Raw genomic sequence first — 56762 nt, 5'->3', positions numbered from 1 at the left:
CCACGGCGCCGGCCAGATAGCCGGAATGGTAGAATATGGCATCTACGTCGCCTTGAGATGTCAGGTAGTCCTGGGCAATGTTTGCCGCGACTGTCGGCTCCCACAACTGGGCCGCTTTGCTGGTGACCTCAATGTCCGGATAGCCGGCTATCACGCTGTCGAAACCCTGCGCGAGCTGGACTGCGTAGTTGTCGCCGGGGTCACCCATGATTTGCAGGATCTTGCCGGCGTAGCTACCCTTGCGTTGCTTTATCCGCTCGGCCATGTCGCGGGCTACGGCAGCGCCGATCTCCGTGACCCCGGCAATTGACGTGAAGTCGACAGGAGTGTTCGTGATCGGCCGGTCGAACGCGATGACCTTTATCCCCGCAGCGCGTGCCTTCTCGATCCCCGGGACCAGTGCGTCAAAATCGACTGCAGCTATGATGATCGCTTTCGGAGCGAGGTTTATCACGTTGTCGATTTGATTGAGTTGCAGCTCCGCCTTGTTGCCGGCGTCGAGGACATCGAGCGTGTAGCCCAATTGCTCCAACAGCGGCTGGGATACTTTTCCGGCCTGGGTGTAGAAGAGACTTCCCGAGTCCGGAATCAAAAAATAGACCGCTCCTTTAGCCTCGGCATGAGCTCCTGTTGTGGAGTAGGCCGCGGCCGTCGCCGCAAGCAGTGCTAAGGTTTGACGTCGGTTGATATGCATGACTTTCCTCCCTGAACTCATTGTATTTGGACGGGTGGCCCGTCACCCGTGATCGCTTGCGAAACCGTCTCGTGCGTGCAGTCGCTGGTCGACTTGTCCAAGACCAGCCGGCCTTGCCGGAAGACCACGAGCCGATCCGCAATCTGGAAAGCGTGATGCAGATTGTGGGTGACGATGATTACGGCCAAGCCTTGATCCCTGACACGGCGAATGTTCTCGAGGCCACGCCTTACCTGTTCGATTCCCAGAGCCGCGAATGGCTCGTCCAGGACGACGAGTTTTCCTCCCCAATAGACGAAGCGATTGAGCTCGATTGCCTGACGCTGCCCGCCCGAAAGGTGCTCCGCGTTCTGCCGTACCGACTTCACCTTTGTGCCGCCGTCGGCCATCACCTTTTCGGTGATGCGCTGCATTTCCCTTTCCCGCAGAACCGGCACACCGAGAACGCGTTTGACCAGCTCCCGACCCATGAAGAAGTTGGCCACGACATCGACGTTCATGCAGATCGACAGATCTTGATAGACGATCTCGATTCCGAGTTCTTTCGACGCGCGCGGGGACTCGAATTCCCGTGGAATGCCTTCGAAGACCAAGCGGCCCGACGTCGGCTTTACGCTGCCTGAAATGATCTTGATGGCCGTCGATTTCCCAGCGCCGTTGTCGCCAAGGAGTGCGACGACCTCGCCAGCCGCGACGCCAAGCGAAACGTCCTGAAGCGCCGCGATGGCGCCGTAACGCATGGTGACATTTTCAAGCTGCAGAAGATCGCCGCCATGCTTCGGTTCGGTTTCTGTTGAACTCATGCGCGGCGCAACCAGTGTTCGAGTCGCTGCGTGCTTTGAGAACTCGTGAGGGCGCACGCCCGACACATTCAGTGTCTGGACAAAGACTAGGCGTGGTAGGCGGTGTCGAGATTGCAGATTGCGCAACGCAGGATGCGTTTGGCGCGAGGTCTGCTCGCGGATTTATGTGCGCGCCGTTGGCAGATACGCTTGGGAATCCGCAGCGACGTTGTCGGCGCGCTGCCATTGGGCAACCGCAACAACGCCGACTTGGTCTTGCGACTGAATGGCGATCAGGATCGCAGGTTAGGTGCTCGGATCTAGAGCCGCAAATGCGATTTCCGACGCGGCGACGGCACGGTCGATGTCCGCTTCGGTATGTGCTGCACAAAGAAACATGTTGTGCTTGGGATGGAAGTAAATCCCTTGCTCAAGCATTGCGAGACAAAATACCTCGCCTTTATGGAAGTCGGGATCATCTTCGAACATTACCAGAGGCATCTGCACCGGCCCGCTCTGGCGCAGGCGCAGGCCCGCTTTTTCGGCCTGCAAATCGAGGCCGTCACGCAATCGCGTGCCCAGCCGCTCCAGATGGGCGACCACGTCGTCGCGACGGGCGACTTTCAACGTCGCGATGCCGGCGGCCATGGCAACGGCGCCGCACCAGAAAGAACCCGTCACGAACACTTGCGCAGCGGCGCCGCGAAGCCAGTCTGCACCCGTGACCGCAGCCAGAGGATAGCCATTGGCTATCGCCTTGCTCCACCCAGAAAGATCGGGCCTCACGCCGAGGTCTTCCCAGCTTCCACCCAGGTTCAGTCTGAGGCCGGCTCTTACTTCGTCTATGACGAGGGCGGCACCTTCCCGATCGCATATCTCACGAAGCAAACGGGCGAATTCGGGGAGGGGCAGTTGCTGATCCTTGCCAAAATCGTGTTTGAAGGCTGACACCACGATGGCAGCGATGTCTCCTTTCGCGGCCTCCGCGGCCAGTCGTACACTTTCCGGATCATTGAACTCATAGGTCACAAGATTCGCGCGGTCTTCGGCCGTCACGCCAAGGACGGAGGGCGAACACCAGGGAACAGCGCCGTGATATGCGCCGCGTGCGACCAGCACTTTTTTTCGTCCGGTTGCCGCGCGTGCGATCGTAAGGCAGGTTGTCGTCGCATCCGTGCCGTTCTTCTGGAACTGTACCCAGTCCGCGGCGGGGATCATCGAGGTGAAGAGTTCCGCCAGTTCGACGAGCGCCTCACCCGGCCCGTTCAGGCAATCGCCTTCCGCGGCTTGGCTGGCGGCGGCCGCCTCGATCTCGGGGTGCCTGTAGCCGAGGTAGTTGGGGCCCCAGGCGCACATGAAGTCTATGTAGCGGCGGCCATCGACATCCCAGAGCGTCGAGCCGTCACCCCGTCTAAAGAACTGCGGATAGCCGGCAGGCAGCCGCGCGGCGTTCAGATGCCCCCACATGCCGCCCGGGATGACGCGCGCCGCGCGCTGGCGGAAAAGAGCGTCTGCAGAAGTGGTATCAGACATGGTCGACTCCCGAGATGATGTGGCTGGCGACGGCACCGGTTGCTGCAGCATGGCGATTGCGGCGCGGCAACCGGCCGGCCTCACGTTTGCGGGCGGTGTTTCGCCCAATCGGCGGGCGTGACCGCGTAATAGGCGGTGGCCGTTCCCTTGCTGCGATAGATCAACGACGTGCCCGCGGGCAGCCAGATCACGTCCCCAGGGGTCAAAGGATAGGACACGTCGTCGACCACGATCTCAAATGAGTCTTCGATGGCGTGACAGATCAGGATCTCGTCATACCACAGCGTGAAGGGTATCTCGGCGTCCTTGAAATAGACAACGCCGCTTGCAATCCTTGCTCCGGTTTCGTCACTCGTAAACTCGTTCGTGGAGGAGCCCCTTGGCGTGAACGGCTTCTTCTGGAGATCGGCCATCTTGTAAAGCGCCGGCTTTTCGGCCGTTCCATTTATCTCTTTCGACATGGTCGTCTCCTTCAAGTTAAACCGATACAAACGGGCAGCCGTTGCCCGAATGATGGGGCCGGTCTAGAAAAACGCCTGCAGTCCCGTTTGCGCACGGCCGAGGATGAGCGCGTGCACGTCGTGCGTGCCCTCGTAGGTGTTCACCGTTTCCAGGTTCTGGGCATGGCGCATCACATGGTATTCGATCTGGATGCCGTTGCCGCCGTGCATGTCGCGGGCCTGGCGGGCGATGTCGAGCGCCTTGCCGCAATTGTTGCGCTTGACGATCGAGATCATCTCGGGCGCGAACTTGCCTTCATCCATCAGCCGGCCGACGCGCAGCGAGGCCTGCAGGCCGAGCGCGATCTCGGTCTGCATGTCGGCAAGCTTCTTCTGGAAAAGCTGCGTCGCGGCGAGCGGCCTGCCGAACTGCTTGCGGTCGAGCCCGTACTGGCGCGCGCGGTGCCAGCAATCCTCCGCCGCACCCATCGCACCCCATGAGATGCCGTAACGTGCGCGGTTCAGGCAGCCGAACGGACCCTTCAGGCCCGAGACGTTCGGCAACAGAGCCTCTTCGCCGACCTCGACGCCGTCCATGACGATCTCGCCGGTGATCGAAGCGCGAAGCGAAAGCTTGCCGCCGATCTTGGGCGCAGACAGGCCCTTCATGCCTTTCTCCAGCACGAAGCCGCGAATCTGGTTTTCATGCGCAGCCGACTTGGCCCACACCACGAAGACGTCGGCGATCGGCGCGTTCGAGATCCACATCTTCGAGCCGGTCAGCCGATAGCCGTTTGCCGTCTTCTCCGCCCGCGTCTTCATGCCGCCCGGGTCTGAACCGGCATCCGGCTCGGTCAGGCCGAAGCAGCCGATCCACTCGCCGCTGGCGAGCTTCGGCAGGTATTTCTTGCGCTGCGCCTCCGAGCCATAGGCGTGGATCGGATACATCACCAGCGACGACTGCACGCTCATCATCGAGCGATAGCCCGAGTCGATGCGCTCGACTTCCCGCGCCACCAGCCCATAGGTGACGTAGTTGGCGCCGAGCCCGCCATATTCCTCGGGGATGGTGATACCGAGCAGGCCGGCATCGCCCATCTCGCGGAAGATCGCCGGGTCGGTCTTTTCCTCCAGATACGCTTCCTGCACGCGCGGCGCGAGCTTGTCGGCCGCAAAGCTCGCCGCCGCATCGCGCACCATGCGCTCGTCTTCGGCCAGTTGATCCTCAATCAGGAAAGGATCGTCCCAGACGAAACCTCGACTGTGATCCGACATCGCCATCGTACTCCAAGGCTGTGTTCCAGCGCCTTTACCAAGCCGCGTTTTCGAATTCAATCTCAGGAATTTTTTTTTCCTGTCAGAAAATATGTGCTTCCAATTCGGCTGCGGAATTCGCTAGGATCACACACGATATATCGTTGATCAAGACGTCGATATGGCAAATGTCCCACCCGGAGTTTCATCGCGAAGCTGTCAAGCGATGGTTGAGCGGTCAGGCTTGTCGGGTAACTCTACGTACGATCACGCAGCAAGATGGGCTGACATATGCATGAGATCGAGACGAGACAGGCGATCGTAGACGCGATGCAGAGGCTCGAAGCATTGGGCTTCAATCGGGGAACCGCGGGCAACGTCAGTTGTCGCATTGCCGGCGGCATGCTCGTTACCCCGACCGGCGGCAACAGCACCAATGTCGACGTCAATCAGATCGTTCATATGAGCAATGACCACCGTGTGGTCGGAAGTGGTTTTCCTTCGAGCGAATGGCATATGCATGCAGCCATTCTTGCCGCGCTCCCCTCTGTCTGCGCGGTAATCCATACCCATGCAGACGCGTGCGTCGCACTTTCCTGCCTGCGCCAGGACCTGCCTGCCTTTCACTATACGGTCGCTGCTTTCGGCGGCGACAACGTGCGGTGTTCGCGATACGCCACGTTTGGCACTATGGCTTTGGCTGCCGCGGCTGTAGAGGCGCTCGAAGGCCGCACGGCCTGCCTGCTTGCGAACCACGGCATGATTGCAGTGGGGCCGACACTCGCGGCCGCGATGAACAACACAATCCGGCTGGAGACGCTGGCGCGGCAATATCTTCTTGCCCGGCAGGCAGGGGAGCCGGCACTGTTGCCACCAGACGAAATGGCACGAATTCGCGAGCGCTATCTGACCTACGGCAAAGGTCTGCTCAAGCCTTGACCCGGGAGCCTGAGGGGCGATGTCCAGTTAATAGAGTCTGCGACCATCTGGCGTCGACGTATTCACCTGAAACGCACGTCTGTAGTGCATCGGACTTGTCTTGAAGCGGGCGCGAAACGCCCTGAAATACGTCGCGGAAGACGTGAAGCCGCTGGCGAGGCCGGTCTCGCGTATGCTCAGCGCGCTATAGATCAGCAGTTCCTTGGCGCGCTGCAGCCTGAACGTCATGTAATAGTTCTTCGGGCTGGCCTTGAGGTGCTTCCCGAAGAGGTGTTGTAGCTCCCGCTGGGAGATGCCGCATTTGTCCGCGATAGCCTGTATCGACAGGGGATCCTCGATACTCTCCTGCATCAATTTCTGTGCGCGCAGAAGAATGGGATTCGTATGCCAAGCATGCCCGTTGATGATCTGCCTCTGCAGATCCGCTTCGTTGCGAATGGCCGGGTAGACGAGATCGTTCGCGACGATGTCGCGCAGTGCTCTGCCGCAAAACCGATCCAGCATGAACAAGGCATAGTCGACCGATGCGAGTTGGCCGGCGCACGTTGACCGGTTGCGGTCGAATACGAAGAGTTGCTCGACTACCTCAGTGTCAGGGTAAAGTTCCCTGAACGAAGCCAACGTGCTCCAGTGACTGGTCGCTCTGTAGCCCTTGAGCAGCCCGGCTTCTCCGAGCAGCAGCGGGGCTGCATCCATGCCGCACAGATGGGCGCCAGCGGCGGCCTGACGCCGCAGCCAACGGAAGAGGGCGGTCTTCCCTCGATCCAGGATGCCGTATGACGAATGCAGCAGAATCAGATCGTACGTTCTGGGCATGTCCAGTGTGGCGTTGACCGGAATCATGATATCCAGATTGGTGCCGCTCGGTTGCCCGTCGATCGACACGAAATCGATGCTGAAAAGCCGCGACTTGCTCAGCCGGTTCGCCGCGCGAAATGGCTCAATCGACAGCAAGGCAGAGTGAAGCGATGCCTCAATGCACAGCACGGCAACGCTATGCTGCCCGTCAAAATCCATCAGCCTGCTTCGTTTCCGATCCATTTCGCCAATACCTGTCATCATCACCAGGCGCGCGCTAATTCTCCTTCAGGCCGTAAACACCTAAATTGCGATAAACGCAATCTCCATTGCGCAAAGCGACATATCGTCGTCGGCATTCGCTGCCACACTCGTTCGACTTGGCAGGAACAAATCTGCGCGAAGCAACTAGCGAAGCCGGGCACAAGAAATGGGAGATTTTTTCATGTTGGCTATTCGAAACGGAGATGGGTACATGGCCCGTACCCTGCGCACGCATGCACTGACACTATCCCTAGCGTGCGCGACAATGCTTGTCCCGGCCAGCTTGGTTACAGCACAGGCTCAGGACAAGCCGTTGGTCATCGCGCGCGATATGGACATAAACTCACTTGATCCGTCCCGCGGGTTTTGTGACACCTGCCAGATCGTTTTCAGTTCGACCTATGCGCGCCTCGTGAATCTCGACAAGGACAACAAGACGATTGTCCCGATGTTGGCGGAAAGTTGGGAAATCAACGCTGATCAGACCAAATTCACGTTCAAGCTTAACCCGAAGGCCAAGTTTTCTGACGGCTCTCCCGTCGAGCCGAAAGACGTGAAATGGTCGCTGGAGCGACTGAAGAACGTCAAGGGAAGCGCATCATACCTCGTGGATCCCGTCAAATCGATCGAGACGCCAGACGCGCAGACGGTGGTCATCGATCTCACCGAGTCCAATTCCGAATTCCTGAGCGTCCTGACAGCTCCATTCCTCGCCATCATCAACTCCGACGTCGTGGCAGAGAATGGCGGTGATGCCGGTACAGACGCGGCCACCAAGGACACTGCCGAACAGTGGCTGCTCGCCAATTCCGCAGGCGCCGGACCGTTCGTCCTGTCCTCCTACAGCCCGAACCAGGAAGTGCGTTTGAAGCGCAACGACAATTACTGGGGAGAAGCTCCAGCTGTGTCGGAGATCATTATGCAGCAGTCCAAAGGCGGCGTCAGCCAGCTGCAGCTCCTCGAGGGCGGGACCGCCGACATCGCGATGCAGGTCGATCCCACGACGGCCAAAAGCATCACCAATGCCGACATCGTGGTCGATACCCAGCCCTCGCTCAACATGGTCTATGTAGCACTCGCACCGGGCGCCAAAGGTCTTCCAAATCCAATGGGGAGCAAGGTTCGCGAAGCCATCGCTCATGCGATTGACTATGACGGAATCATCGACCTTACGGTTGACGGCAAGGGGCGGCGTCTAGCCACTCCCATCCCGGAAGGCTTTCCCGGCACCGGCGGCGCGGAGCCGATTAGCTACGATGTCGAGAAGGCCAAGGCGCTGATGGCCGAGGCGGGAGCCGCCGACGGCTTCACCATCGATGCGATGTATCCGAACGTCAATCAATATGGCGTCGACTACACGCTCATGATGCAGAAGATCCAGCAAGACCTCGCCGAAATCAAGATCGAGCTCAACCTTGAGCCGGTCGAATTCTCGGTATGGCGTGAGCGCGTCAATGGCGATGGAATTCCGCTTACAGCGGTCTATTTCGCGCCGGACTTTTTCGGCACATCCCAGTACATCCAGTACTTCGCCATGATGGACGGCACCGTTTGGTACAAGCGGGCCGGCGCAGCAAACGACCCTGAGCTTGCGCGGCCCGAAGTCGCCGGGCTTCTCAAGAAAGCTCTGTCGACCGGCGGCGCGGAAAGTGACGGCTACTTCCGGGAGCTGGCGAAGGGCATTGCCGAGGATCACATCATCCTGCCGATCCTCAGCCCGGACAATGTCTTCGTCTACCGGAAGGGTCTCGAGGGTCTGCGTTTCAGCGCCTGCTGCAACATGGTCTTGTCGGACATTTCCTGGAAATAGACGGACCAAACTACCGCCGACAAGCGGTTGAATGCCGGAGAGGGGCTCTCCGGCATTCCCTGAGTGCGTGCTCAAAGAGGCTCCCATCATGCATAAGAACAAAGATCGTGACGTTGTGGTTGTTGGCGCCGGGCTGTCGGGCCTCTACGCCGCCCTTCTCCTCAAGGAAGCCGGTCTGTCGGTGGCGGTCTTTGAAGCACGCAACCGCGTCGGCGGTCTCACATTTTCACCCAACAGCGCAGCTTACGGCGGTCGTGTGGATCTCGGTGGGCAATGGGTCTCCCCGAAACAAAGGCGCATCAACGCGCTGATCGATCGCTATTCGGCTCCGTTGGTTAAGCAATTCGTGACAGGTCAACGCGTCTGCCTGCACGGAAAGGATACCTTCGTCGGCGCCATGGGGACGGTACCGGGACTCAATGACGAGGAGCAGGCTGACTACAAGAACGCCTACGGTCTTCTCTATGAAGCCATGGATCGGATTGCTCCAAACCCATGGGAAAGTGACGACGCAGCGAAGCTGGATTCGATGACCTATGCGACGTGGGTCAACACCATCTGTCAGCCAGGCCGTGTCCACGGCGCCATGACACGCATCCCAGGCGCCTACTATGGGGCGCTTGCCGAGGAAATTTCGGCGCTTGAGCTTCTTCAGAAACTGAAATCCTGCGGTGGACCGGTCTTCATGTCGGACACCGATACCGGCGGGCAATCGGCTCACATGATGGGATCGCAGATCGTATCTGAGGGGATGGCGCGCGACCTCGGAGACGATATCGTTCTCTCGGCCCCGGCCAGGGCCGTCGATTGGAGCAACGGCGAAGCCACGGTATTTACGGACGCCGGTGCATGGCGTTCGCGCAATGTCGTCTTCGCCACGTCCCCAACGATGATCAGCCAGATACGCTTTACGCCTCATCTGCCTTCGAAACGCAGGCTGCTTCACCAGCGGTTCCCCAACGGGCGCAACACCAAGGCCGTCATCGTCTATGAAAGGCCGTTCTGGCGGGATCGCAACCTCAACGGCAACGTCATTGCGACCGACGGCTCGCTCACTGCAGCGTATGATCTGGGCGACGAGCAGGCGGGCAAGGGGATCCTGATTACCTTGTTCACGGGTGTTGCCGCGTATCGCGTGGACAACCTCGCTCCGGACAGGCGGAAGGCGCGCGTCCTCGAATTGTTGACGCAAGCGCTCGGCGCGGAAGCACAGAATCCGATCGAATACATGGACCAGGTCTGGGCCGATGAGGAATGGTCGGGCGGAGCGTCGAGCCCCTTCCTGGTCCCTGGCGCGCTCACCACAATAGGTGGAGAACTGCGTGAGCCGGTTGGACCGCTTCATTGGGCGGGGACGCACATGTCGCGAGAATACAGGGGCTATATGGAGGGCGCGCTTGCCGCGGGCGAGGCAGCGGCAACGAGGATCGCCGCGGGGCATTGAAGACGGCGTGACTGGACGCCACCCGCAACTAGGCAGAGACTGGAAACACACGAGGCAGTGCCATGCAGCAATGCCCTTTTCCTCGGGATTGTAGATGCTGACGTACATAATTCGCCGCCTGCTGGCGATGCCGTTTCTTCTTCTGGGGGTCGCGTCGCTCGCGTTTTGTCTTTCCCATCTAACCCAAGCTGATCCGCTTGCGGCCTTGGTCAGCGAACGGCAGATGAACAATCCGGAAGTGATTGCCGCGGCGAAGGAGCGTTGGGGTCTCGACAAGAGCCTCCCGGAGCAGTTCGTGATCTATGTGACGAACCTCGTCTCCGGCGACCTCGGGGTGTCGTTTCGGACGCGTCGGCCCGTTCTGACCGATATCTCCGAGCGGCTTCCGGCCACCCTTGAACTGGTTATTGCCGCGATGATCGTCGGTACATCGAGCGGTATCTTGCTGGGCATCGTGGCGGCCCGTTTCCGCGACAAACCCATCGACTATCTGGCGCGTTTTTTCGCGTTGTTCGGTTCTACAATTCCCGTCTTTTGGTCCGGGCTGCTTCTTTTGTACATATTGTCGGTGCAATTCTCTCTGATACCCGGCCCAGGGCGTTTCGACCCGCGGGGACAGCCGCCGCCCTTCGTCACCGGAATGTACACGGTCGATGCACTGATTGCGGGAGACTTCAGGGGGTTTCTGACCGCGCTGCACTATCTTGTGCTTCCTGCTTTCGTGCTCGGATGGTCGGTGACCGGGATCCTCGCGCGCTTGGTTCGCGCCAGCATGCTCGACGTTCTAGGGCAGGACTATATCCTGGCCGCACGCGCGAAGGGCGCGGGCGAAAGGCGAACGCTTTTCAGGCATGCGCTGCCTAACGCGATGATACCGACACTGACGATCATCGGTTACTCCTTCGCCTACCTCATCACCGGCGCAGTCCTGACCGAGTCAGTCTTCGCGTGGCCTGGTATCGGCTCTTACGCCGTCGATTCAGCGCGAACTCTCGACTACCCCGCGATCATCGGCGTTTCCCTGGTAGGGGCTAGCGCCTTCCTTCTGTCCAACTTGGTGACCGACGTGACCTATGCGTTCGCCAATCCGCGAATAAAGCTGAGTTGACGGACATGGCTTCCGCATCCGCACTCTCTGCACATGCACCCGCCCGGTCTTTCCGTCTGGCGCGGCCGGCCCTTGTTGTTGGCATAGGCATACTGATCTTCTGGGTCGTTGTGGCTTTGACCGTCGAGTTCTGGGCACCCTACGAGCCACTGAAGATAGTTAGCCGAAAGCTGCAGCCCCCGTCATTCTCGCATTGGCTTGGTACCGACGCTCTCGGCCGCGACGTACTGATCCGGACGTTTTACGGCGCGCAGTATTCGCTGACGATCGCCGTCATTGTCGTCGCCGCCTCGGTGACTATCGGTTCGGTCGTCGGAGCGCTCTCCGGCTTCTTCGGGGGATGGCCAGACTCCATTCTGATGCGACTTGTCGACATAACGCTGTCCTTTCCACCCGTCCTGCTGGCAATGTCGATTGCCGCATCACTCGGACCCGGTGTCCAGAATACGGCGATCGCGATCGTGGTGGTCTGGTGGCCTGTCTATGCTCGATTGATGCGAGGGCAGGTACTGGATGTGCTGTCGCGAGATCACATCGAGGCTGCGGTTGCGGGAGGAGCATCGCGGACCAGATTGCTGCTGAAGCACATCCTGCCGCTCTCGTGGACTCCCACGATAATAAGCGCCACGATGGACTTCGGCCAGGTGGTGCTGCTTGCAGCGTCGCTAAGCTTCATCGGCCTGGGCGCGAAGCCGCCTACTCCGGAATGGGGCTCCATGATCTCCGAGGGCGCGGCTCATTTCTATTCCTGGTGGATTGCCTTCGGTCCTGGCCTGGCAATCCTCTCCATCGGCCTGGGCTGCAACTTCATCGGCGACACCCTTCGCGACATGCTGGATCCGAAAGATGAATAGCCGTGACCTCCGATAAGCCCCTTCTCGAAGTCGTGGATCTGCGCGTTTCCCTCAATCGCGGTGTCGATGTCGTTCGAGGCGTGAGCTTCAACGTGCATGCGAAGAAGGTCGTCAGTATCGTGGGCGAATCCGGCTCGGGAAAATCGATGACAGTGCGTGCCGTCATGGGGTTGCCGCCGCCTCTGGCCTCCCTGTCGGGTTCGATCAAATTGAACGGCGAAGAACTTGTCGGCGCTTCGGAGCGTCGGCTGAGGCGATTGCGCGGTTCGAAGATCGGCATGATCTTCCAGGATCCGATGACCGCCTTGAACCCGGTCATACGGGTGGGTGATCTGATCGCCGAAGCGGTCAGGCTGCACAATCCCCGCATGTCAGCCAAGCAGGCCATGCAGCGTGCGATCGAATTGCTTGAGACAGTCGCCGTGCCACAGCCTGATGTACGCGTCCGGCAGTATTCCCACGAATTCTCTGGCGGCATGCGTCAGCGCGTCATGATTGCAATGGCGATCGCCAATAACCCGGACGTGCTCATCGCCGACGAGCCGACGACCGCTCTGGACGTCACCGTTCAGGCGCAGATCATCGAGGTTCTGAGCAACTTGCGGCAAATGTTTCCGGTCGGGCTTGTCCTGATCACTCACGACCTTGGCATCGTGGCCGGCGTGGCCGACACGGTCGTGGTCATGTACGCCGGAAAAGTCGTCGAAACGGGGCCGGTGCGCGCGATATTCCGTGGTTCGCGTCACCCGTATACACGCGGCCTGCTTTCCTGCCTGCCCAGCATCGAGCAGAAGGCTGGCAAACTGGTTCCGATCCCAGGCAATCCGCCGTCGCTATCGGCGCGACCGAGCGGTTGCCCATTCCGCCCGCGCTGCCCGATGGCGCGCGACATCTGCTCTACCGAGGAACCGGAGTTGCGGACGGTCGACGACATCGAGACGGCCTGTCACTTCGCTGAAGAATTGCGCACGTTCGACACGTCGGCTTTCCAGACGACCGCGGGGTCCGCATGACGTTCGCGACGACAGCCCCGCAGCACCAAGGCACCCCGATCCTTTCGGTCAGGGATCTCAAGAAGTCGTTCGACATCAAGGGCGGGCTTCTGGGGACGAAGACGACGGCAAGCGTTCACGCCGTTTCCGGCGTCTCGTTCGATCTTTTTCGTGGCGAGACATTCGGTCTCGTCGGTGAATCCGGTTGCGGCAAATCCACACTTGGAAGATGCATCCTGCGCCTCATCGAACCGACCTCGGGCGAAGTTCTGTTCTCCGACACGAGCATCACACAGCTCTCCTCAGCGGAGATGCGCCAGTTCCGGCGTCATCTGCAGATTGTGTTCCAGGACCCCCTGGCGTCGCTTCATCCGCGCATGACTGTGAAGGCGATCATCGCCGAACCGCTGAGGCTCGTCGGCGTCACTGGCGACCCGGCGCTGAAACGGGCGTCCGAACTGCTGGAGTTGGTGCGCCTTTCGCCCGAACATGGCGATCGCTATCCTCACGAACTGTCCGGGGGGCAGAGGCAGCGCGTTGGCATTGCGCGCGCCCTGGCGCTCGATCCAGCCGTGCTGGTGCTGGACGAACCGGTTTCCGCGCTCGACGTCTCGATCCAGGCGGGCGTTCTCAACTTGCTGGAAGAACTTCAGGAACGGCTGGGCATATCGTATGTCTTCATCGCGCATGACCTTGCCGTTGTGCGGCATGTCTCGGACCGCGTCGGGGTGATGTACCTCGGCCGGATCGTGGAAATGGGAGATGCCTCTCAGATCTACGAGCATCCCGCACACCCCTATACGAAAGCACTGCTGTCGGCGGTCCCGGTGCCGGATCCAGACAGGGAGCGCCAGCGCCAGCGCATTACGCTTACGGGCGACGTTCCGAGCCCGATGAATATGCCTTCAGGCTGTCCTTTCCGCACCCGCTGCTGGAAGGCTCAGGACATCTGCAAGGACGTCAGGCCAGAGCTGGAAGAGCGGTCGCCGGGGCATTCGGCCGCGTGCCATTTCCCCGAGGCGTGATGTCCTTGCGCGCGAATTCGGGATTGGTCCGCGGGAGGACGCATTGCCTTTGAACAAGCCGCTCGTATTTGGTGCGATCGCCGACGACCTGACCGGCGGTTCCGAGTTGGCGTCGATGCTGGTCGCCAGGGGTGTCCGCACTCGCTTCACAGTAGGACCGGCAGAGAGTTTCGCTCAGGGCTTCGATGCCCATGTCATAGCGCTGAAGACTCGTGTCATTCCCGTCGAGCAGGCAATCTCGCAAGTCTTGCGGGCCGCCGAGTCGCTGATCGCCCAAGGCGCCCGCCAGATATTCTTCAAGTATTGCGCCACATTCGATTCCACTCCGCAGGGAAATATAGGGCCATGCTCCGAAGCCCTTATGGATCGCCTGGGCGCGCGTTACGCCCTGTTCTGTCCGGCGCTGTGCGAAACGCAGAGGACGGTCTACCAGGGCCACATGTTCGGCGGCGCCCAGCTGTTGGCTGAATCGCCCAAGCGCAATGATCCGCTGACCCCCATGACGGACTCGAATCTTGTGCGCGTTTTGCAGTCCCAGGCGCGGCGCAAGGCGGGGCTGGTAAACTATCAAGTGGTAGACGCCGGGGCGCAATCAATTCGGATGGCCTGTGAGACGTTGTCAGGCGAGGGCAGGTCGCTGCTGCTAGTCGATACTCTATGGGAGCGTCATCTCGCATCGATCGCACAGGCAAGCGCCGACATGCCGCTGCTTACTGGAAACTCATCGGTGGCTGCGCATCTTCCGCCGGTTTGGCAAGAGAGAGGACTTGTTAGCCTGGAGCAATCGGCAACTCTTCCCGCGGTGGACGGCCCGGCAGCGGTGCTGGTGGGCAGCGTGGCGGAGCAGACCATGCGGCAGATCGACGAATTCTCACCCCGGCATCCGGTCCTGACCATCGATATGGATCGCGCATTTGCGGGAGATGACTTAGTGGCTGAAGCGAGGGATTTCGCGCGGACCGCGGTTGCGGCGGGAACGCCCTTCGCCATCAGCACTGCGCAAGTGCAGTCCGTGGTCGAAAAGGTCCAATCTCGCTATGGACGGGACCAGGCCGCCGCCAAAGCGGAACACCTGCTGTCCGAAATAGCCAAGTCCATCGTATTCGAACTCGGTGTAAGGCGGTTGCTAATCGCTGGCGGCGAGACGTCCGGCGCAATCATTGCGGCGCTCGGGATTTTGGAAATGACGGTTGGACCCTATCAAGGGCCTGGGATCGCACGTGCGGTCTCGTCGTCGCCGTTCCCGCTGGCGCTCATGCTCAAATCCGGCAAACTCGGCAAGCCGGATATCTTCGAGACCGTGCTCAACGACATGAGGCAGGAGCTCACTTATTCTCCGGCCACGGAATGGCCACCGCGGCGGGTGTAGAGCCGTGTACTTAAGCGCCGAGGTTTCCGCTCAGTCGAGCGCGCAGGCGCTCTACAAGCCGCGCGAGTTCGGGGCCTATCTTGTCCCGGCAGAGCGGCTTCGGAAGAATATCCACAATGCCGCCGCATGTGATGGAAACCAGAGGCGAACCGTCAGTCGGCCGGAACGCGACGCCTACCGCGTTGATGTAGCTGTACCAGGCGCCGAAAGCCGTGACGAAGCCGTCCTTTTTGTAGCCTCTGATGGCGGCAGAAATTGCGTCCTGGAGTTCCTTCTCGGAAAGCTCTTCCACCGACAGGATTTCGTCGACTGCGATTTCGCGGGATTCCGCGTCCATCTCGGCAAGATAGGCAAGTCCCATTGCCGTGCGATAAATGGGTACGCGAGAGCCGACGTTCAGTTGCAACGTGACTGGGGCCATGGACCGGCAGTTCGCGATATAGACCATCTCGTGACCGTCGCGGGTGCCGAGCGCAACCGCGGCGCCGGTCCAGTTCGCCATTTCCTGCATCAATGGACGCGCCAGATGCACGACGGGATTCGAACTGAGGGCGGAGTAACCCAGCGAGACTGTGGCAGGCCCGATGCTGTAGCGGCCGAGCAGGTCGTCGTAGTGCAGGTAGCCGAGCCCAACGAGCGTCTGGGTCAATCGCGATACCGTGGCTTTCGGCAGGCCGGTCCGCTCGATCAGGTCCTGATTGCCGAGTGTGGAGTCTTGTGCCGTGAAAGCACGCAGAATCTCAAGCCCCCGCGTCAACGACGCCGCCGGGTTACCCGTTTCAGCCGCGTCGCTGCCGTCAATTGATTTGGATCGCTTTCTCATGAGCATTCACCTGCGATTTTACTCGGGCGCTGACCGTTCATAAATGGAATATAATTTCAATTATGTTGACCGGCTGAGCGAAGTGTTGTCAATAGAGACCGGTGAGGCCCCGGCAGATAGAGCCAAGCTTGGCCGAAGGAATCAATAGATGCTTCCAAAACTACCGCTCGAGGGCATCCGCGTCCTCGATCTGTCACGCGTCCTCGCAGGGCCCTGGACGACGATGAGCCTGGCCGACCTGGGGGCGGAGGTGTGGAAGATAGAGAACATCAATGGCGGCGATGACACCAGGGCCTGGTCCGTTCCCAACTACAAGGGCATCAGCACGTATTATCTCTGTGCCAATCGCGGAAAGCAAAGCGTTGCCGTCGACCTGAAGGCCGAGGAAGGAAAACGGATCGTTTTGGATCTTGCCGCAAAGGCCGACGTCGTCGTGGAGAATTTCCGTGCGGGAACAGCGGAGCGACTCGGAGTCGGTTACGAGGACGTCCGGGCTCTCAACCCCAGGATAGTCTATTGCTCGATCTCAGGATACGGGCAGACAGGACCGGAGCGTGATCGCCCGGGCTACGACTTCGTCATGCAAGCCGAGAGCGGACTTATGTCGATCACGGGCGAGGTGGATGGACCGCCGAACCGGCTTGGCGTCGCCTTTACCGATGTTGTTGCTGGCATGGTTGCGACGCAGTCCGTCCTTGCTGCACTCTATCAGCGACGCGACACAGGTGTTGGACAACACATCGATGTGTCGCTTCTGGATTCGACGCTCAACCTGCTCATCAACGTGGGTACTGGCTATCTGAATGCCGGCGTCGAGCCGCGCCGATATGGCAATGCACATCCCACCGTCGTGCCTTATCAACTCTTTGAGGCCAGCGACGGCATCTTTGCGCTGGCTGTGGGCAACGACCGCATGTTCAAGGACTTCTGCGACAAAGTCATCGGACGCCCCGAGCTTGCGCGTGACGAACGCTTCAAGACGTCCCATCAAAGAGCGCTGTTTAGAGAACAGCTTCTACCTGCTCTTGCCGACATCTTGAGCGGACAGACGCGGGACCATTGGCTGTCGGCCTGTCACAGCGCCAGCGTGCCGGCCGGAGAGGTAAGGACGGTCTCGGAAGCGCTCGGGAGCCCAAGCGTGACCGAGCGCGGCGTGGTGCAGTACCTTGAGCATCCTGAACTCGGTACGGTCGCGCTAATCCGTCCCGCGCACGGACTGGCTGCCCAGGCCGGCCGCTCCGCAAAAGCGCCGCCGCTGCTCGGGGAAGATACCCGCGATGTCCTGCGCGACGTTCTCGGTTTCGATGCCGGTCGTATCGACTCCCTGGCGGAAGCCGGTGTCATCTCATGCCGCGATCTCGTTCGCCAGTCGGAACCGCCGCCGCTGCCTTGACGATCTGATTGAGGATCGCCGAGACACCCCATACGCCGAAAGGCGGCCAGGAGGACATGATGACCGCGTATCCCGATACACAACTCTTCATAGACGGTGCATGGCGGCCTGCTTCCACCGGAAGAGCCATAGACGTCTTCGATCCTGCGACAGGCCGTCGGATTGGAAGCGTGGCCTGGGCGGATCGCGCAGATCTCGATGAGGCGCTTTCCGCCGCCGAACGAGGCTTCAGCATATGGAGCAGGACCTCGGCCTACGATCGTGCAAAACTGATGCGGCGTGCCGCTGACATCCTGCGCGGTCGGGCTGACGAAATCGCCATCATCATGACCATGGAACAGGGCAAGCCACTCGAACAGTCTCGTCTCGAAACTCTTGCTGGAGCCGATATCATCGATTGGTTCGCCGGCGAGGCACAGCGAGCATATGGATCACGCTGAAGCGACCCGTTGGACCAGTCGCGGCTTTCACGCCTTGGAATTTTCCGATCAATCAGGTCGTTCGCAAGCTCTCGGCCGCAGTCGCCGCTGGCTGCTCGATCATCGTCAAGGCGCCGGAGTAAACCCCGGCGGCGCCAGCAGCATTGATCAAGGCCTTTGACGATGCCGGTATTCCGGCCGGCGTGGTCAATCTGATCTTCGGCGTGCCCGCCGAGATTTCCGAGTATCTCATCCCGCACCCGGTTATCCGGAAGATAACGTTCACGGGGTCGACGCCTGTTGGCAAGCGGCTGGCGGCGCTTGCCGGCGAACATATGAAGCGCGCGACGATGGAACTCGGCGGCCACGCCCCCGTGATCGTTGCCGACGATGCGGACGTGGATCTTGCTGCCAAGCTGATGGTGGCGAACAAGTTCCGAAACGCCGGACAGGTGTGCGTTTCGCCGACGCGCTTCCTGGTTCAGGAGCAGGTTGCAGAAGCTTTCTCGGAGAAGTTTACCGTGGGCGCGAAAGCCGTTCGTGTCGGCAATGGGCTTGAGCCCACCGTCGATATGGGTCCGCTTGCGAATGACAGGCGCATCCCGGCGCTTGAAGAATTGATCGCAGATGCCATTGCGCAGGGTGCGCGGCTGACGACAGGCGGGCGTCGCATCGGCAACGAAGGCTGGTTCTTCGAGCCGACCGTGCTTGCCGACGTTCCCGTCACCGCGAGGATCATGAACGAAGAGCCGTTTGGCCCCGTGGCCGTAATCAACACGTTCGCAAAGCTCGATGACGCGATCGCCGAGGCCAACCGGCTACCATACGGGCTGGCAGCCTTTGCTTTCACGCGCAGCAGCGCCAATGCGACCAGGCTCGGCAACGAGATCGAGGCAGGCATGCTGTCGATCAATCATCTGGGGCTTGCGCTGCCTGAGGTTCATTTCGGTGGGATCAAGGATTCCGGCTATGGCACTGAGGGTGGCTCGGAAGCGCTCGACGCCTATCTGCAGACGCACCTGGTGACACGAAAAGGCTAACGATTTCAAGCGCAACGCGCGCTGCCCGGCGCGGAGATGCTAAAGCCGCAGCCGCGTCTGGTCGCCGAATTTTCGGCCTTCTTCCACGGTAGCACGCTTGCCGTGGTTTGCTTTCAGTTGGGAACGATGCGTCGAAGCGCCTGGCTGACGTCAGCCTCTGTCGCGAGAGCCGCACGATTGAGAACTGCTGACACTGTTGGGGCGGCAAGTCCGCCTGACACGCGCAAAATTTCATGGTCCAGGTAGTCGAAATACCGTTCCTGGATTTCGGCAGCCCATGTCGCACCCATCGTCAGGCCACGCGCCGTCTGCTCAGCGATTATGATCCTGCCGGTTTTGTCGATGGACCTGCCGATAAGCCGCCAGTCGATTCCATGCCTGTCGATGTTCCGCAGATCGATAACCTCGGCGTCGATACCAGTTTCTTCGGCGGCCTTCACCGCTTTGTGCACCATCACCGACGTGGCCAGCACGGTGCAGGCCGAGCCCTGCCTGACGACATGGGCCTTGCCGAAGGGGATGTGAAACTCGCGATCGTCCCGGGGCACGTCAAATTCTTTCTGATACAGCTCGGTGTGCTCGAGGATCACCACAGGGTCGTTGCAGGAGAGGGCGGAGTTCATGAGACCGATGTAGTCGAAGGCCGTGGACGGGGTCACAATCCGCCAGCCCGGAAACATCGCAAACAATGCTGATGGGTCACCGGAATGCTGGGAGCCGTAGCCAGTATGAGGCGAGACGCGGACCCGCATCACGAGCGGTACCGGAAAGCCGTCTCCGAACATGTGCCTGATCTTGCCAACGCCGTTGGTAATCTGGTCGGCCGCCGAGAAGCAGAAATCTCCGAACATGATCTCGACAACCGGACGCAGGCCGTTGAGCGCCGCGCCGAGCGCGACACCGGTAAACCCGTTTTCCGCTATCGGCATCGGCAGGACGCGATCCGGCCAGCGTTCCAGGGCGCCTTTCGTGAAGCCGCTTACACCACCGCGCATTTGATGGGCATCTTCGCCAAGCACGACGATGGTCGCGTCGCGAGCCATCGCAGCGGCAAGCGTCTCCGAGGCCGCGGTAACGAATTTGACCTTTTCGACAGCATCGGCTCGCAAGTCATTATGATCGAGCATGCGTTTGCCGGAGAGCTCGGAAAGGTCGCCGAGAATGCCGTCATCGTGGCTTTCCGGGTCGGGCCACAGATGATGAGGGATGCGTAGAGCGTTGGCGCCCTGGACAGGTTCGGTCAGGCGGCCCGCAGCGTTTGCAACCCGTTCCGAAACCTTGGCATCTATCTGCGACTTCTCGTTGGCGTCCAGCAGACCGAGCGCAGCCAGACGTGCTTCGGCCAGCTTGATCGGATCCCGCTCACGCCAATACGTCTCTTCTTCCTTCGTCCGATAGCCGAAGTCACTGCCCGGCCGGCCTCCCGACTGGTGGAAATGGCGATAGCAAAGCGCCTCGACGACGACCGGCCCACCCATTTCCGCAATAATCCTCCGAGCCTCGGTCATGGCGTGATGAACCGCCACGACATCCATGCCGTCGCATTCGATCGACGCAATGCCGAGCATCGCACCGCGCGACGACTGGCGTGTCTCTCGCGTTACATCGGAAATGTGGGTGGAAACCCCGTAAAGATTGTTCTCGACGAAGAAGATGACGGGCAGGCTCTGGGCCGCGGCAATGTTCATTGCTTCGTAGGTGGCGCCGTTCTGAGCCGCGCCATCTCCGAAGAAGGTGACTGAGACCTGGTTGCGCTTCAATAGCTTGTCTGCCAGCGCATAGCCCACTGCTTGGGGCGGGTTTCCTCCGACGATCGCGGAAGTTCCGACGATGCCGGCTTCGCCATATCGCATGTGCATCGAACCCCCGCGTCCGCCGCAATAGCCTGGCGTCAGACCCATGATTTCGGCCATGAGCCGGTAGATCGCATCATCCATCCCCTCGGTGAACAAATCCGAACGGATGTCGAATCCGTCGGGCACTGAGGGGTTTATGAGTTTCAGGAGAACCTGATGATGGGCGCGATGCGTGCCGTTGATCTTGTCGCCAGTCGAAAGCATGGACATGGCGCCGACGGCGCCAGCTTCCTGACCGATACTCGCGTGGGCAGGGCCGTGTAGGAGCCCGGCTTTTTCGAGATCGAGCAACTTTTCCTCAAAGCGCCGGATCAAAAGCATCTGTCCGTACCAGTGTATCAGGTCTTTAGCAGGCTCCTCGCGCCAATCAGCTTCTGCACACTCCAGCCGGAACCACGGCGCGCTTGGGGACAAAGGTATCTTGCTTGCCATGTTTCAACCGATGAAAGCCGACGCAGGAATCTGCATTTATGGAAATAAATTCCGATTCCAAACAATCTAACCTTTGTCTGCCGTTTTGCGCAATAGCGTATGCGGCTCGGCCAATGACATTGGCACCAAGTCGGACGTCAATAACGCATTCGTCCTCTCAACTGTGATAACCATCCTCAACCTGGCTGTAGAAGATGGCTAGTTCCGTTGGCAGTCGCGACTCGTTTTGCCCGCTCGTGGGCCATTCCCCGAAGGCGAGGTTGTCCAACGATGCTAGCCGATCGAGCGAGATGCCTTCAACGAGTTCTTTCTCAGCTCGTCGGCGAGCCATCGCGCGACCGCCGAGGCCAATCTTCTCAATGGAATGTAGCGAGGGAAGGAGCGCGTTTCCGGAACTCGGCAATGACTGCTGTCGCGATCGGCAACCCGATATCGCCATTGGCCACTGCTTCGATTGCAGCAACAAGGGCGGCGCGCCGATCTTCTTGGCAAGCCACCCGCAGACCCAGATAGTTCATCGGGTGTCGACTGTGATCGAACGGGTCTGTACCCGATGTGCATAGAGGGTGTACACGCGGGCGTTGACGCCAAGTTGATCCGCAGGATAATTGACACAGCCGCGGGTGGCTGCTCGCTATCCCATAAGCCCGCCCCGTTTGTCGCATTGTGCAGAGTTGAACCGCGAAGCCCAGCTTGTTCTGCGGTCGGCGACGAAGTTCACATTCCAAGCATCTGCCGGGTCCAGCGTAAAATGACGGATCAGGCTATCCTCGTCCACCGCTATACCAAGAAGCGTCGCCGCTTCCTTTGAGCTGATAAGTCGTCTTCTCTCCATTCCGTTCCCCCTTTGGCTCACATCGACTCCAAGGGGAAATTGGTCGCCATCAGCCGAAGGCTTTCAACCGACCGGCAGCTTCGTCTACAGATCAATCATGCGCGTTCGCGCTTCGTTCTATCTTGGCGTGTCTGGCCTTTATCAACCAAAGACAGCAATCGGCTTGTGGTCATGGCCTTCCCATGCGATTCTTGGAACGTGATCTAGAGGGGACGAGAATGCCTGAAACGATGCTCGCAACGCTTTCCAACATTCGGACCGTTGAAGAAATGATCGTGGCTTTCCGGGATGAAGAGCATTGCCGGCGGCTCCTGGAAGGCATGGTGTGGCCGGACGGCAGGATCTGCGCGGCCTGTGGTTACAAACGCTCGATCGCGATAGCCGGCCGCGATACAGGCAAGCGGCGTGCGCGACCGGGTCTTTATCAATGTTCCAATGGCGATTGCCGGTTCCAGTTCACGGTGACGACCCATACCCCGCTGCACTCGACCAAGCTGCCCTTGCGTGTTTGGCTGAAAGCCATGTGGCTGATGCTCCAGTCGGACAAGGGCTTGTCCTCGGTCCGGCTCGCCGAGATCCTTGGCGTGAGCCAACCGACGGCTTGGCGCATGGGTCACGCCCTGCGGCTGATGGTGGCGCGGGAACACATGCTCGACGGCACGGTTGAGATCGACCATTTCCATCTCGGGGGAAGTCCCCGAAAGCGGCCGGATGACCCACCTCCGGGACGGGGCCGTAAAGGTCAGGCGAATACGGAGAAGGCGCCGGTCATGGCGATGGTGCAGCGGCCGACCGGCGTCACGCCCGGCGCTCCGGCCGGTGACGCACGGCCGCGGTCGTGACCGGTCTTTCATTGCGTGCTGCCGAACGTGCGATTGAAACACAGATCGAAACCCACGCGCATTTGATGAGTGATGAGGCGAAGGCATTCATGGCCATCGGCGAGAGTTTTGCCAAGCATGAGACCGTGAAGCATTCCAGCCACGAATATGTTCGCGACACGGTCCACGTCAATTCGGTGGAGGGTTTCAATTCCCGCGTCCGGCGGACGATCGCCGGCGTCTTTCACCATATCAGCCCTCAACATGCCGACCTGTATTTCCATGAAATCGGCTTCCGCTGGTCTCAGCGCGTCGTGTCTGGAAGCGCCGTTCGGAAAACTCGGCACGGCCGGGAAATCATGCGAACGCTCTGGTCGCGGGTGCCGCCGGCGCTGCAGCTGCCGACTGTCTTTCGCGCCGCAACGGGGCGTCAGATGCGCCGACGCCCCGATGGCGGCATCATCGTCAAATCAACCGTAGCTGTCTTTGGTTGATAAAGGCCGCGTGTCTGCGGGAACAGTTCTTGTTCCGACCCCAAGTAGCCGCGCATGGCGGCGCCAGCCTGTTGAAGCTGCACCGCCTCCAACGGCCTCAATCGCTTCGCAGCCGCATACCCCGACCGCTACGTCTCATTCGGCATTTCCGAACAGAACATGGTCTCGACCGCCGCAGGAATCGCAACGACCGGAGTGATTCCATTCGTGGCGACTTTCGCCTCGTTCCTCGGTCTTCTAGCCTGCGAACAGATACGCATGGACGTTGCCTACGGCGGCCAGCCGGTGCGCCTCGTGGGACATCATACCGGCATCTCGCTCGGCTTTTACGGAACCTCTCATCATGCGACGGAGGACATCGGCACAATGCGATCTATCGCTGATCTCACAATCGTGTCCCCGTCCGACGGAGCTCAGCTTCGCCTTTACGACCACGCTCAAGGATGCCGGAATCCGCATCTCCATGGACGGGCGCGGCCGCTGGATGGACAACGTCTTCATCGAGCGGCTGTGGCGCAGCCTCAAATATGAGTGCGTCTTCCTCAGCGCCTTCGAGACCGGCAGCGAAACCCGCAGCGGCATCGGTTCCTGGATCGACTACTATAACCGGCGACGCCCACACTCGACCTTCGCCGGAAGGACACCCGACGAGGTCTATGCTATCGCAGAAATGACAGAGAAATTGGCGGCCTAGAAATCAGGTTCTGTCGCAACGTTGGACTGAGGTCATGAACGTCCGCGTCGGCCTATCCGTCAGGCGGCGAGGATATCAAACTGTTCGGCGATCGACGGCCTGGGATTGTAGGCATACCTTGCCTGTCGTTTGCGCATCATGTGGATCATCTCGATGCCGGACAGGATAATGACGGCGCTCTTCGGCGACTTGAAGCCGAGCATTGATCGGATGCGGCGCCTGATGCGCCGGTGGTCCTGCTCGATCCGGTTGTTGAGGTATTGGCTCCGGCGGATGCGGATCGGTTTCTGTAGCTTGGCAGTTAATTGGGGTCTTCCTCAAATTGTGTGATGGCCCCGAAACAGAGCCCCAAAGTGGATATTCTGAGCGGTTCAGCGACCGCGCGACGCACGATGCGTGCTTCAAACGGTCCAAACGTGCGGATATGGCGGCAAGTATGAGCAGCACCACACAACTTGAGGAAGACCCAGATATAGTGCCCATCGTCATCCCGCACGGCCACCGCGTAACCTTCAGAACTGCTCAAGCGAATCATTATCGCAGGACAGTCCCGGCTACGAGGATGGGCGCGACGGAGTGGAACGTGATGACCGACTTGCGGAACCTGGTCATTGGATTCTTAGCAGCCCTTCTTTTGGTGCCGGCCGCCCGCGCCGACGACGATATCGCGCAGCAATGGAAGCGAGAGTGGCCGCGAACCGATTTCTCTCGAACGACGGTCGATCTTTCGGAAATCATCTCGGGAGGGCCGCCGAAGGACGGCATCCCGTCGATCGATGACCCGAAGTTCATCCCGGTCGCTGAGGTCGACGTTCTTGCACCCCAGGAACCCGTCCTTTCAATCGTGCTTGCCGCGGACGCGCGGGCTTATCCGCTGCGCGTGATGATGTGGCACGAGATCGTCAATGATGTGGTTGCCGGCACTCCCGTGACGGTGACCTATTGCCCGCTTTGCAACACCGGCATCGTCTTCGACCGGCGCCTGGACGGGCGGACGCTCGACTTCGGCACCACCGGCAAGCTGCGCCACTCGGATCTCGTCATGTACGACCGCCAGACCGAAACCTGGTGGCAGCAATTCGGCGGCGAAGCGATCGTCGGTGAACTGGCCGGCCGTACGCTCAGGATGCTGCCGTCGCGTCTCGAATCCTGGGAGAGCTTCCGTAAACGGGCGCCCGAGGGGCGCGTGCTGGTCCCCAACGATCCCGATTCTCGCGCCTACGGAAGCAATCCTTATGTCGGTTACGACCAGGCAGCTCGGCCGTTCCTGTTCTCCGGCGCCTTGCCGGAAAACGTCCCTGCAATGATGCGCGTGGTAGTGGTGGGCAAGGAAGCCTGGACCCTTCCCCTGGTGCGGACCAAGGGCATCATAGGGGCAGGCGACCTCAGTATCGGCTGGCGGCCGGGACAGGTTTCGGCGCTCGATACGGCAAATATCACGCGCGGCGCCGAGGTCGGAAATATCACCGTGCAGCGCAACGGTGAGGACGTCCAGCACACCGTCACCTTTGCCTTCGCATTCTTCGCCTTCGAGCCGGACGGGGTTCTCCACACGGAAGAAGGACTGGTTCGTCAATAGACTACGACCATCGGAAGCTACCCGACTGTCAGGCTGGCGCGGCGGCCGGCGGCTTCCGCGGAAACAGATCTATTCAACCTGAGGTCCCAGCGTCAGTATCTCACCATTGGCCGCTGCGGCGTCATCTGGATCATGAGTGACGAGCAGCACGGGCAGCCGATCGGCAGTCGCCCGGTCGAACACGAAGCGGCGGAAGTCGCGCCGCAGCTCCGAATCGAGCTTCGAAAAAGGTTCGTCGAGGAGCAGCGCTTTCGGCGCTGCCAGAAGCGTCCGCATCAGGGCAATGCGTGCGCGCTGACCGCCCGAGAGCGTCGCCGGATCCCTTTCCTCGAAGCCGCTCAGCTCTGCCTCCTCGAGTGCCTGCGCGACGTGCGCTCGTCTCACACGGCGGTCCTTTTTGGATGCCGGGAGGCCAAAAGCGAGATTTGCACCGACGGAAAGATGCGGAAAGAGGAGATCATCCTGGAAGAGCATGCCGATGCCGCGGCGCTCGGGAGGCAATTCCGTCACGTCGCGCTCGCCGACCAGAACTCTTCCAGTCGCGTGAAAGGGGCGATCCAGATGCCCGCCGATGAAGGCGATCAGGGTGGACTTTCCGGATCCGCTTGGCCCCATGATCGTCACCGCGGTGCCCGGTTCGACGACGAGGTTCAGGTTCGAGACAAGTATCCGGCCTCCGATCGAAATCGTTGCCGAACGAATGATCAGCGCGTTCGTCATCGCCTCGCAAGTCCTCGCCGATTGGCGAATACGATGCGCGGGATGAGCAGGGCCGCAAGGTAGACGGCCAAGGGCAGAAGGATCTGCAGGAAGGCCAGAACGCCGACGACGCGGCGATCTCCACTGCTCGCGATCGCCACGGCCTCGGTCGTGAGCGTGGCGACGCGTCCACCGCCGACGAAAAGCGTCGGCAAATATTGGGCGACGCTGACGGCGAAGCCGATTGCTGACGCGATCAGAATCGGCTTGAGCAGAATGGGTAGTTTGACCCGTATCAACGTGGCGCTCGGCGATACGCCAAGCGCCGCCGCGGACCGCCCGTAGCGGGGATCGAGGGCCTTCCAGGGATCTGCGAGCGCTAGCAGAACGTAGGGAAACACGAACAGGAGGTGCGCCCAGGCCACGGCCAGGAAAGTACCGTCGATCCGGATTTTCGCGACGAGCACCTGGGCCCCGAACATGAACGCGATCTGTGGCAGCAGCAGAGGGACGTAGACCGGATGGAACACTGCAGTCCCTCGCTTAACACCCGCACGATCTTCGGCTTCAAGCCAGACGATCGCGAGCAGAGCGGCCAGCACTGTCGTGACGGCAGCCAGCGCCACGGTGTTCCCGAACGGCCAGGCGAGGGCATGAATCTGACGGCTCCAGATGTGGAGGCTCCACGTCGACGGCAAGGCATCGGGAAACGGCCACCGCCAGGCCACGGACCAGATAGCGAGGGCGACAAGAGAACCAAACCCCAGCATGAGGACGGCCATCCCGAAAGCTGCGGCCAGCTTCAGACCCGGCTCGCCCGTTACGCCACGGCCACCCCGCGTCGTCCACCAGAGACCACCCCATCCGATGCCTCGTTCGCCGAGGCGCCAAAGCCCGACCGCAGCGACGACCATCACCAACTGAAGCGTGGCTGCGGCCGCGGCGGGCAGGAATCGCGTGACGTCGGGCGACATGAACCATCTGAAGGCGACGACTGACAGCGGCGGGGGGTTGGTCGGCGCCAGGATCAATGCCATGTCGACGACGGAGAGCGAAAAAACCAGGACGACAAAAACGGGCAGGCGTATTTGCGCGTAGACCTGCGGGGCAACGATTTTGATCCAGACGATGCCCTGTCCGTAGCCGAGCGCACGCCCCGCGCGCATCTGCTGATCCACCGGAATCTGGTTCAGGGCAGCCAGGATGACGATCAGCAGGAAAGGCAGTTCTTTGATCAGCAGTCCGATGATGAGCGCCGCTCCCCATTGATCCTGAACGGTCGCGAGATCGGGCGGCACCTCATATCCCGTCAGCCAGGGGCTCGTGATCCGAAACAGCCAGCCGCTCGGCGCCATCAGGAACGCGAGTCCGATCGCCATAGCTGCGTGGGGTGCGGCAAGCAGCGGAGCGAGCAGGCCATCAGCGCCGCGCTCGCGCATACGTCCGTGCACGACCGCACAAAAGGCGAATGACAGGACCAGGCCGAGAACGGTCGCAGCCAAGCCGGTCGAAACCGTGAGACCGAGGCTGGCGGCGAAGCCCGGCGTACCGAAAAGATCCCGCCATGGCTGCAGACTCAACCTGTCGCCGCCGATCGACGGCAGATAGCCGAACGAGGGCAGGACCGTGAAGACAAGGCCAGCCGCGATCGGAGCACCAAGCACGCCAAGAACGACGGCGCCGACCAAATGCAGCAAACGTAGCCTCGGCAAGAACGGGGCAAGGCCGCGTGGCTGAAACCCTATCCGCCGTAACGCCGCATCCATTCGTCTGTGATCCTTGTCATCCAGGACGGGTGGGGCTCGAGAAGCACCGGTCCGAGGTTCGCGTTGGTGGGGAGCGCCGGGCTTGACGGCAGTTCGGCAAAGAACCGGCGCTGATCCGCCGGCAGCTTTTCGACGGCAAGAACAGTGAAGCTGCCAAGCACGCGGATATCCTGTGCATGCGCCTGGGTTGCCGGTTCGAGCAGGAAGTCGGCCACCACCATGGCCGCCTCCCTGTGGGGCGAGTTGTAGGGGATCGCGACGAAGCTCGTATTGCCTATCGTCCCACCGGACAGGGTGTAGGTCCGTACGGTGTCGGGCAGCAGGCCCGATTCGATCGCCGCGGCCGCTTCGGCCGGGTCAAACGACATGGACAGATCAATCTCGCCGTCGTTGAGGAGCTGCCGCGCGGCCGGCCCGTTCGCTGGAAACTGCTCGCCTGCGCGCCAAAGCGCGGGCCTCAACTGATCATACCAGGACCAGAGCGGTGCCGTCTCCTCAGCGAAAACCTCGTCGTTGACGGGTTGCTGGAGCCTCTTCTGATCAGGCGCTAACTCTATGAGCGCCTGCTTGAGAAAGGTGGCTCCCATAAAATCGCGCACGTCAGGATGTGTGAAACGGCCGGGGTGTGCCTTGGCCCAGGACACAAAATCCTTGATCGTGCGTGGCACGTCTTGCACGCGGGCGGAGTTATAGTTGAACACGAATTGGGCCAGCCGCCACGGCGACTCCATCCCATCCACCGGGATCGTGAAGTCCGTGACGTTCGAAGGTTTGCCCGACACATCGACGTAACGATAGTTGGGCAGCAGCTGGGCAAACGGACCGTGGAGAAGGCCATTTTCCTTCATCGACAAGAAATTCGGCCCATTGATCCAGATGAGATCGACAGAACCGTCGTCATCGCGGCCAGCTGTCTTTTCCGCAATGACGCGCGAGACGGCTTCGGCTGTATCAGAGAGTTTTACGTGCCTGATCGTAATCCCATGTCGGGTCTGCACTTGCTGCCCGACCCAGTCGATGAAGGCATTGGTTCTTTCATCGCCGCCCCAGGCGTTCCAATACACCGTCTGGCCATGTGCCTTGGAAACGATCTCGTCCCAGGTGCTGGAGGCGTAGGCGAGGGCATGCCCGCAGACGATAGCCACTCCGGTCGCCAAAAGACCGAGAAGTGCGCTTCTTCTCTTCCATTTCATGATGTGAGCTCGACTCCCGTTGTTTTGTGCCGTCGGGTCTTTCTTGCGGCTGGCGGCTTCGGGCGATCGCTCATGGCATCGGCAGCGAAGGCTCGCCAGCCCCACCACCAGCGGATAAGCGTCGTCAGGCCGCACAGCGCGGCGAAAGCGTATGCGATGATTTCAAACGCACTCGGCCAGAGGCACATCGCCATGAAGACGGCGATCGTTTCGGCTCCCTCGGTCAGGCCACCAAGGTAGTGGATGCCCTTCCCCGGATAGGCCGCGGACGACATGCCCCGCCGTGCAGCTACCGCGGCAAAGGCGAGAAAGCTGCTGCCGGTTCCGACAAACGCGAGCAGCAGCGTCGCGGCAGGTAGAGCGTTCGCGGCCGGATCGGCAAGTGCAAAGCCGAATGGGACCAGCGCGTAGAAGACGAAATCGAGCGCGATGTCGAGGAATGCGCCACGGTCGGTGGGCTGCGTGCGTCGCGCAAGTACGCCGTCGAGGCCATCGAGCACTCGATTGGTGAGGATGACAGCCAGCGCCATCATGTACTGGTCGTACGCCAGCAATGGAACAGCCGCGAGCCCCACGACAAAACCCAGAACGGTAACCGCGTCGGCAGAGATTCCGGCTTGCGCGAGACGGGCTGCCGGCGGCTCCAGCAGGCGTTCCTGAAGGGGCTGAAAGTGACGATCGAACATTCGGGTCACCCCCTTTGCCATTGAAGGATCCGGGCCGACAGTTTGATCGCCCAGCCCGGCATATGAGACCGTCGCCATTCTCCGGCCGCGGCCTTTGCCGCCTCCGTCCAGCCGGGATAGGGGTGCACGGTCCGAAGGATCGCGTTGAGCCCGAAGCCATGCCGCATCGCCAGCGTGAATTCGCCGAGCATGTCGCCGGCGCGGGCACCGACAATCGTGACGCCGAGGATGCGGTCGCGGCCCGGAACCGTCAGTACCTTTACGAAGCCCTCATTCGCACCGTCGGCAATGGCGCGGTCGAGTTCAGCGAGCTCGTACCGGGTAACCTCATATGCGGTACTCCGCGCGCGCGCCTCATCCTCGCTCAGCCCGACGCGTGCGATCTCGGGATCGGTGTAGATCACCATCGGGAACGCCTTTGTCTGCGACTTCCAGGTTTTGATATTGCCGAAGAGGGCATTCATCGCGGCGAACCAGGCGTAGTGGCCGGCGGCATGCGTGAATTGCAGTTGGCCAATGACGTCGCCAGCGGCATAGATGGTCGGGAGCCTTGTCCGCAGACGCTGGTCGACGATCAGGCGGCCGTCATCCAGAAGACCAAGTTCCTCAATCCCAAACCCCCGTGTGCGCGGGCGACGACCGACCGCGACGAGGACACGATCGAAGGACAAACGCTGGTCGTCGGAAAGCACGGCAAATCGGGATTGGGCGCCCTGCTCGAATGAATGGACGCCTGCGCCGGTGATGACCGTCACGCCGTCGGCCTCGAGGCTGGCACGCATCGCGTCACTGACTTCCTCGTCTTCACGCGAGAGCAGCCGGGACTGGGCTTCCACAAGCGTAGTGTTGCATCCGAGGCGGGCAAAGCTTTGGGCGAGCTCGCAGCCGATCGCCCCGCCGCCCAGGACCAGTAGCCTCTCCGGCATTTCGGCCAGGCCCCAGAGCGTTTCGGAGGTCAGAGGCTCGACGTCAGCGAGTCCTGGAATCGGCGGGACAGCCGGTTCGGCGCCAGTCGCAAGCACGAGTCGGCGTGCGGTCAGACGCTTGCCGTCGACCTCGACGGTCCAGGGGTCGATGACCTTGGCCCGTCCTTTGACCACATCGACGCCGAGCCTGCTGTAGCGCTCGACCGAGTCATGCGGTGCAACGCGTGCGATCGACGCCTCGATCCGGCGCATGATCGCAGGAAAATCAGGGTCCAGCCGTCCGCTGAGTCCGAACCTCTCGGGATGATTGCCCTCTTTGGCGAGCTTCGCGGACCGGATCAGGGCCTTTGACGGGATGCAGCCGGTGTTCAGACAATCACCACCCATCTTCCCCTGTTCGATGAGCGCGACGCGAGCGCGGGCGGCTGCCGCGATATAGGCGGTCACGAGTCCGGCCGATCCCGCGCCGATCACAAGTAAGTTGTAGTCGAAGCGGCGAGGCCGTCTCCATTTTCGCAGCGCGTTTCGATTGCCCCACCAGGCACTCCCGGCCTTGGCGGCGAACGGCAGCGCAGCCAGCGCGGCGAACGCGAGAATGATGCGTGGGCTCAATATGTCGCCGGCGTTTTCGATCGAGCCGAGTTGGTTACCTGCATTCACATAGAGGATCGTCCCGGGGAGCGCGCCAAGCTGGCTGACCCAGGCGAAGGTAATGACGGGCATGCGCGTCAGGCCCATCGCCACGTTGACGAGAAAGAAAGGAAACACTGGCACGAGGCGCAACGCGAACAAATAGCGTGCGCCGTCGGATGCCACGCCGCGATCAACCTTGGCGACAGCCTCGGGGAAGCGGCGCTCGACCGAATTCCTGAGAAAGTAGCGCGCAACCACCATGGAAATTGTCGCGCCGATCGTGCTTGCAAAGGACACGAGCAGGGTTCCTACCCAGAGGCCGAAAAGGCTACCCCCGATGAGAGTAAGAGCCGTTGCGCCGGGCAGCGACAAGCCTGTCACAATCACATACGTAGTCACGAACAGAAGCCCAGCGGTACCCGGATTCCGTCCGATCCAGTCTCTTGCGGATGCAACCCTGGCCGCGACCTCGGCTGGATCGAGATGATCCCGGGCGAGCAACGCCAGGACAAGGATTGCGGCGAGAAGGAGGACAGCGCCAACGGTCTTTGTCCGGCGGCGAGCAACTCCATTTTTATGCATGATTCGAGCGGCTTCCTTTACACGGGCGCCACTCACGGCGCCGGATGTTACGTTCTTGATCTATTTCGCGGCGGCAGACTCAAAAGTTACTTCGTCGACCTCGCCGCGCGCCGGATAATTCGTCTTCAGGACGTAGTCGATCGCCCCGAGGACGTCGGAAAAATGAGGGCGCGCAAACGGCATGGTCTGGACGCTGCCAAAGAAAAGGGTGCCGTCAGGCCGCACCAGATAAAGCGCGGGTTCCGAAAACAGCTCCGGCTCCTCGATTCCAAGCGAGGTCTTTCCACGGCTGCGAGAGATGTAGAGGCCCCATTCGCGCGCTGCCGGAAGCGACAGGCCGTAACCGATGCGAAGCTGCGGCAATTGCCAATCAAGATTCGTCATGACTGCGCGCTCCTCGACGTCCGTCGAGATCGCAACGACGGACACGCCCCGGCGCTCGAACTCGCCGATCTTTGCGTCAAGGTCCTTCAGTTGGGTCTTGCAGACCGGACAATGGAGCCCGCGGTAGAAGACGACCAGCGAGAACGCCGTCGGTGTCTCTTTCCGAATGTCGTAGGTGTGTCCTCCGACAACCGGCACCCGCAGATCCGGTACGGGCTGCCGTGGAAGGAGGTGGGGAAACGAGGGGGTCATTGCAGACGTCCTTTCTTGCCTATGTCGGCAGAGGTTGCCGTTTTTGAGCGATCGATATAAAAAATGCACAGCTTGACTGTGTTGGCAAGGGGCAGTGCGACGCAGTCCGACTCAGGAGAGATCAAAATGGGGCGACCACGAGCTTTTGATCAGCCGACAGCGCTGGAGGCGGCGATGGACCAGTTCTGGCGTCGCGGATACGAGGCAACATCGGTCCGGGATCTTGCCGGTGCAATGTCGATCACCGGGGCCAGCCTCTACAATGCCTTCGGAGACAAGCGCTCCTTGTTCCGGCGATGCCTGGACGCTTACGTGGACACGTACGCGCGGAAACGCATCGCAGAACTCGACGCCAGCGATGATCCGATCAGTGGGATCCGGGCCTTCTTCGACGATCTCGTGAAGGCATCGCTGCGCGACCGTCGCGGCTGCCTTCTCATCAATTCCGCGATGGAGGTCGCACCATGGGATGCGGAGTTCGCCACGTTGATCGAAGAGGGCCTGCTGGAAATCGAGGATGGTTTCTATCGTGCGCTGAAACGGCTCTCCGTTTCAAGATCGCGACAGTCTCCGCGCAACGAACGGTCGACGGCAAGGCTGATGCTGTCCACAGTCATGGCCTTGCGTGTGCTGGCCCGCGCTGGTGGTGAGGCGGAGCGGCTGCGCAGCATCGCCAGATCTGCCGTCGCGCTAGCCGAAGGGCGTCCGCACCTGTGAACAAACGCGTCGTGCTTGTCGGGGCCGGTCATGCCCACCTTCATCTCCTGAAGAACGTCGCCTCCCTCATTCGGTTGCGGTCTGATGTCACGATCGTGGCGCCTGATGACTTCTGGTATTCGGGCATGGCGACGGCAATGCTCGCCGGCCTCGTCAGCCCAGACGAAGTTCGCGTCGAAATAGCCAGTCTCGTAGCCGGCACCGGCGCAGTGTTTTGCCGCGCCTCCATGATCGGACTTGATAAGGACGCTCGGGAAGTCGTGCTCGACAACGGGCAGCGGTTGGCCTTTGATCTCCTCTCGCTCAATCTCGGAAGTCGGCCGCCGCCGCTGCCCGCACAGGGGCAAGTCGTCTATTCGGTGAAACCGGTGCGTTCGCTTGTCGAGCTGCGGCGTCGCATCGAGCAAGCCTGGCAATCCCCGGGCAGCGATGTACTGCGCGTTGCGATCGTCGGTGGCGGCGTTACCGGTGTCGAGGTTGCCGCCAATCTTCGCGCTCTGGCTGACCTCCACCGGCAACGAATGCAAATCTCCATCTACAACCGATCCGAGCCATTGAAGCAGCTCCCACATGGTGCGGCGGCTGCGCTCCTGCGCCATGTTCGTAGATCGGGAATCGAGGTTCGCTGGCCGGTTACCGTCACAATGGCGGGCGAGGGTGGTGTCCACTTCGACGACGGAACGTCGGATGATTGCGATGTCGTCATCAGTGCAACCGGCCTGGTTCCGCCCGACCTCACACGTCGACTTGGGCTGCCGACCTCCGGCGACGGCGCGCTGGTCGTCGATGAATACCTGAGATCGGCTGGGGACGCCTTGATCTTTGCAGCCGGCGATTGCGTCGCGTTCGACGGGTTTTCCTTACCGCGCGTTGGCGTTTATGCCGTCAGGCAGGCGCCAGTCCTGCTTGCCAATCTCTGCGCAACGTTGTGCGATACACCGCTGACCGAATTCGCGCCGCAACGACGCTTCCTGTCCATCATTGGGCTGGGGCATACGTCTGCGCTGATGCAGCGGGGTCCGCTCTGGTTCAAAGGACCGCCAGCGCTGTGGCTCAAGCGCTGGATCGACCACCGGTTTGTCGAAGGCTATCGGACCTGAGCAGGCCGAAAGCCCGCTGCCTCGACATCTATTTGGACTCCATGACTGTGATCGGCTGCCAGGTCTCATCGGGAGATTGCTCCTGCAGCGCACGGCAACGAGCGATCATCCGGCGAGATGAAGGATCATCGCCGCGGGCCGCCAGAGTCTCCCGGAACTTGCTCTCCGCATCGCACCACCTTCTCGCCCTGTAAAGCTCCAGACCCGTTTCATACGAATCGATCCATGACGGCCGCTTCTCCCCGGACAAGCCGACAAGCTCGAAAATCGCGATGCCACCTTCGCGGCCGTAGACGGCGATGCGATCGAGCTCGCGCACTATGATGTTGGGGCCAGCAGCCTTCCGGACCTCTTCTCCCATTATGATGCCTGTCCCGTAGAGCTTGTTGGCGGTTTCGAGCCTGCTTGCCACGTTCACGGCGTCGCCGATGGCGGTATAGCTAAGGTGCGTGGCGGACCCGATATTGCCGACGAGGGCGACCCCGCTGTTGATCCCGATCCGGACAATGAGCGCATTGCCCGCATCGTCTCTCGGTCCCTTGAGCGCCACGGCCCGGCAGATTCCCAGCGCTGCCCTGCAAGCGGCAATGGCGTGATCGTCTCTTCCGCGCGGAGCGCCCCAGAAGGCCATCACGGCGTCGCCAATGAACTTGTCGATGGTGCCGCCTTCGGTTTCGATCGCCTGCGAGGCGAGGTCAAGGTAGCCACTGATCACCGGTACGATATCCTTGCCGAGCCGTTCGGACATCCCGGTAAATCCCGCGATGTCGGCGAAAAGTATGGTGAGGGGCTTCATTTCCCCGCCGGGTCTTGCCTCGATGCCCTCCGTCACCAGCGTCCGGACGAGATCGGTGGGAATGTATTTCGCGAACGCGCTCAGTCCGGTTGCCATGCGAACCAATGCGGCGGAAAGCGTGTCGAGTTCGATCAGCCATGAACGCCGTTTCGCAATGCGGTTCAGTTCGAAGGTCTCGACAGCTCGCAGGTCCTCAACGACCGCGCGAAGGGGCTCGGTTAGAAGACGGTGTGCAATCGTCACCGACACGATGCCCGCCACTACAACGAGCGCCAGCAACGTGAAGGCCAGGCGGGCCGTGGTGCGATCGATCTCGGCAAGAAACTCGGCTTCTGGAATGATGACGGCAACATGCCAGTCGAGGAAGTCGATCGGCGTAAGGGTGACGTTGTACGACACACTCTCGTCGACGATGCTCACCCTGATCGCCTCGTCGGATCCGGCCTCCGTGCGGCTCGCCAGACGCTGTCCGAGCTGACGCGCGACCCCAAAAAGGGGGTGACCGCCAAGATCGGCGCCATTGACTTCGTCGGCTGTCTTGTCTGGGCCGGCTACGATGTCGCCTCCGGACGACATGATGAAGGCGGCTCCGGTGCGAGCAACCTGAAGGGAGCCGAGGAAGCGTGAGAGACGATCGAGTTCGACCATCGTGGCGAGCACGCCCTGACGTCTTTGGTAGACGTCGATGGGGCCGGCGAAGGCGGCCGCTGTGCGTGTGGCGACTGGGTGCTCGGTGACGATGAACCACGCGGGCGCATTGGCGTTGATGGCCTGTTGATACCAGGCGTGGTCAGTAACGACGTAGTCGGTGGACTCGAACTTCCGCTGGTAGAACTCGATGTCGCCCTGCACGACCTTGTAGCGGTCGATGCGCCGGGTCCAAGCGCCCTCCTTGGGGTAAATCTCCATCATTTCCAGTTCGCCGTCGCCAAGCTTATGCGAGGCGAAGAAGGTCGAATCGGGCCATCCGAAAGCGACCCACGAAAGCGAAGGCTGCGCCTGCAGTTGAGACAGGAAAACGAACTCGCGTTTATCGGCCTCTCTCGTCTCGATCACGTTCTGAAGGAAGATTGTGCGAACCGCACCGAACGCCGCTTCCGCGCTTTCGATGCGTCCCGCCACTTCGTTGCGCACGGTTTCGGTGATCTGGTGGTCGAGGGTCGCCACGAGAAGACGACTGTTGCTGTCGGCAGTTCGCCGCCACAGGACATGCACCGCTATCGCGCTGACGGCAATGCAGCACAGCAGGAAAACCGAAATGGCGACGCTGACCTTTACCCGCATGTATTGCTCCGTCGCCAGTCGGACACGCGTCACCCTGTCGGAGCGATCTGCTCCCTGAGCGAAGACGGGGTGGCGTTCATCATTCCGGACTGAACCAGATGTCTCCGTAGAAGGTCTGTGCGCGTCCCTTGTGATCGTCGGCATCCGTCATGATCGCAACCGCATCGATCTCACCGATCTCCTCGCCGAAGACCCTCCGCAGGTCGTCTTGAACGTTGCGCTTGTATTGGACCCAGGAGCCGAGCCCCTTTTGCCCGCTATCGACCGCGATCAGGCGGACTTGAGCCGTGTAGGGGCTTGGCCACTCGCTTCCCGCGCCATGTTGGCTCGCCCATACGTAGTTGAGGGCGAGAGACCGGGTTCCGAGCAGGCCGCGCTCGACGACGACGTAGATCCGCGCGGGGAAGTCGTCACCCGATTTTTGCCCTTCGTCGATACCCGGGAATATGCCAGTCACTTTCCACGACCAGTTGAGGAACGGTGTTTTTGTCAGATCGATCCTGATCGTTCGGTAGCGGCCCGACGCTGCGGCATTCGTCGCTGCCTCGAGCACGACGGTTCGCAGACTGGCATCCTCGACGAGTTCGTACCTTGTCTCGCCCTTGAAGGAGCGGCTGCTCCAGTCCGAGAGCGAACCACGCGAAAAAGAGCCAACCGGGATGTCCTGGCCGGCCGCTCGCGCAAGCGGGAAGTTCACGACGATGACAGACAGGAGCATGCAAATCAGCCTCAACGTCGTATCTCCTCGCTTCACTGCTCCGCCCCCGCCACGATCATGGAGGTCTGTAGGTTAGTTCGCGTGTCAAAGACGGAAAGTTACATCACCGGGCAGCGACGCTGCCGCACTCCGGTTGGAAAGGGCGAGTGATCTTCGGCTGAGCAGTTGCCGCCGGCGAGCACGTGCTGCTGATCTGGTTCAGGCGTTCCCGACGTGCCGCCAGGCCAGTACCTGACGGCCGCCCCAACCTGCAAGCAGAGACAGGAGCGCCACGCTTCCGAATTGCCAGACAAGAACCATGAGACTGGCATCCTGAGGATGGAACAGGCGCAACCCGACGTTTCCAAGAGCTGCGGCCGCCAGCGCGCCCAGCATCACAGTCATTCGTGGGGCGATCGGCGCGCCCTTCTGAAGCATCGCGACCATCGTCAACGCTGGTATCGCGCCGACTACCGCAATTGCCGGTAAACAGACCCACTCGGGCGAGAGCCGCCAGGCCTCGTCGCCGAAGCTGAGCCAAGCCTGCCAGCATCCATGTCCGAGGCTACCCAGCCATATGACTAACGGTGGCGCGGGGAGCAAGGCCACGGCTCGACTGTGGCCGGGAACGATCAGGCAGAACGCGGAGAACGCCGCTGCCACCGCGGTGGCGAGCGCGGCCAGCTCTTCGATCAAGAACCGGGTATCGGTTAGCTTTGCGGCCAGATCGTCCCGCGGCGACATCAGCACCACAACGGCTGCCACGCCGCACAGTGCAATCAGAAGCCAGTACAAAGCCCGTTTCCGCGGGGGCGGCAAACGGCGGATCGGCTTGTGGCGCGTCGCCAGGCGCTCGATCAGATCATCCGTTTCCAAGTTCAAGTCCCTTTGCTCAGCACCTCACGCAACGTTCCCACGGCTCTGTGCACGGCGATCTTCAGAGCGCCGACGCTCGTGCCGCTGACAGCTGCGGCCTCCTTCAAGGACATCTCACGCAGCTTCAGCAACTCCATCGCCCGGCGTTGCTGGTGGGGCAGACCATCAATTGCCCGCCGCAACGCCTCGGGATCGCGGTACACTTCCGCTGACATATTCGCTCCGGGATCAAAAAAAGTTTCGGGTACGATCTCGACTACCTGCTCGTGCGCTGCTTGCCGGGCATAGCGGCGAACCGCATCGGCAATGCGGTTTCGGGCGATTCCCATCAGCCAGGGTATGAATGGCCGCTCCGGGTCGTAGGTTGCCCGGGCGGCGTGCAGCGACATGAGGATGTCCTGTACGACATCTTCCATGTCCTGCCGATTATAGACCGGGAGCTGCCGACGTGCCGTGGCCCGCAGCATCGGCGTGATCGCTCGAAGCAACTCGAGGTAGGCTTTGCCGTCACCATCTTGGGATGACCGCATGAGATCGGTGAGGCGCTGGCTGTTCCCGTCGGTCATCGGGACGCGGACCTCAGCAGAGGGTTAAGGGGCAAGCGCCTACATGACTCCTGCCCGGGGGCCGGCCGGCGCAGACCTAGCCTGACGAAGAGTCGATCAGGGCTGCGCGTCTGACCCAAGCCCGACTGTACCGCAGGGGCATGCGCGGTCCCGAGCCCGTCCTCCGCACCGACCACATGGTGGTCGGAACCAAGACCGGGATGCTTCGCAAGAGAAAAGCACAGCGAGGGCATCACAAACCTACCATCTGATCGTCCTTTGCCCAGGTCAAGGTCCGGTAGTCGACCGGTTGCATCAATGATGGCTTGATCACGGAAAAGTATGGCGACACGTCGAAGTCCCGCGGCACGAAAAGGCTATGGTGGCGAATGTGATAGATTTCGCGCACACAATCGCGACAGTCCGGTGCGGAGCCTGCCTCAGCGCTGATCACGGGAAGAATTGGAAAGCCAACCGACTGGAAAGCCTGGGCAATCAGCGTCGAGCATATGGCTCGCGTCGGGTCGCCACTGCCCAATGCAAGCATGCGTCTTCTCCAAGGGGTCGGCACCGGCGGCGTCGGCAATAGATAGCGTGCAAGGTCGACTACATTCTTGAGATCGTATCGGTCGCCGACTCTGGCCAGCACGTAGCCGATCACGCGGAGCGCGTCCTCCGGGGCAAGCGCGGCTGGCCGACAGATCCGAAGGTGGTAGCCCTTGAGCTCATCAAGGGGAAATGCTCGTATCCCATGCTCTGTGTCAGCCTCAGCGAGAGCACGAACGCGCCCTTCCGAATCGACGCCACCGCGCTCGCCCACAAAGAGCGCCGCGTGAGACCATGTTGACTGAGTGAGATATTTGATGGCGCCGCTGATGCGACGGTCCCCTTCGACCAAAATGACATCCGCGGGCTGCAGCAGCTCGCGCATCGCTTCGAGATCCGCGGCCGGATGAGGGTAGGGGCCACGCGCCCTTGCACTGAGGTAACGCGACAGTAGAGCGCCGACCTCGCGCGACAGACGGTTCATTTCAATCCCTTCCGCCGACGAACGGTCTTGGTTTCGGGTCCAAGGCGCTGCTTCGGCGCGCGGTTTGCGCGATCCCAGGCCGGGGGAAACGCTGCATATCTCGCTTAGCGCAACCTTCACGACCTGCGACGAGGTTCGCCACGCTTCTGTGGGTCGCCGAGCGCACACAAGCGCTTACGGCTCTCTTCTTCCTGCTGTGGGCACGAAGGGTCATTCGCCGCAGAGATTGCCCGGAGCTCGGCATTCTTAGTCCTCGAGATATTCGCGGATTATCAGCCGCGCCCGGTGAATTCGGCTCTTGACGGCCTCGCGTGACAGGCGGAGTTCGATCGCGATCTCGCCGATCGAGAACTCCCGAATATCCCGCAGCACGACCACCTCGCGGTACCTGTCTGGCAGCGAATGGATTGCCGCGATTAAATCCTCGCGCAATTCCGGCTCCGGCCGATACACGAAGGCCGGATGGTCGTCCGCCAGTAATTCGGTCCGGCCGTTCATCTGTCGCCACAAGCGGTTGCATTCCCGCCGGACGATCGAGAAGACCCAGGCCGAAAACGATGTGACTGTCCGCAGTGCGCCGATGCGTTGATACACCAGCCAAAGTGTTTCCTGGACGGCGTCGTCCGCATCGGTGCCCCCGGTGCATTGCGACCGTGCGTATCGTCGAATGTCCGGTTGGCTGATGGCCAGCAGGCGCTCCAAAGCTCCACGGTCGCCGTGACGGGCGGCCTCGATCAGAACAAAATGGTTCTCCACGGAGCGTTCCCTTTGCTGCTGCGTTAAAGTCGGTCACGGACCAACAAACCACATGTTGCCCTATAGAGGCGTCACCTGAGAAAAAGGGTTCGGTCGCGCGACCCGGGAGAGGTCACTGTTTCGTGATCCGTCCATTGCGGCAGGCGGGCTGGGGAGCATTTCCGCCGCGCAATAGCGCCCTCAATCAGGGGGCCTGCAGCCGGCCGCTCTGCGCCTCAGCTGGCGACTACCGATCTCTCACCAGGTCCTCCGTCGCTCCATTCGGACGCCTAGCCGGCGCAGCACGACAGCTTTGTTACATCTTTGTCAAAGGCCAGCGCTGCGAGCTTCAGCCCCTCGACGGTGGTGAGGTAGGGAAAGATCGTGTCCGCGAGATCGTCGATGGTGAGGCCGTGCCGGATTGCCAGGGCCGCCGTCTGGATACTGTCGGCGCCTTCCGGCGCCAAGATATGCGCGCCCAGTAGGCGACCGTTTCCAGCGTCGGCGACGAGCTTGATGAGCCCGCGGGTGTCGCGGGCAGCAAGCGCACGCGGCACCTGGTCGAGACCGATTGCCGAGACGCGCACGTCCCGACCGGCTGAGCGGGCCGTCGCTTCCGTCAATCCGACACTCGCCATCTGCGGATCAGTAAATACGATTGCCGGCATGGCGCTGTTGTCGTAGCGCAGGCCGTCGCCGTTGAGCGCGTTCCTGGCGGCGAGCTTGGCGCCATAGGCGGCCATATAGACGAACTGGTCGCGGCCGGTGACGTCGCCGGCGGCATAGATGCCGGATCGGGTCGTGCGCATGCGATCATCGATGACGATACCGCCTTTTGGCGAGAGGGCTATGCCATGCTCGGCGAGCCCAAGGCCTTCGATGTTGGGCGCGCGCCCGGTGGTGATCAGCACCTGATCGGCGACGAAAGCCATGTCCTGACCGTCGCGCGCGACAGTCAGCGATATGCCGCCACCGGTCTTGCGGATCGCGCGATAGGCGATACCGGCAACGACGGTGATCCCTTCGTCTTCGAAGTATCTCGTCAGCGCCGCGCCGATCTCACGCTCGGCCTCGGGGAGCAGGCGCGACCGGCACACCAGCGTCACTTTGACGCCGGCGCGTGCGAACATCTGGGCGAGTTCCGCTCCTATATAGCCGCCGCCGATGACGAGCATTGAGCGCGGCAGCGCCACGAGGTCGAGCGCCGTCGTGCTGGTCAAATACGGCACGGTCTCGACGCCGGGGATGGCGGGCACGGACGGTCGCGCGCCGGTCGCGATGATGATCTTGCCGGCGGGAATATGCGTTCCGTCCACCGCGACGCCGCCGGCCACGAGGCGCGCCGGCCCGTCGCGATAGGCGATGCCGTTGTAGGCGGGGAGCAGATCGACATACTTGGCTTGGCGCAGTTCGGAAACGAGCGCGTCCTTCTGATGAACGGTTTCCCGCCAGTCGGTTAGTTCGGCCTCGGCCGTGATGCCGGCGAAGCGCGCTGTCGCCCTAGCATTATGGAGCGTCTCGGCGGCGCGGATCAGCGTCTTCGACGGCACGCAGCCGATGTTGACGCAGGTACCGCCGATTGTGCCGCTACCGATGAGCGCCACCTGGGCACCCTGGTCGGCGGCCGTGATCGCGGCCGAGAAGCCGGCTGACCCGGCGCCGATCACGACGAGATCGTAAGCACCCCCATTGCCACGGTTCTTGCGGACGGGGCGGTCTGCGATCGCCGCGCTATTCGACGGCGCATCGAGTCCAGCAAGACTCGGCCCGAACAGGGCGCGGCCAGCCTCGAACCCTTCCTCGGTCGACAGCCGGAAACCCGACTCGTCGGCGGAACGTCCGTCGCGCCGGGCGGAAAGATGCTCGTCCGAACAGAAAAAGGCGGTCGTTGCGCACAGCGAGCTAGCAGCGCACCCGCCTTCATAGCGGACGCTTTGCCACATGACGGCCGACTTCGGTTCGACGTCGGCCAGCGCCCGCCCTTTGTCCCGCGTGGTGATCCGGATCGGCGCGCCGCAACGGCGGCAGCACGAGACGATCGTTATGTCGCGACCGGTCATGGCGCCGATGCCGAGGGCGTCGACGGCGCACATAGCGTTGAGTTCGCGTCCGTCCAGCGTGACCTGATGACCTGTATCCTGGTCAGCGAAGGGATAGGCGCCGACGATCTGTTCGCCGTCGAGAACGATCAAGTCGCGGCGGCGGAGCTCTTGCAACAGAGGCCGGATGGCGGTCCCGCTCAAACCGGCGCGCTCGGCAAGCGCGCCAATGGACGGGGCGCGTCCGTCTTCGGCGTAGAGCTGAAGCAACGCAACGCGCACGCGATCCGTGGCGGGATCATAGCCGCTCCAGCGATTAAGCACATGGTCGGAGCCGACCATGGCCAGCAGGGCCTCCTTCACCGCGGGCGACGAAACCACCGACCAGGCCGGAAACGTCACACCCGGCCGCACGACGTAGCTGGGCAGTGTCTCGGCGGAAGCCGCCGTCACCTTGTTCCGGGACGACGTGGATGCGCAGCAATCGTTCATGGCTTCAGGCTTTCCTTATGGTCCTTGTTCTCGCCGCAGGCCGCATTGGACCGGCGGCGGTAGAAGCCCCACGCTATGAGTCCCAGGCTGCCGGCGAGCAGTGAAAACGCCACCATATCCGCACTGGCGAGCCACGCGCCCAGACCGGCAAGCGGCAGGAGAACGGCAAGAATGGGTGTCGCGCAGCAGAACGCAGCGATGAGGGCGCCCGCCGCGCCTGTGCGGAGCAGGGCGCGGTCGTTCATCTCAGCTGCCCTGTTGCCGAGGGTGTGCGGGATAGCCGGCATTGGCGCTGGCAGCCGCGATGGCGTCGGAGTTCGTCTTCGTGTCTTCGAAGGTGACGGTCGCGGTCTGGGCCTCGAATGAGACGACCACATCCGAGACCCCGGGGACCGCTGCCATCGAGGTCTTCACGATGTAGGGGCAGGAAGCGCAGTACATGTTGTCGACGGCGAAAGTAACGGTGCGTTCAGCGGCGAAGGCGGCCGAAGGCGCCATGATCGAGCCGATCAGGGTGAGCGTGCTCAAAAGCTTGTTCATCGGGCAGGTCTCCTCTTGGCGTCAGGCGGAAAGCAGCAGCGAGGCGACGTAGTCGAAGGCGAAGGCAGCCGCGACGAGAACCGTTGCGATCCAGAGCGCGATCTGAACAAAGCGATTGGAGATTGGGCGCGCGCAGGCAGCGTCGTCGGCGCAGGCTCGCCGTGGCTTCCAGTAGACGAGATAGAAGCCGTAGCCGAGGACGCCTGCTGTTCCTGTGACGAACAATGGCTTGTAGGGCGCCAGCGCGGTCAGATTGCCGATCCAGGCGCCGCCGATGCCGAGGCTGAACAGGACGAGTGGGACGATGCAGCAGGAAGAGGCCGCGAGCGCGCCGAGGAGGCCGCCAACGGCGATCAGGCGCTGCCGTCCCACCGCGCTTTGCTGCGACGCTGAGACCTCCGCTTCTGCCCGTGCGACCCCTGCCGTTCCAAATCGCTCTGCATCCATGTCCGACCTCATTGTGATTGCCGAAATCCTCATAGCCTCGTACCATGCAGTCTGTAGCAACTACAGGGTCAAGAGGGAGTTTGCGATGCGCGATCACGCTGGCGTGAAGGGCTTGCAGCGGGCTGAGCTCGCGCGGCGGACGGGCAGCAATCTGGAGACCGTGCGCTATTACGAGAAGGTCGGGCTCTTGCCCGAGCCGCCGCGCACGGCGGCTGGCTATCGGAGCTACGACACGACGCACGAGCGGCGCCTTCGCTTCGTACTGCGGGCGCGTGAACTCGGCTTCTCTCTCGATGAAATCCGTGAGCTGCTGCGTCTCGTCGACGAACGCGACCAGCCTTGCGCTGAAGCGAGCGCCGTCGCCGCGGCGCATCTCGACGACGTGCGGGCAAAGATCACCGATCTGAAGCGCATGGAAAGAGTGCTGAAGGACGTTGTGGCCCAATGCGCCGGCGGCACGCGGCCGGAATGCCCGCTGATCGAGACGCTGTTTCGCGATGGAACTGGCTATCATAGGACCAGCCCCTGACCGCAAGGGGTTGCGTTCAGCTCGCGCATACCGATATCTACGACTCGCCGGCGCGCTCGGCAGCCTACAATTCCAGGCGGATGAGGTTGCGGATCCTACCAACGGATCAGTCGATGAGCGACCGTCGCTCCCAGCGCAGCCAGTATCGCGCTGGCGAACGTGTACCACGTGGCCACGAACAGTAATGAATCGCTCGCGCAGTGAGCTGCGAAGAAGGTAGCGGCGATGCCGCCTGCCAAAAGCCCCGCAGCCGCCCCCGCCGTGGCCGGATGTGTTGGTGCTCCCTGCCGGAGTGCTGCAACGACGATGCCAAGGGGGGCAAGGCCGGCCAGAACGATGCCGGCAAGGCAGACGAAGCCGTTTGGATTGGTCGATACGGCGGACAGCATCGCCGACCGCGGAAGGAAGTCGGCGACAACAATCCCCATCGCGAGCAGCGTGGGCGCAACCGTCAGATTTGCAGCGGCGGGCCGCCAATCGTTCCCCGGTCGAGACAGCCTCAAGACCAGGCAGAATGCGCTCACGCCCAGCGAGGCGGTCGAGGCGAGCCTCCACGCGAACTCCGGTGTCTTGGCGACAATAGCCAGATCGAGCCTGATGCTGAACGTCAGGAGGATAATGGCTGCCGCAATTGCGGTCGCAAGGACAGCCGCACGTCGTAAGGCGAGGGTAGGGTCAGGGGGCCACTGCCGCCTGTCTCCCGCAAGGGTCTCGATGAGTCTGATCGTGTCCATCGCCACCACGAGATAACTGGCTCAGCCGCCTTGGACGGCCGAACAATGTCGACCTGCGAGCACTGAGTCATTCGCGGAGCCGACCTACGAAGCTTCCTCGCAATATTTCGCTAGTCGATGACAGAAAGTTACGCTCCGCGTTCAGCGGGGCCGAGATCACAAAACCGTGTGTCGGGTCGGCGTAACCTGTGGCCCGTTTCAGCCGAATTATCTGTCACGCACGCCGCAATCCGCGTGCGAAAACCCCAATTGGAGGATTCATCTCATGTCCATCAGATCGACCATAAGCGCTTCCGTCTTGGCCGGCGCGGTCGCGACCGCGCTGGCGTCTTTCGCGTCCGCCGGGCCAATGACCAAGGACGAAGAAAAGGCGGCCATGGCCGCCGGTAAGGAGAAGTGCTACGGCGTTTCTCTCGCCGGCATGAACGACTGCGCGGCAGGACCCGGTACGACTTGCCAGGGCACCTCGACAGTCGACTTCCAGGGCAATGCCTGGTCGCTCGTTCAGGGCGGAACCTGCGCCAACATCAAGGTGCCTGGTGACCGGACGGGGTCGACGGAGCCGCTGACGCGCGACGTTCCATCGTAAGCGAAATCAAAGCGCCGGAAAGCGGAGGAGGCGATGAACGATCTGGCTAACCACGGGGCGTCACGGACTTCAGCAACCTCGCGCTTTCCGGCCCATCCGATCGTCGGCTTTGCCGGCACCAGCTTCAAGCATGAGCATCTGCCGGCGATCCTGGCCGAGGGGAAACTGGAAGGTTTTTTCGAGGTTCACGCCGAAAACTACATGGGTGCCGGCGGGCCGCCCCACGACGCACTGACCCGGATCCGTCGAGACCACCCGGTGTCGCTCCACGGCGTCTGCATGTCGATCGGCGGGCCGCAGCCGATCGACAAGACCCATCTCAAGCGCTTCAAGGCGCTCGTCGACCGATACGAGCCGGCGCTTGTTTCAGAGCACCTCGCCTGGTCGACCCACGACACGACCTTCTTCAACGATCTGCTGCCGTTGCCCTATACGCCGGCAACACTTGCGCGCGTCGCAGATCACATCGACGAAGTGCAGGCGGCGATCGGTCGTCCGATCCTTCTGGAGAACCCGTCGACCTATGTCGTCTTCCCGGAATCGACGATGTGCGAGACTGGTTTCATTCGCGAAATCGCCCGGAGAACGGGCTGCGGGCTCCTGCTCGACGTGAGCAACGTTTTTGTCTCGGCAACGAACCACGGCTACTCGCCGCTGGCTTATCTCGCAGCCTTTCCGTTGGATCAGGTCGGGGAAATCCACCTGGCAGGGCATGCGCGGCAGACGGACGACGAGGGTGACCTTCTGCTTATCGATAGCCACGACTGTCCGGTCGCAGATGCGGTCTGGAAACTCTACGACCTCGTCATCGGCCGATGCGGACCAAGGCCGACGCTGATCGAGTGGGACAGCGAAATTCCAGACTGGCCGGTGCTTCGGGCCGAGGCTGCCGCCGCGCAAACGATACTCGACCGGCACGCGGACGCGGTCGCACAGGAGCGGATCCGTGCGTCCCATTGAACCTGGCTGGCCGGGCGGTTCCGGTCCGGATTCCTCTTTCCCCGAGATGTTTGCCCGGGCCCTGCTGGATCCCGATCGCGAGACGCCTCCTGTTGTCGCCGGCCCACACGGAAAGGCGGCGGCCAAGCGCTACAACGTGTACCGAAACAACGTCACGGTCAGCCTCATCAATGCGCTTGCGGCCATCTTTCCCGCTACCCAGCGCATCACCGGCATTGAGTTCTTTCGCGCAATGGCGCGCTTTCACGTGCGCGCCACGCCGCCGGGTTCACCGCTTCTGTTCGAATATGGTCGCGACTTTCCCGACTTCATCGAACGCTACGAACACGCACAATCGCTGCCCTGGATGTCCGATGTGGCACGGATCGAACGGGCATGGCTCGACGCGTACCACGCCTCCGATGCCGAGCCGTTGACGCCGCAGGCCTTTGGGTCGATCCCCCCGGAGCACTTGGGCGACACCGTTTTGTTACCCCATCCGGCTACGCGCATCGTCCGCTCACGCTATCCGGCAGTCACGATCTTCTCAGCGAACCGCGGCAGCGATCCCGTCGGACAGATCGAGGCGGCCGACCCGGAGGATGCATTGGTAACGCGACCCAAGCTCGAAGTCGCCGTCAGGCAGCTTCCATCCGGCGGCGCGGTCTTTCTCACGCATCTAATGTCGGGCGAGCCGCTGGGTGCTGCCGCGTCTGCTGCTATGGCAGACAGTTCGACGTTCGACCTTCCCGCGAATATTGCCGGAGTTCTCGCGGCGGGTGCATTCAGCGACTTTAAGTTCGGAGGATGACGGAGATGGCTAGTGAACCGCAGCTTGCCGATGACAAAGGACAGAGCCGGATCATCGATGTTGGCGAGCGGGTAACCGCCGTCGTTAGGGCCATTGCCCAACCGTCGCTCACCCAATTCGCCTTGCGTTTTGGTCTTGCGGTGCCGTTTTGGCGTTCTGGCGTCAACAAATGGGACGGCTTTTTGCAGCTAAACGACGTCGCGGTGTTTCTGTTCAGCTCGGAGTTCCGGTTGCACCTCCCGGGCGGCCCTTATCCCTTCCCGGCGCCAGCTGTGATCGCATTCGCATCCGGCTCGGCCGAGATACTGCTGCCCATCCTGCTTGTGCTCGGCCTTTTCTCGCGCTTTGCCGCCTTGGGACTTCTTGTCATGACCATAGTCATACAGCTCACGGTGCCTGACGGCTGGCCGATCCATGTGACATGGGCGGCCATGGCGCTCGGCATAATGGCTTGGGGTCCGGGCAGGCTTTCGCTTGACCACTGGCTCGAGCATCTCACGAGCCGGCTGGCGGGGAATGCGAGCTAAGTAGTTCAATCGCTCGCCCGACAAGGTTCGAAGTCGGCTCTGACGTAATATCCGGCCGTGGTGTTCGGAGAGCCCGAATCACTTGGCGGCCGACCGCCCTTGGCGTCTGGCGCCTTATAGGTGCGCGCCGTCGATGGGCATGATGTGAGCACTACGCAATGTCGGTAAGGCTTCCGGGCGCGGCCGCGTACTATCGACGCGAGATCTCCAGGAGGAGATTATGAACTCGAAGCCGAGTCTCCGCACCGAAGAACTGCTGTAGCTGCAGCAGGAGACCTTCGACTATTTTCGCGACGAGGTGAATCCGGCCAATGGTCTCATCCGCGACAAAACTGCTTTGCATTGGCCGGCAAGCATCGCTGCGACGGGCCTTGCTCTTGCCTGCTATCCCGTCGCCGTCGAGCGCGGATTCGTGGCTCGGCATGAAGCCGTCGCACGAACTCTGGCTACACTCCGTTTCTTCTGGACGAGTCCCCAGGGACCGGGGTCTGACGCCACCGGATACCGGGGATTTTACTATCATTTCCTTGATATGCAGACCGGCCGTCGCGCCTGGCATTGCGATCTGTCGACGATCGACAGCGCCCTCCTGCTGGCCGGCACGCTGGCGGCGGCTGCGTACTTTGACGCAGAAGTAGCCGACGAGCGGGAAATCCGTACGCTCGCTGACGCACTCTATCGTCGCGCGGACTGGCAGTGGGCGCAGAACCTGGATCAGACCGTAACGCACGGTTGGACCCCTGAAGGCGGCTTCATCAAGTGCCGCTGGGAAGGCTACGACGAGGCTCTGCTTCTCTACATTCTGGGTCTCGGGTCGCCGACCCACCCGCTTCCTGAAAGCAGCTACGCGGCCTGGACATCGACTTATCGCTGGGAGAGCTGTTACGGCTACGATTACCTCTATGCCGGTCCGCTATTTGCTCATCAGCTGTCGCATGTCTGGGTCGACTTTCGCGGAATCCGGGACGCCTTCATGCGGGAGAAGGGTATCGACTACTTCGAGAACAGTCGCCGGGCGACCTACCTCCATCAATGCTATGCGATCATGAACCCGCGCAAGTTCGAGGGTTACGGTGAGCATTGCTGGGGCATTACCGCAAGCGACGGACCCGGTCCGGCCACTCTCAAGCTGAGCGGCAGCCGGCGGAAGTTCTACGACTATGTTGGGCGCGGCGTTCCCCATGGACCCGATGACGGGACACTTGCTCCCTGGGCGGTCGCCGCCTCATTGCCATTCGCTCCGGAGATAGTCCTGGAGGCGCTCGACTTCTGCATCCATCAGGCGAAGTTGAAGCAGTTCAACAGATACGGCTTCAAAGCGGCTTTCAATCCCACTCATCCAGGCGAGCCCGGCAATCCGTATGGGTGGTGGGTGTCGCCTTGTCACTTCGGCATCAATCAGGGACCCATAGTGCTGATGATCGAGAACTACCTGAGCGGCCTGGTTTGGCGCTTGATGCGCGGCTGTCCGTACATCGTGGCCGGATTGCGCCGCGCCGGGTTCGCTGGCAGCTGGCTGAACGATGCAAATTTTGACTGATGACTGCCTTGTCGGTATCCATTAGTTCGCGTCCCAGGCAGCCTCTCCTGATCATGCTGTGCTAGGACAATCTTGGCAGATCTGGTAGCAAGACGATCGGACCGCAGGCAGTACCTTCGGTGCGATCATGCTCGCTTTCGGGCTTGCCCTCTTCGCCTTCAGGCAAGACGCAGGCGCCTGATCGTTGAGTACGCCATCGGCCGGTCGATCGATGCGCGCCTGACAGTGCGTCGAGAGAGGGCAAAATGTGACGAGATCGGCAATTCAGTTCAGCGCGGTTGTGCTCACCTTCGGGTTGCTTCTGGCCGCGGCGCTAGGCTACTTCGCGCCAGCAGCGATGCTGTCCGTCGTCGGAATTGCGGCGTCGCCGGTTGCTGAGTTCCTCGCTCGCACCATCGCAGCTGCGTTTCTCGCGATGCTTCCGATTGTATGGGCTGTGCGCCACCGCGGGAGTGCGCCGGCGCAAACGGTGATCCTCCTCAGCCTCTCCCTCTACATGTTCGCGGGATCCGCCGTCGACCTACACGCCTACTTCAGCGCCATCGTAGGTTTCGCCGCGATCCCAAGCGTTGTCTTCCGCACTATCCTGGGTGCCGTCCTTGCCTGGCTTGCTATGTCGCGCGACTAGTCTGCCCTCGGAGCCCGCGTGTTGGGGCGTCCAAGCCCGCACGCCGAGCGACCCGCTGAAATGAGCGCTGTCACCGTCCGCGAGTTGCCCGACATCGCACCGTAGGTCGAGATAAGAGCGGCGACGGCCACAACCTGCCAGCCGGCTTCCGCGGTATCGATCTTCGTATCGGTCGCGCTCTCCCTCTGTGCTTCCCGCATGGCGCGCGTTATCCCGGTTCGCAAGAGCGCGACATGTTCGTCAAAGTGCCTGGCGATGACCGGGTCGCCGCGTAGGGCTCCACCGGCCGAGCGAAAGAGAAAGCAGCCCGCCCAGCCGGGGGTCTTAACGCCCGTTGTGAGCGCGTCCCAGAATGCCTCGAGTCCCGCCCGTCCACCGACTGCGAGGCCATTCACCAAAGGCCCCAGAACCTCGGCGCGATAGAGCTCCATCGCCTCGTGGACGAGCGCGTCCTTCTCAGGCCATAGCGCATATAGCGCCTTCCGGCTCAATCCTGTGGCCGCGACGATGTCGTTGTACGAAGTCGCCTCAGCGCCTCGATTCCAGAAGGCCTGCAACGCCCGACGGACGATTGTGCCACGGTCCGCGTCTGGTCCTTTCTCACCCACAACCATCGACACTCCTTGACAGAGAACGATCGTTCTCTTACACGGATGGAATCAGATGACAAGAGTGCGCGTCGAATACTCTACCGCAGCAGGCCCGCAGACATGCTGGGCGCTCATGGCCGACTTCGCCAACATCGACTTCTTCAACCCGCACCTCTCGGAGTCATACCTCGTGGATGGTTCGCCGGCCTGTGGCTTGGGCACCGAGCGCCAGTGCGACTTCAAGGGCGGGAAGGGCTACATCCGCGAGAAGGTGATCGATTGGCAGGAGGGGCGCTCATACACCGTCGACATTTACGACGGCACACTTCCCGTCGACCGTACGGTCACCACACTTGGCCTCCTCCCGCAGAGCGGCGGCGGCACGCGACTGTTCATGGAAACGACTTATCGACCGAGATACGGGTTCGTGGGCGTCGTGGCTGATCACCTCATCATCCGGCGCATGTTCCGGAACATGCTGCTCAAGGTCATCGAAGGACTTGCCGAAAAGGCTCTGGCAAAGGAGAAGGCGCCAATGCTTGCCGCCTGACCGAGTAAGGGTCGGGCGAGGCGCCGAGCCTCACCTCTTAACTTCGCGACCGAAGTTTCTACCTCCCGGCGTCTGTCTGGGCATAAAGCCGCAGAAAAGCGACCGTGGCTTTGTGAGCGCGCTGCACCATCTGGCGGGGACTTGGCTGATCGACGACACGAAGCATCAGGCGCACCATCAGACATCCCCACAACAGCCCCGCGAACTGCTCCGCTATTTCGGAAGGTTCGCCGGTGAGGAGCCATGCGGACCTCGCTTGTTTCATGACGCCTCTCAATCCGGCGCGAGCTGCTTCGCCGCCTATTGTTCGTGCGCCAGCAAAAAGCAGCGTTCGATCTGCAGCCGACGTCGGCGCCAACCGATCAGGCTCGGCGCGCTAATAGCTTGCTCAACGACGTCATCCCCTCCCCACCGGCTGCGAAGAAGCAGCCTAAGCTGCCGCCGAAGTCGAGCCACCGAACCACACGGTTGACGACGATTGTTTTCCATGATCTTTAATTAAGCGATCGTGGAAATACGTTATGTCACTCACAGACACTTTTGCTGCCCTTGGGAACGATGTCCGTCTCGCAATCGTCGAGCGCCTTCTGCGCGACGGCGAACTCGCAGCTGGAGATCTCGTCGCTGACGGCGAGATGTCGGCACCTGCGATGTCGCATCACTTCAGAGTGCTGCGCGAGGCCGGCATCGTCATCCAGCGTGTCGACGCCCAGCGCCGGCTCTATTCGGTCCGTCCCGAGGCGATGCGCGCCATTGGGCAATGGTCGCTGACCTACCGTGAATTCTGGGAGCAGAGCCTCGACCGGCTCGGCCACGTCATCGAAAAGGAGAAACGAAAATGAGCGAGCTCAGGATCGAGCGCGAATACCCCATCGCACCGGCGCAGTTGTTCGCCTACGTCACCGAGGCCGAAAACCTCCTGAAGTGGTGGGGTCCGGAAGGCACAACGGCAACGGAAGCCAACCTCGACCTCACTCGCCTTGGGCCGTGGTCGCTCGTCCTTAACAGTGCGCGTGGCCCCTTCGAAATGCGCGGCGTAGTGAAGAACGTAGTGCCGCCGCACGCCGTCGAGTTCACCATGAACGTGCCGGGTGAGGAGGTCGACAGTACCGTCCGCTTCGAAATCGCGTCGGACGGCAAGGGCGGCTCGCGCTTCACGCTCGTGCAGTCAGGCATCACTGACGAAATGGTCGAGATGGGTAAGCACGGTTGGGGCTCGACCCTTGGCCGGCTGGAGAAGCTGATCAAGCTCGCACCCAAGGTTGCCTAAACCGGGCGCGAGTCGGTGCGCTCGTTGCGACCGCTCAGCATCCGCCTGGTTGCGCTCGACGGCTACGCTCGCGGCGTAGTCGAAGACTTCCAGTCCAATGATGAGCGTCGGCCGGTAAGCGCGCTGCGAAACTTCTACGCGGGTGAACTGCTGCTGGGGAAACAGTGCCTTCTTAATGCCGCGCCAAATGTCGACCCGATGGAGATTCTTGCCTCGAAATTCGCACCCGTTCTGAAACAACGAGGGCGATATCGTTTATGAGCCAAAGGGATTTCAGACGATTGACCTGAATGAATTGCGTGAGCAGTTCAAAGGGTTTGGGCTGACCTGGCCGGCCGGAAACATCAAGGATCTTCAGAAGCTTCGCAATGAGTTCGAGCATTACCACTCCGAGGCGCCCAAGGACGCGATCCGGCAAGCGATCGCCTCCTGTTTCCCGTTGGTGGAAGGGTTCTTCGCCATCCTTGAGCGGTCACCAAAAGCGGAACTCGGAGACGCCTGGGACGTGATGCTCGCGGAAAAGAAGTTGTCGCTTGGCAGTTAAACGGGGTCTTCCTCAAATTGTGTGGTGCTGCTCATACTTGCCGCCATATCCGCACGTTTGGACCGTTTGAAGCACGCATCGTGCGTCGCGCGGTCGCTGAACCGCTCAGAATATCCACTTTGGGGCTCTGTTTCGGGGCCATCACACAATTTGAGGAAGACCCGTTAATCGTGAGAATTCGTTGTTTTCGGTTTCGTTTGGTTGTTTGTTGCGTTAATTTGATAGCTTGGATTTGCTTTTTTACTGTATTCGGGTCATTTTTATTTTCTTTGATCCTTTGTGTTTTCATGGTCCGTGTTTGGTATTTTCGCTGGCGTTCGGCTGCCGTTTCTGCTTCTTCCTTTCCTTGCCGCTGATGCGGGTTGATTTTCTTTTTGAGTGTGCGTTCTCCCATTCTGTGCATTGCTTGCCAACTGTAATCGAAAAGGCGTCATTCTCACGATTAACGGGTCTTCCTCAAATTGTGTGATGGCCCCGAAACAGAGCCCCAAAGTGGATATTCTGAGCGGTTCAGCGACCGCGCGACGCACGATGCGTGCTTCAAACGGTCCAAACGTGCGGATATGGCGGCAAGTATGAGCAGCACCACACAATTTGAGGAAGACCCCGATTAACTGCCAAGCGACAGCCGGCGTGCGCGATAAAGACGGGTGCTCACTGTCTGAGGTCGCAATGCCAAAAGAAAAGCCGTTTCCTCAATGCTCATTTCCTCGACGTCCCGCATGACAAAGACGATGCGAAACGGCTCTGGCAAGCCACCGACGGCTCGCTCCAGGAGGCTGCGGATTTCAGCGAGAGCGGCCGCCTCTTCGGGATCAGGCTTGTCGGCGCTGAACGGAGCGACCATGCCTTCGATGGCTTTCACGTCTACGGTGGGCCGCCTTTTCCGGCGGCGTCCCAGCGCCTCGTTCAGCGCGATCCGGGTGAGCCAGGTCGACAGCCGCGCCTCCGCGCGGAATTCGGCCAGATGGGTGAAGGCGTGGATATAGGTCTCCTGAAGTACGTCCTCGGCCTCGGTGTCGTCATTCAGGACGGCGCGGGCGACCCGGTGAAGCCGCTGATTGTGACGCTTGATGATTAACCAGAATGCGGCGGAGTCACGCTGTCGCGCGTGTTCAACCAGCCCCGCGTCGTCAAGGTCCTCAATCCTCATTGCCTCGGTGGAGCCGGTCGGCTTCTTCATAGGCGCTCCAGATGCATCAGCTTACCATGAGATAAGCGTTTTCCGGGTTTTTCGGTCTGCGGCCAGGTGGAGACTTGGGACTCTAGCGGACCAGAGGTCTGCTCACCTAGTAAATCGGACCTTGTTGCGAAGCAGTTCCATCTTCCGGTTTCGGCGCTACTTGCTCATTCTGGCAGATGAGCCTGGATGGCAACTTTCTACCCTGGCCAGACTTTCCCGAGCTTCATCAGGCAATCTGAAGGGAGAACGCACCAACCGATCACGTGCGCCAATTGTTGCCGTTGCTCGTCGCCGAATGAACAACCGCTCCTCCGACGAAGCGGTCCTTCCCCACCAGGCGACGCAGAAGGGTGGTGATGAGCAGACCCTCAGTAAGCATCCGGCGTAGGCCGCCTTGTGGGCCCTGCGAATGATTTGATTACAGGTATGGATAGCAATACGACCAAGAATGATTTTGAGCTCCTCGGATCGTGGACACCGGCCGACGCCACTGGTAGTCGCCCCGGAGGTGTTGCAGGCGTAAAAAAAGTGTTGCCCAGCTACCCAAAGTAGTGGCAAATATCATGTTGCATCGCATCAATAATGCGATGCAACATTGAAATTGCCTCGCTGACCTGCATGGGGCCCGATCGTATCGGCCTCGGCTGCACCGGACTACCGTCTGAAGAGGCCATACACAATGGTTCTCGACATCCAAGTCGAACAGGCCGTCAACGAATGCCGGCAACTCCGTCCATTTGATCATATTCTCGAGCGGGCGGTCCGGCCGCATTCCCTGGAGGCAGCATAGACGGAGAACAAACCTACGCCAGTGATATCCAAGGAACTCGTCATGTAGGCTTCTCACCAACCCCGTCAGCGCTTCGTACCCCTATGCCCTTTGGTGGGTGACTTCCAGTTGAGCGTGCCCCTTTGCCAAGAGGAGAGACTGCTGTGACTGTATTCTATGACAGCAACCGTCCAGATGCGTTCGTCGGCGGAGGCAGCTTGGACAGTGTAAGCTACAAGGCTTCTTCCCGTGGAGTCATTGCCGATTTGGCCTCCGGGCATGCCTACAAGTTGCTTTCGATACTGCCGCTCGGCGACTCCATCACATATGGAGTGATCGCCAGCTCGTCCGATACCGAAAGTGGCGGATATCGGAAGTTCATGCTGGAACGGTTGGACGCACTCAACGTCAAGATCGATTTCGTCGGCTCCCTGTCCAACGGGCCCGCCAGCATGCAAGATCGCGATCACGAAGGACACCGCAGCTGGACGCTGAATCAGCTGAACGGAATAGACGACGACATTGTGGCGGCTACCAAGGCCGACGCCGCGCTGCTGATCGCCGGAACGAACGATAGCGCGACCGATAGCGTGCCAACGATGCTGCAGGATTTGCGCAACCTGTTGCTCAGCTTGAGTTCGAGCGATCCCGCCTTGACCGTCTTCGTCGGTTCCTTGCCTCCCATTCGCGTCGGGCAGCAGTCACAGGCGCGTGCGGACCGGGTCGACGCCTACAACGATGCAATGCCCGGTCTGATCTCTGAACTGGCCGCCCAAGGGCATAAGGTCATCTTTGTCGACATGCGTGATCTGACACCAGATGACATCACAGCACCGCCGCTTGATAGCGGACTGCATCCGACTGCCGAGGGTTATGCAAAAATCGCCTCATATTGGATCGACGCCTTGGAACAACACTTCGGTCTGGACGGGACCGGCATCGGAAGTGACCGCGATACCTTCACCAGCATTGAAAATCTTACAGGCTCTTCCTTTGCCGACCAACTCGGAGGAAACGAGGGAGCCAACGTGCTGGATGGGCTGGCGGGCGATGACGTCCTGGAGGGCCGCGGCGGTTCCGACCAACTCATCGGCGGGGTCGGCGCCGACACGCTTGTCGGCGGCGCGGGTGCTGACGTCTACTATGTCGACAACGCCGGTGACAAAACCATCGAGGAGGCCAATGGCGGCATTGACGAAACGCATGCTTATATAGACTGGACCCTGGCCGACAATGTCGAAAACCTCTTCCTGAGGTCGGCTGCCAATCTGGCGGGAAAAGGCAACGGGCTCGCCAACGCCATGGTGGGCAACGGCGGAGCGAACACGCTCGAAGGCCTCGGCGGCGGCGATCAGCTGGACGGTCGGGGCGGGTCGGACCGGCTCATCGGTGGCCCTGGCGCCGATATCCTCACGGGCGGAACGGGAAACGACAGCTTCGTCTTCGCC

At 61.2% G+C, this 56762-nt stretch carries 56 protein-coding genes and 5 pseudogenes (1 of these 61 running past the window's edge); 30 read left to right on the top strand and 31 right to left on the bottom strand.

What is annotated here, in order from left to right; all coding sequences use genetic code 11:
* The 5 genes from IQ26_RS10850 to IQ26_RS10830 all read right to left on the bottom strand — a co-directional run.
* Positions 1-694: the 5' portion of a sugar ABC transporter substrate-binding protein gene (locus IQ26_RS10850; protein WP_162457926.1), read on the bottom strand. 374 nt of this gene lie to the left of the window's left edge; the window shows 694 of its 1068 coding nt (coding positions 1-694); the start codon lies at positions 692-694; the stop codon falls past the left edge of the window.
* 17 nt (positions 695-711) lie between these two features.
* Positions 712-1497: an ATP-binding cassette domain-containing protein gene (locus IQ26_RS10845; RefSeq protein ID WP_145716683.1), complete on the bottom strand. Its 786-nt coding sequence runs from the start codon at positions 1495-1497 to the stop codon at positions 712-714.
* A 285-nt stretch (positions 1498-1782) separates the two neighbouring features.
* Complete coding sequence (locus IQ26_RS10840) at positions 1783-3009, bottom strand: aspartate aminotransferase family protein (protein ID WP_145716681.1); 1227 nt, start codon at positions 3007-3009, stop codon at positions 1783-1785.
* Positions 3010-3089: 80 nt separating this feature from the next.
* Complete coding sequence (locus IQ26_RS10835) at positions 3090-3470, bottom strand: hypothetical protein (RefSeq protein WP_145716680.1); 381 nt, start codon at positions 3468-3470, stop codon at positions 3090-3092.
* A gap of 63 nt (positions 3471-3533) precedes the next feature.
* On the bottom strand, positions 3534-4724 hold the full coding sequence (locus tag IQ26_RS10830) for an acyl-CoA dehydrogenase (RefSeq protein WP_145716678.1): 1191 nt from the start codon (positions 4722-4724) through the stop codon (positions 3534-3536).
* Between the two features lie 270 nt (positions 4725-4994).
* Here IQ26_RS10830 and IQ26_RS10825 point away from each other — a divergent pair, with 270 nt between their 5' ends.
* Positions 4995-5642, top strand: coding sequence for a class II aldolase/adducin family protein (locus IQ26_RS10825; protein WP_145716676.1), 648 nt, complete (start codon positions 4995-4997; stop codon positions 5640-5642).
* Positions 5643-5669: 27 nt separating this feature from the next.
* On the opposite strand, the gene IQ26_RS10820 is transcribed toward IQ26_RS10825, so the two are convergent.
* Positions 5670-6704, bottom strand: a complete 1035-nt coding sequence (locus IQ26_RS10820) for a GlxA family transcriptional regulator (RefSeq protein ID WP_145716674.1) — start codon at positions 6702-6704, stop codon at positions 5670-5672.
* A gap of 211 nt (positions 6705-6915) precedes the next feature.
* Here IQ26_RS10820 and IQ26_RS10815 point away from each other — a divergent pair, with 211 nt between their 5' ends.
* The 7 genes from IQ26_RS10815 to otnK all read left to right on the top strand — a co-directional run bounded on the left by IQ26_RS10815 (position 6916) and on the right by otnK (position 15306).
* Complete coding sequence (locus IQ26_RS10815) at positions 6916-8514, top strand: ABC transporter substrate-binding protein (RefSeq protein WP_240547060.1); 1599 nt, start codon at positions 6916-6918, stop codon at positions 8512-8514.
* 88 nt (positions 8515-8602) lie between these two features.
* The gene (locus tag IQ26_RS10810; RefSeq protein WP_162457924.1) at positions 8603-9958 is read left to right on the top strand and encodes a flavin monoamine oxidase family protein; all 1356 of its coding nucleotides are present in this window, start codon (positions 8603-8605) and stop codon (positions 9956-9958) included.
* Between the two features lie 94 nt (positions 9959-10052).
* Positions 10053-11066 (top strand): ABC transporter permease, encoded by a 1014-nt coding sequence (locus tag IQ26_RS10805; RefSeq protein WP_145716667.1) that lies wholly within the window; start codon positions 10053-10055, stop codon positions 11064-11066.
* A gap of 5 nt (positions 11067-11071) precedes the next feature.
* The gene (locus IQ26_RS10800) at positions 11072-11920 is read left to right on the top strand and encodes an ABC transporter permease (protein ID WP_145716665.1); all 849 of its coding nucleotides are present in this window, start codon (positions 11072-11074) and stop codon (positions 11918-11920) included.
* 2 nt (positions 11921-11922) lie between these two features.
* The gene (locus IQ26_RS10795; RefSeq protein WP_240547059.1) at positions 11923-12933 is read left to right on the top strand and encodes an ABC transporter ATP-binding protein; all 1011 of its coding nucleotides are present in this window, start codon (positions 11923-11925) and stop codon (positions 12931-12933) included.
* Positions 12930-13937, top strand: coding sequence for an ABC transporter ATP-binding protein (locus IQ26_RS10790; RefSeq protein WP_145716663.1), 1008 nt, complete (start codon positions 12930-12932; stop codon positions 13935-13937). Before IQ26_RS10795 ends, IQ26_RS10790 begins: the two co-directional genes overlap by 4 nt.
* 49 nt (positions 13938-13986) lie before the next feature.
* A complete protein-coding gene (gene otnK / locus IQ26_RS10785; protein ID WP_162457923.1) occupies positions 13987-15306 on the top strand; it encodes a 3-oxo-tetronate kinase in 1320 nt (439 codons plus the stop codon).
* 10 nt (positions 15307-15316) lie between these two features.
* On the opposite strand, the gene IQ26_RS10780 is transcribed toward otnK, so the two are convergent.
* On the bottom strand, positions 15317-16129 hold the full coding sequence (locus tag IQ26_RS10780; RefSeq protein WP_145716863.1) for an IclR family transcriptional regulator: 813 nt from the start codon (positions 16127-16129) through the stop codon (positions 15317-15319).
* Positions 16130-16277: 148 nt separating this feature from the next.
* Between IQ26_RS10780 and IQ26_RS10775 the strand changes: the two genes are divergently transcribed.
* Both IQ26_RS10775 and IQ26_RS10770 read left to right on the top strand, forming a co-directional pair.
* Complete coding sequence (locus IQ26_RS10775) at positions 16278-17522, top strand: CaiB/BaiF CoA transferase family protein (protein WP_145716659.1); 1245 nt, start codon at positions 16278-16280, stop codon at positions 17520-17522.
* 56 nt (positions 17523-17578) lie between these two features.
* Positions 17579-18981: pseudogene (locus tag IQ26_RS10770) on the top strand (NAD-dependent succinate-semialdehyde dehydrogenase).
* 113 nt (positions 18982-19094) lie between these two features.
* Here IQ26_RS10770 and IQ26_RS10765 read toward each other — a convergent pair.
* Together IQ26_RS10765 and IQ26_RS10760 are read right to left on the bottom strand one after the other, a co-directional pair.
* Positions 19095-21269 carry an alpha-ketoacid dehydrogenase subunit alpha/beta gene (locus IQ26_RS10765; RefSeq protein WP_145716657.1) on the bottom strand — a complete coding sequence of 725 codons (2175 nt, stop codon included), beginning with the start codon at positions 21267-21269 and terminating at the stop codon, positions 19095-19097.
* Positions 21270-21625: 356 nt separating this feature from the next.
* Entirely contained in the window at positions 21626-21934 is a 309-nt protein-coding gene (locus IQ26_RS10760; protein WP_240547066.1) for a hypothetical protein, read from the bottom strand.
* A 388-nt stretch (positions 21935-22322) separates the two neighbouring features.
* Here IQ26_RS10760 and IQ26_RS10755 point away from each other — a divergent pair.
* From IQ26_RS10755 to IQ26_RS10745, 3 pseudogenes are all read left to right on the top strand, one after another.
* Positions 22323-23419, top strand: a pseudogene (locus tag IQ26_RS10755) (IS1595 family transposase).
* An 87-nt stretch (positions 23420-23506) separates the two neighbouring features.
* Positions 23507-23839: pseudogene (locus IQ26_RS10750) on the top strand (transketolase family protein); the annotation flags it as partial.
* A 4-nt stretch (positions 23840-23843) separates the two neighbouring features.
* Positions 23844-24113 (top strand): annotated as a pseudogene (locus IQ26_RS10745) (integrase core domain-containing protein); the annotation flags it as partial.
* 59 nt (positions 24114-24172) lie between these two features.
* Here the strand turns inward: IQ26_RS10745 and IQ26_RS10740 are convergent.
* Positions 24173-24400: pseudogene (locus tag IQ26_RS10740) on the bottom strand (DDE-type integrase/transposase/recombinase); the annotation flags it as partial.
* A 299-nt stretch (positions 24401-24699) separates the two neighbouring features.
* Here IQ26_RS10740 and IQ26_RS10735 point away from each other — a divergent pair.
* On the top strand, positions 24700-25692 hold the full coding sequence (locus IQ26_RS10735) for a DUF3179 domain-containing protein (protein WP_208760135.1): 993 nt from the start codon (positions 24700-24702) through the stop codon (positions 25690-25692).
* 69 nt (positions 25693-25761) lie between these two features.
* On the opposite strand, the gene IQ26_RS10730 is transcribed toward IQ26_RS10735, so the two are convergent.
* The 6 genes from IQ26_RS10730 to IQ26_RS10705 form a co-directional block, all read right to left on the bottom strand.
* Positions 25762-26412, bottom strand: a complete 651-nt coding sequence (locus IQ26_RS10730; RefSeq protein ID WP_145716651.1) for an ATP-binding cassette domain-containing protein — start codon at positions 26410-26412, stop codon at positions 25762-25764.
* Positions 26409-28157, bottom strand: a complete 1749-nt coding sequence (locus IQ26_RS10725) for an ABC transporter permease (protein WP_208760134.1) — start codon at positions 28155-28157, stop codon at positions 26409-26411. Before IQ26_RS10725 ends, IQ26_RS10730 begins: the two co-directional genes overlap by 4 nt.
* Positions 28133-29350, bottom strand: a complete 1218-nt coding sequence (locus tag IQ26_RS10720) for an ABC transporter substrate-binding protein (protein WP_145716649.1) — start codon at positions 29348-29350, stop codon at positions 28133-28135. Before IQ26_RS10720 ends, IQ26_RS10725 begins: the two co-directional genes overlap by 25 nt.
* Entirely contained in the window at positions 29347-30036 is a 690-nt protein-coding gene (locus IQ26_RS10715) for a CDP-alcohol phosphatidyltransferase family protein (RefSeq protein ID WP_145716647.1), read from the bottom strand. The genes IQ26_RS10720 and IQ26_RS10715 overlap by 4 nt, the downstream gene beginning before the upstream one ends.
* Positions 30037-30041: 5 nt before the next feature.
* A complete protein-coding gene (locus tag IQ26_RS10710; protein WP_240547057.1) occupies positions 30042-31967 on the bottom strand; it encodes an FAD-dependent oxidoreductase in 1926 nt (641 codons plus the stop codon).
* 270 nt (positions 31968-32237) lie between these two features.
* Positions 32238-32813, bottom strand: a complete 576-nt coding sequence (locus IQ26_RS10705) for a peroxiredoxin-like family protein (protein ID WP_145716643.1) — start codon at positions 32811-32813, stop codon at positions 32238-32240.
* A gap of 126 nt (positions 32814-32939) precedes the next feature.
* On the opposite strand from IQ26_RS10705, the gene IQ26_RS10700 reads away from it, so the two are divergent.
* Both IQ26_RS10700 and IQ26_RS10695 read left to right on the top strand, forming a co-directional pair.
* A complete protein-coding gene (locus IQ26_RS10700) occupies positions 32940-33530 on the top strand; it encodes a TetR/AcrR family transcriptional regulator (protein ID WP_162457922.1) in 591 nt (196 codons plus the stop codon).
* Positions 33527-34630: an NAD(P)/FAD-dependent oxidoreductase gene (locus tag IQ26_RS10695; RefSeq protein WP_162457921.1), complete on the top strand. Its 1104-nt coding sequence runs from the start codon at positions 33527-33529 to the stop codon at positions 34628-34630. The genes IQ26_RS10700 and IQ26_RS10695 overlap by 4 nt, the downstream gene beginning before the upstream one ends.
* A 28-nt stretch (positions 34631-34658) precedes the next feature.
* Here the strand turns inward: IQ26_RS10695 and IQ26_RS10690 are convergent, their stop codons facing one another.
* A complete protein-coding gene (locus IQ26_RS10690) occupies positions 34659-36278 on the bottom strand; it encodes an adenylate/guanylate cyclase domain-containing protein (protein WP_240547056.1) in 1620 nt (539 codons plus the stop codon).
* Between the two features lie 153 nt (positions 36279-36431).
* Here IQ26_RS10690 and IQ26_RS40325 point away from each other — a divergent pair, with 153 nt between their 5' ends.
* Positions 36432-36803 (top strand): hypothetical protein, encoded by a 372-nt coding sequence (locus IQ26_RS40325; protein ID WP_240547055.1) that lies wholly within the window; start codon positions 36432-36434, stop codon positions 36801-36803.
* Here the strand turns inward: IQ26_RS40325 and IQ26_RS10685 are convergent.
* From IQ26_RS10685 to IQ26_RS10645, 9 genes are all read right to left on the bottom strand, one after another.
* A complete protein-coding gene (locus IQ26_RS10685) occupies positions 36790-37428 on the bottom strand; it encodes a DUF3047 domain-containing protein (RefSeq protein ID WP_145716634.1) in 639 nt (212 codons plus the stop codon). The genes IQ26_RS40325 and IQ26_RS10685 overlap by 14 nt on opposite strands.
* Positions 37429-37626: 198 nt before the next feature.
* Positions 37627-38289: an NrsF family protein gene (locus tag IQ26_RS10680; RefSeq protein WP_145716632.1), complete on the bottom strand. Its 663-nt coding sequence runs from the start codon at positions 38287-38289 to the stop codon at positions 37627-37629.
* Positions 38286-38849, bottom strand: a complete 564-nt coding sequence (locus IQ26_RS10675) for a sigma-70 family RNA polymerase sigma factor (protein ID WP_145716630.1) — start codon at positions 38847-38849, stop codon at positions 38286-38288. Before IQ26_RS10675 ends, IQ26_RS10680 begins: the two co-directional genes overlap by 4 nt.
* Positions 38850-39081: 232 nt before the next feature.
* On the bottom strand, positions 39082-39858 hold the full coding sequence (locus IQ26_RS10670) for a C40 family peptidase (RefSeq protein ID WP_145716628.1): 777 nt from the start codon (positions 39856-39858) through the stop codon (positions 39082-39084).
* A gap of 246 nt (positions 39859-40104) precedes the next feature.
* On the bottom strand, positions 40105-40560 hold the full coding sequence (locus tag IQ26_RS10665; protein ID WP_240547054.1) for an RNA polymerase sigma factor: 456 nt from the start codon (positions 40558-40560) through the stop codon (positions 40105-40107).
* Between the two features lie 323 nt (positions 40561-40883).
* A complete protein-coding gene (gene merBA / locus IQ26_RS10660; protein ID WP_145716624.1) occupies positions 40884-43124 on the bottom strand; it encodes a bifunctional organomercurial lyase/mercury(II) reductase MerBA in 2241 nt (746 codons plus the stop codon).
* Positions 43121-43369 carry a mercury resistance system transport protein MerF gene (gene merF, locus IQ26_RS10655; RefSeq protein WP_145716622.1) on the bottom strand — a complete coding sequence of 83 codons (249 nt, stop codon included), beginning with the start codon at positions 43367-43369 and terminating at the stop codon, positions 43121-43123. The genes merBA and merF overlap by 4 nt, the downstream gene beginning before the upstream one ends.
* Position 43370: 1 nt before the next feature.
* Positions 43371-43664, bottom strand: a complete 294-nt coding sequence (locus tag IQ26_RS10650) for a cation transporter (RefSeq protein WP_145716620.1) — start codon at positions 43662-43664, stop codon at positions 43371-43373.
* Positions 43665-43685: 21 nt separating this feature from the next.
* Positions 43686-44111: a mercuric transporter MerT family protein gene (locus IQ26_RS10645; RefSeq protein ID WP_145716618.1), complete on the bottom strand. Its 426-nt coding sequence runs from the start codon at positions 44109-44111 to the stop codon at positions 43686-43688.
* 85 nt (positions 44112-44196) lie between these two features.
* Between IQ26_RS10645 and IQ26_RS10640 the strand changes: the two genes are divergently transcribed.
* Positions 44197-44640: a MerR family transcriptional regulator gene (locus IQ26_RS10640; protein ID WP_145716616.1), complete on the top strand. Its 444-nt coding sequence runs from the start codon at positions 44197-44199 to the stop codon at positions 44638-44640.
* 95 nt (positions 44641-44735) lie between these two features.
* Here the strand turns inward: IQ26_RS10640 and IQ26_RS10635 are convergent, their stop codons facing one another.
* On the bottom strand, positions 44736-45374 hold the full coding sequence (locus IQ26_RS10635; RefSeq protein ID WP_145716614.1) for an NrsF family protein: 639 nt from the start codon (positions 45372-45374) through the stop codon (positions 44736-44738).
* Between the two features lie 265 nt (positions 45375-45639).
* On the opposite strand from IQ26_RS10635, the gene IQ26_RS10630 reads away from it, so the two are divergent.
* From IQ26_RS10630 to IQ26_RS10605, 6 genes are all read left to right on the top strand, one after another.
* Entirely contained in the window at positions 45640-45963 is a 324-nt protein-coding gene (locus IQ26_RS10630; protein WP_145716612.1) for a BufA1 family periplasmic bufferin-type metallophore, read from the top strand.
* A gap of 33 nt (positions 45964-45996) precedes the next feature.
* Positions 45997-46923, top strand: a complete 927-nt coding sequence (gene bufB, locus IQ26_RS10625) for an MNIO family bufferin maturase (RefSeq protein WP_145716610.1) — start codon at positions 45997-45999, stop codon at positions 46921-46923.
* A 46-nt stretch (positions 46924-46969) separates the two neighbouring features.
* The gene (locus tag IQ26_RS10620) at positions 46970-47713 is read left to right on the top strand and encodes an HvfC/BufC N-terminal domain-containing protein (protein WP_145716859.1); all 744 of its coding nucleotides are present in this window, start codon (positions 46970-46972) and stop codon (positions 47711-47713) included.
* Between the two features lie 5 nt (positions 47714-47718).
* Positions 47719-48240, top strand: coding sequence for a DoxX family protein (locus IQ26_RS10615; protein ID WP_145716608.1), 522 nt, complete (start codon positions 47719-47721; stop codon positions 48238-48240).
* 262 nt (positions 48241-48502) lie between these two features.
* On the top strand, positions 48503-49780 hold the full coding sequence (locus tag IQ26_RS10610; RefSeq protein WP_167522678.1) for a glucoamylase family protein: 1278 nt from the start codon (positions 48503-48505) through the stop codon (positions 49778-49780).
* Positions 49781-50027: 247 nt separating this feature from the next.
* Positions 50028-50408 carry a hypothetical protein gene (locus tag IQ26_RS10605; protein ID WP_145716606.1) on the top strand — a complete coding sequence of 127 codons (381 nt, stop codon included), beginning with the start codon at positions 50028-50030 and terminating at the stop codon, positions 50406-50408.
* On the opposite strand, the gene IQ26_RS10600 is transcribed toward IQ26_RS10605, so the two are convergent.
* Positions 50405-51022: a TetR/AcrR family transcriptional regulator gene (locus tag IQ26_RS10600; protein ID WP_145716604.1), complete on the bottom strand. Its 618-nt coding sequence runs from the start codon at positions 51020-51022 to the stop codon at positions 50405-50407. The two genes, IQ26_RS10605 and IQ26_RS10600, sit on opposite strands and share 4 nt — an antisense overlap.
* Positions 51023-51071: 49 nt before the next feature.
* On the opposite strand from IQ26_RS10600, the gene IQ26_RS10595 reads away from it, so the two are divergent.
* Positions 51072-51548 (top strand): SRPBCC family protein, encoded by a 477-nt coding sequence (locus IQ26_RS10595; RefSeq protein WP_145716602.1) that lies wholly within the window; start codon positions 51072-51074, stop codon positions 51546-51548.
* A gap of 58 nt (positions 51549-51606) precedes the next feature.
* On the opposite strand, the gene IQ26_RS41425 is transcribed toward IQ26_RS10595, so the two are convergent.
* Positions 51607-51813: a TetR/AcrR family transcriptional regulator C-terminal domain-containing protein gene (locus IQ26_RS41425; protein WP_162457920.1), complete on the bottom strand. Its 207-nt coding sequence runs from the start codon at positions 51811-51813 to the stop codon at positions 51607-51609.
* Between the two features lie 256 nt (positions 51814-52069).
* On the opposite strand from IQ26_RS41425, the gene IQ26_RS10590 reads away from it, so the two are divergent.
* From IQ26_RS10590 to IQ26_RS10575, 4 genes are read left to right on the top strand one after another with little or no spacing between them, the layout of a single operon-like run.
* Positions 52070-52390, top strand: coding sequence for an ArsR/SmtB family transcription factor (locus IQ26_RS10590; protein ID WP_145716600.1), 321 nt, complete (start codon positions 52070-52072; stop codon positions 52388-52390).
* Positions 52387-52818: an SRPBCC family protein gene (locus IQ26_RS10585; protein WP_145716597.1), complete on the top strand. Its 432-nt coding sequence runs from the start codon at positions 52387-52389 to the stop codon at positions 52816-52818. Before IQ26_RS10590 ends, IQ26_RS10585 begins: the two co-directional genes overlap by 4 nt.
* 24 nt (positions 52819-52842) lie before the next feature.
* Complete coding sequence (locus tag IQ26_RS10580) at positions 52843-53079, top strand: hypothetical protein (RefSeq protein WP_145716595.1); 237 nt, start codon at positions 52843-52845, stop codon at positions 53077-53079.
* 34 nt (positions 53080-53113) lie between these two features.
* Complete coding sequence (locus IQ26_RS10575; protein WP_145716593.1) at positions 53114-53362, top strand: hypothetical protein; 249 nt, start codon at positions 53114-53116, stop codon at positions 53360-53362.
* Positions 53363-53393: 31 nt separating this feature from the next.
* On the opposite strand, the gene IQ26_RS10570 is transcribed toward IQ26_RS10575, so the two are convergent.
* A complete protein-coding gene (locus tag IQ26_RS10570) occupies positions 53394-53756 on the bottom strand; it encodes a hypothetical protein (protein ID WP_145716591.1) in 363 nt (120 codons plus the stop codon).
* Between the two features lie 216 nt (positions 53757-53972).
* Positions 53973-54545 (bottom strand): RNA polymerase sigma factor, encoded by a 573-nt coding sequence (locus tag IQ26_RS10565; RefSeq protein ID WP_240547053.1) that lies wholly within the window; start codon positions 54543-54545, stop codon positions 53973-53975.
* A gap of 933 nt (positions 54546-55478) precedes the next feature.
* On the opposite strand from IQ26_RS10565, the gene IQ26_RS10560 reads away from it, so the two are divergent.
* On the top strand, positions 55479-56762 hold a 1284-nt coding region (locus IQ26_RS10560; protein ID WP_240547052.1), incomplete at its 3' end, for a GDSL-type esterase/lipase family protein.

Source organism: Mesorhizobium tianshanense (genome assembly GCF_007830515.1).
Taxonomy (GTDB): Bacteria; Pseudomonadota; Alphaproteobacteria; order Rhizobiales; family Rhizobiaceae; genus Mesorhizobium; species Mesorhizobium tianshanense.
Note: the sequence above shows the minus strand (reverse complement) of the source record. Positions and strands in the feature narration are given on the sequence as shown.

Bases quoted from the DNA above. Each gene is read 5' to 3' on its own strand.
- IQ26_RS10845 (WP_145716683.1), bottom strand. From the start codon at position 1,497: ATGAGTTCAACAGAAACCGAACCGAAGCATGGCGGCGATCTTCTGCAG.
- IQ26_RS10840 (WP_145716681.1), bottom strand. From the start codon at position 3,009: ATGTCTGATACCACTTCTGCAGACGCTCTTTTCCGCCAGCGCGCGGCG.
- IQ26_RS10835 (WP_145716680.1), bottom strand. From the start codon at position 3,470: ATGTCGAAAGAGATAAATGGAACGGCCGAAAAGCCGGCGCTTTACAAG.
- IQ26_RS10830 (WP_145716678.1), bottom strand. From the start codon at position 4,724: ATGTCGGATCACAGTCGAGGTTTCGTCTGGGACGATCCTTTCCTGATT.
- IQ26_RS10825 (WP_145716676.1), top strand. From the start codon at position 4,995: ATGCATGAGATCGAGACGAGACAGGCGATCGTAGACGCGATGCAGAGG.
- IQ26_RS10820 (WP_145716674.1), bottom strand. From the start codon at position 6,704: ATGATGACAGGTATTGGCGAAATGGATCGGAAACGAAGCAGGCTGATG.
- IQ26_RS10815 (WP_240547060.1), top strand. From the start codon at position 6,916: ATGGCCCGTACCCTGCGCACGCATGCACTGACACTATCCCTAGCGTGC.
- IQ26_RS10810 (WP_162457924.1), top strand. From the start codon at position 8,603: ATGCATAAGAACAAAGATCGTGACGTTGTGGTTGTTGGCGCCGGGCTG.
- IQ26_RS10805 (WP_145716667.1), top strand. From the start codon at position 10,053: ATGCTGACGTACATAATTCGCCGCCTGCTGGCGATGCCGTTTCTTCTT.
- IQ26_RS10800 (WP_145716665.1), top strand. From the start codon at position 11,072: ATGGCTTCCGCATCCGCACTCTCTGCACATGCACCCGCCCGGTCTTTC.
- IQ26_RS10790 (WP_145716663.1), top strand. From the start codon at position 12,930: ATGACGTTCGCGACGACAGCCCCGCAGCACCAAGGCACCCCGATCCTT.
- IQ26_RS10780 (WP_145716863.1), bottom strand. From the start codon at position 16,129: ATGAGAAAGCGATCCAAATCAATTGACGGCAGCGACGCGGCTGAAACG.
- IQ26_RS10775 (WP_145716659.1), top strand. From the start codon at position 16,278: ATGCTTCCAAAACTACCGCTCGAGGGCATCCGCGTCCTCGATCTGTCA.
- IQ26_RS10765 (WP_145716657.1), bottom strand. From the start codon at position 21,269: ATGGCAAGCAAGATACCTTTGTCCCCAAGCGCGCCGTGGTTCCGGCTG.
- IQ26_RS10760 (WP_240547066.1), bottom strand. From the start codon at position 21,934: ATGCGACAAACGGGGCGGGCTTATGGGATAGCGAGCAGCCACCCGCGG.
- IQ26_RS10735 (WP_208760135.1), top strand. From the start codon at position 24,700: ATGACCGACTTGCGGAACCTGGTCATTGGATTCTTAGCAGCCCTTCTT.
- IQ26_RS10730 (WP_145716651.1), bottom strand. From the start codon at position 26,412: ATGACGAACGCGCTGATCATTCGTTCGGCAACGATTTCGATCGGAGGC.
- IQ26_RS10725 (WP_208760134.1), bottom strand. From the start codon at position 28,157: ATGGATGCGGCGTTACGGCGGATAGGGTTTCAGCCACGCGGCCTTGCC.
- IQ26_RS10720 (WP_145716649.1), bottom strand. From the start codon at position 29,350: ATGAAATGGAAGAGAAGAAGCGCACTTCTCGGTCTTTTGGCGACCGGA.
- IQ26_RS10715 (WP_145716647.1), bottom strand. From the start codon at position 30,036: ATGTTCGATCGTCACTTTCAGCCCCTTCAGGAACGCCTGCTGGAGCCG.
- IQ26_RS10705 (WP_145716643.1), bottom strand. From the start codon at position 32,813: ATGACCCCCTCGTTTCCCCACCTCCTTCCACGGCAGCCCGTACCGGAT.
- IQ26_RS10700 (WP_162457922.1), top strand. From the start codon at position 32,940: ATGGGGCGACCACGAGCTTTTGATCAGCCGACAGCGCTGGAGGCGGCG.
- IQ26_RS10685 (WP_145716634.1), bottom strand. From the start codon at position 37,428: ATGCTCCTGTCTGTCATCGTCGTGAACTTCCCGCTTGCGCGAGCGGCC.
- IQ26_RS10675 (WP_145716630.1), bottom strand. From the start codon at position 38,849: ATGACCGACGGGAACAGCCAGCGCCTCACCGATCTCATGCGGTCATCC.
- IQ26_RS10670 (WP_145716628.1), bottom strand. From the start codon at position 39,858: ATGAACCGTCTGTCGCGCGAGGTCGGCGCTCTACTGTCGCGTTACCTC.
- merBA (WP_145716624.1), bottom strand. From the start codon at position 43,124: ATGAACGATTGCTGCGCATCCACGTCGTCCCGGAACAAGGTGACGGCG.
- merF (WP_145716622.1), bottom strand. From the start codon at position 43,369: ATGAACGACCGCGCCCTGCTCCGCACAGGCGCGGCGGGCGCCCTCATC.
- IQ26_RS10650 (WP_145716620.1), bottom strand. From the start codon at position 43,664: ATGAACAAGCTTTTGAGCACGCTCACCCTGATCGGCTCGATCATGGCG.
- IQ26_RS10645 (WP_145716618.1), bottom strand. From the start codon at position 44,111: ATGGATGCAGAGCGATTTGGAACGGCAGGGGTCGCACGGGCAGAAGCG.
- IQ26_RS10640 (WP_145716616.1), top strand. From the start codon at position 44,197: ATGCGCGATCACGCTGGCGTGAAGGGCTTGCAGCGGGCTGAGCTCGCG.
- IQ26_RS10635 (WP_145716614.1), bottom strand. From the start codon at position 45,374: ATGGACACGATCAGACTCATCGAGACCCTTGCGGGAGACAGGCGGCAG.
- IQ26_RS10630 (WP_145716612.1), top strand. From the start codon at position 45,640: ATGTCCATCAGATCGACCATAAGCGCTTCCGTCTTGGCCGGCGCGGTC.
- bufB (WP_145716610.1), top strand. From the start codon at position 45,997: ATGAACGATCTGGCTAACCACGGGGCGTCACGGACTTCAGCAACCTCG.
- IQ26_RS10620 (WP_145716859.1), top strand. From the start codon at position 46,970: ATGTTTGCCCGGGCCCTGCTGGATCCCGATCGCGAGACGCCTCCTGTT.
- IQ26_RS10615 (WP_145716608.1), top strand. From the start codon at position 47,719: ATGGCTAGTGAACCGCAGCTTGCCGATGACAAAGGACAGAGCCGGATC.
- IQ26_RS10600 (WP_145716604.1), bottom strand. From the start codon at position 51,022: ATGGTTGTGGGTGAGAAAGGACCAGACGCGGACCGTGGCACAATCGTC.
- IQ26_RS10595 (WP_145716602.1), top strand. From the start codon at position 51,072: ATGACAAGAGTGCGCGTCGAATACTCTACCGCAGCAGGCCCGCAGACA.
- IQ26_RS41425 (WP_162457920.1), bottom strand. From the start codon at position 51,813: ATGAAACAAGCGAGGTCCGCATGGCTCCTCACCGGCGAACCTTCCGAA.
- IQ26_RS10590 (WP_145716600.1), top strand. From the start codon at position 52,070: ATGTCACTCACAGACACTTTTGCTGCCCTTGGGAACGATGTCCGTCTC.
- IQ26_RS10585 (WP_145716597.1), top strand. From the start codon at position 52,387: ATGAGCGAGCTCAGGATCGAGCGCGAATACCCCATCGCACCGGCGCAG.
- IQ26_RS10570 (WP_145716591.1), bottom strand. From the start codon at position 53,756: ATGGGAGAACGCACACTCAAAAAGAAAATCAACCCGCATCAGCGGCAA.
- IQ26_RS10565 (WP_240547053.1), bottom strand. From the start codon at position 54,545: ATGAAGAAGCCGACCGGCTCCACCGAGGCAATGAGGATTGAGGACCTT.